General features: G+C 64.6%; 38 protein-coding genes, 1 rRNA gene and 1 pseudogene. 25 read left to right on the plus strand and 15 right to left on the minus strand.

Annotation, left to right across the window (positions count from 1 at the left end):
* The first annotated feature begins 159 nt into the window (after nucleotides 1-159).
* The 19 genes from rrf (at nucleotide 160) to E3T43_RS18910 (ending at nucleotide 20,866) form a co-directional block, all read left to right on the plus strand.
* A 5S ribosomal RNA gene (gene rrf / locus E3T43_RS18140) occupies nucleotides 160-276 on the plus strand.
* Between the two features lie 1,550 nt (nucleotides 277-1,826).
* A complete protein-coding gene (locus tag E3T43_RS19425; protein WP_134473468.1) occupies nucleotides 1,827-2,903 on the plus strand; it encodes a hypothetical protein in 1,077 nt (358 codons plus the stop codon).
* On the plus strand, nucleotides 2,881-3,909 hold the full coding sequence (locus E3T43_RS18150) for an HAD-IIA family hydrolase (protein WP_134473469.1): 1,029 nt from the start codon (nucleotides 2,881-2,883) through the stop codon (nucleotides 3,907-3,909). Before E3T43_RS19425 ends, E3T43_RS18150 begins: the two co-directional genes overlap by 23 nt.
* Before the next feature lie 9 nt (nucleotides 3,910-3,918).
* A complete protein-coding gene (locus E3T43_RS18905; RefSeq protein WP_166787561.1) occupies nucleotides 3,919-4,068 on the plus strand; it encodes a hypothetical protein in 150 nt (49 codons plus the stop codon).
* A gap of 104 nt (nucleotides 4,069-4,172) precedes the next feature.
* Nucleotides 4,173-4,973, plus strand: coding sequence for a TlyA family RNA methyltransferase (locus E3T43_RS18155; protein ID WP_134473497.1), 801 nt, complete (start codon nucleotides 4,173-4,175; stop codon nucleotides 4,971-4,973).
* 4 nt (nucleotides 4,974-4,977) lie between these two features.
* Nucleotides 4,978-5,898, plus strand: a complete 921-nt coding sequence (locus E3T43_RS18160; protein ID WP_134444521.1) for an NAD kinase — start codon at nucleotides 4,978-4,980, stop codon at nucleotides 5,896-5,898.
* Nucleotides 5,899-5,902: 4 nt separating this feature from the next.
* Nucleotides 5,903-7,624 (plus strand): DNA repair protein RecN, encoded by a 1,722-nt coding sequence (gene recN, locus E3T43_RS18165; RefSeq protein WP_134473470.1) that lies wholly within the window; start codon nucleotides 5,903-5,905, stop codon nucleotides 7,622-7,624.
* A gap of 29 nt (nucleotides 7,625-7,653) precedes the next feature.
* On the plus strand, nucleotides 7,654-9,351 hold the full coding sequence (locus tag E3T43_RS18170; RefSeq protein ID WP_174844369.1) for a CTP synthase: 1,698 nt from the start codon (nucleotides 7,654-7,656) through the stop codon (nucleotides 9,349-9,351).
* A complete protein-coding gene (locus tag E3T43_RS18175; protein WP_134473471.1) occupies nucleotides 9,344-9,976 on the plus strand; it encodes an NUDIX hydrolase in 633 nt (210 codons plus the stop codon). Before E3T43_RS18170 ends, E3T43_RS18175 begins: the two co-directional genes overlap by 8 nt.
* 2 nt (nucleotides 9,977-9,978) lie before the next feature.
* Nucleotides 9,979-10,968 (plus strand): site-specific tyrosine recombinase XerD, encoded by a 990-nt coding sequence (locus E3T43_RS18180; RefSeq protein WP_134473472.1) that lies wholly within the window; start codon nucleotides 9,979-9,981, stop codon nucleotides 10,966-10,968.
* A 137-nt stretch (nucleotides 10,969-11,105) separates the two neighbouring features.
* The gene (locus E3T43_RS18185; RefSeq protein ID WP_092452854.1) at nucleotides 11,106-12,023 is read left to right on the plus strand and encodes a ParA family protein; all 918 of its coding nucleotides are present in this window, start codon (nucleotides 11,106-11,108) and stop codon (nucleotides 12,021-12,023) included.
* Nucleotides 12,007-12,816: a ScpA family protein gene (locus E3T43_RS18190; protein WP_134473473.1), complete on the plus strand. Its 810-nt coding sequence runs from the start codon at nucleotides 12,007-12,009 to the stop codon at nucleotides 12,814-12,816. The genes E3T43_RS18185 and E3T43_RS18190 overlap by 17 nt, the downstream gene beginning before the upstream one ends.
* Nucleotides 12,806-13,483, plus strand: coding sequence for an SMC-Scp complex subunit ScpB (locus E3T43_RS18195; protein WP_134473474.1), 678 nt, complete (start codon nucleotides 12,806-12,808; stop codon nucleotides 13,481-13,483). Before E3T43_RS18190 ends, E3T43_RS18195 begins: the two co-directional genes overlap by 11 nt.
* An 8-nt stretch (nucleotides 13,484-13,491) precedes the next feature.
* On the plus strand, nucleotides 13,492-14,301 hold the full coding sequence (locus tag E3T43_RS18200) for a pseudouridine synthase (RefSeq protein WP_134444525.1): 810 nt from the start codon (nucleotides 13,492-13,494) through the stop codon (nucleotides 14,299-14,301).
* A 27-nt stretch (nucleotides 14,302-14,328) separates the two neighbouring features.
* A complete protein-coding gene (locus tag E3T43_RS18205; RefSeq protein WP_134473475.1) occupies nucleotides 14,329-15,411 on the plus strand; it encodes a prephenate dehydrogenase in 1,083 nt (360 codons plus the stop codon).
* Between the two features lie 3 nt (nucleotides 15,412-15,414).
* Nucleotides 15,415-16,104: a (d)CMP kinase gene (gene cmk / locus E3T43_RS18210; protein WP_134473476.1), complete on the plus strand. Its 690-nt coding sequence runs from the start codon at nucleotides 15,415-15,417 to the stop codon at nucleotides 16,102-16,104.
* Entirely contained in the window at nucleotides 16,101-17,612 is a 1,512-nt protein-coding gene (der, locus tag E3T43_RS18215; protein WP_092452868.1) for a ribosome biogenesis GTPase Der, read from the plus strand. The genes cmk and der overlap by 4 nt, the downstream gene beginning before the upstream one ends.
* Nucleotides 17,613-17,824: 212 nt before the next feature.
* A complete protein-coding gene (locus E3T43_RS18985) occupies nucleotides 17,825-19,288 on the plus strand; it encodes a hypothetical protein (protein ID WP_174844367.1) in 1,464 nt (487 codons plus the stop codon).
* Nucleotides 19,289-19,519: 231 nt separating this feature from the next.
* On the plus strand, nucleotides 19,520-20,866 hold the full coding sequence (locus E3T43_RS18910) for a hypothetical protein (RefSeq protein WP_166791388.1): 1,347 nt from the start codon (nucleotides 19,520-19,522) through the stop codon (nucleotides 20,864-20,866).
* A gap of 501 nt (nucleotides 20,867-21,367) precedes the next feature.
* Here E3T43_RS18910 and E3T43_RS18230 read toward each other — a convergent pair.
* From E3T43_RS18230 to E3T43_RS18290, 12 genes and pseudogenes are all read right to left on the minus strand, one after another.
* Nucleotides 21,368-21,796, minus strand: coding sequence for an ANTAR domain-containing protein (locus tag E3T43_RS18230; protein WP_134473477.1), 429 nt, complete (start codon nucleotides 21,794-21,796; stop codon nucleotides 21,368-21,370).
* Between the two features lie 241 nt (nucleotides 21,797-22,037).
* Nucleotides 22,038-23,132, minus strand: coding sequence for an SDR family oxidoreductase (locus tag E3T43_RS18235; protein ID WP_134473478.1), 1,095 nt, complete (start codon nucleotides 23,130-23,132; stop codon nucleotides 22,038-22,040).
* 151 nt (nucleotides 23,133-23,283) lie between these two features.
* Nucleotides 23,284-24,198 (minus strand): DUF808 domain-containing protein, encoded by a 915-nt coding sequence (locus E3T43_RS18240; RefSeq protein ID WP_134473479.1) that lies wholly within the window; start codon nucleotides 24,196-24,198, stop codon nucleotides 23,284-23,286.
* A 223-nt stretch (nucleotides 24,199-24,421) separates the two neighbouring features.
* The gene (locus tag E3T43_RS18245) at nucleotides 24,422-25,348 is read right to left on the minus strand and encodes a hypothetical protein (protein ID WP_134473480.1); all 927 of its coding nucleotides are present in this window, start codon (nucleotides 25,346-25,348) and stop codon (nucleotides 24,422-24,424) included.
* A 22-nt stretch (nucleotides 25,349-25,370) separates the two neighbouring features.
* Nucleotides 25,371-26,588: a M23 family metallopeptidase gene (locus E3T43_RS18250; protein ID WP_134473481.1), complete on the minus strand. Its 1,218-nt coding sequence runs from the start codon at nucleotides 26,586-26,588 to the stop codon at nucleotides 25,371-25,373.
* A 34-nt stretch (nucleotides 26,589-26,622) separates the two neighbouring features.
* Nucleotides 26,623-27,417, minus strand: coding sequence for a M23 family metallopeptidase (locus E3T43_RS18255; protein WP_134473482.1), 795 nt, complete (start codon nucleotides 27,415-27,417; stop codon nucleotides 26,623-26,625).
* Between the two features lie 195 nt (nucleotides 27,418-27,612).
* Nucleotides 27,613-28,206: a DUF305 domain-containing protein gene (locus tag E3T43_RS18260; RefSeq protein WP_134473483.1), complete on the minus strand. Its 594-nt coding sequence runs from the start codon at nucleotides 28,204-28,206 to the stop codon at nucleotides 27,613-27,615.
* Between the two features lie 93 nt (nucleotides 28,207-28,299).
* Nucleotides 28,300-28,542 carry a hypothetical protein gene (locus E3T43_RS18915; protein ID WP_134495512.1) on the minus strand — a complete coding sequence of 81 codons (243 nt, stop codon included), beginning with the start codon at nucleotides 28,540-28,542 and terminating at the stop codon, nucleotides 28,300-28,302.
* Between the two features lie 354 nt (nucleotides 28,543-28,896).
* A complete protein-coding gene (locus E3T43_RS18270; protein WP_134473485.1) occupies nucleotides 28,897-30,135 on the minus strand; it encodes an MFS transporter in 1,239 nt (412 codons plus the stop codon).
* On the minus strand, nucleotides 30,128-30,520 hold the full coding sequence (locus E3T43_RS18275; RefSeq protein WP_134473486.1) for a metalloregulator ArsR/SmtB family transcription factor: 393 nt from the start codon (nucleotides 30,518-30,520) through the stop codon (nucleotides 30,128-30,130). Before E3T43_RS18275 ends, E3T43_RS18270 begins: the two co-directional genes overlap by 8 nt.
* Nucleotides 30,521-30,916: 396 nt before the next feature.
* Nucleotides 30,917-32,128 carry an IS4 family transposase gene (locus E3T43_RS18285; RefSeq protein WP_134473488.1) on the minus strand — a complete coding sequence of 404 codons (1,212 nt, stop codon included), beginning with the start codon at nucleotides 32,126-32,128 and terminating at the stop codon, nucleotides 30,917-30,919.
* Nucleotides 32,129-32,284: 156 nt separating this feature from the next.
* A pseudogene (locus E3T43_RS18290) lies at nucleotides 32,285-33,512 on the minus strand (ISL3 family transposase).
* Nucleotides 33,513-34,122: 610 nt separating this feature from the next.
* On the opposite strand from E3T43_RS18290, the gene E3T43_RS18295 reads away from it, so the two are divergent.
* From E3T43_RS18295 to E3T43_RS18305, 3 genes are all read left to right on the plus strand, one after another.
* Nucleotides 34,123-34,692 carry an RNA polymerase sigma factor gene (locus tag E3T43_RS18295; RefSeq protein ID WP_134473489.1) on the plus strand — a complete coding sequence of 190 codons (570 nt, stop codon included), beginning with the start codon at nucleotides 34,123-34,125 and terminating at the stop codon, nucleotides 34,690-34,692.
* Nucleotides 34,679-35,287 (plus strand): hypothetical protein, encoded by a 609-nt coding sequence (locus E3T43_RS18300; RefSeq protein ID WP_134473490.1) that lies wholly within the window; start codon nucleotides 34,679-34,681, stop codon nucleotides 35,285-35,287. Before E3T43_RS18295 ends, E3T43_RS18300 begins: the two co-directional genes overlap by 14 nt.
* A 226-nt stretch (nucleotides 35,288-35,513) precedes the next feature.
* Nucleotides 35,514-37,457 (plus strand): ABC transporter ATP-binding protein, encoded by a 1,944-nt coding sequence (locus E3T43_RS18305; protein WP_134473491.1) that lies wholly within the window; start codon nucleotides 35,514-35,516, stop codon nucleotides 37,455-37,457.
* A 36-nt stretch (nucleotides 37,458-37,493) separates the two neighbouring features.
* On the opposite strand, the gene E3T43_RS18310 is transcribed toward E3T43_RS18305, so the two are convergent.
* Nucleotides 37,494-37,961 (minus strand): hypothetical protein, encoded by a 468-nt coding sequence (locus tag E3T43_RS18310; RefSeq protein ID WP_241979077.1) that lies wholly within the window; start codon nucleotides 37,959-37,961, stop codon nucleotides 37,494-37,496.
* A 904-nt stretch (nucleotides 37,962-38,865) separates the two neighbouring features.
* Here E3T43_RS18310 and E3T43_RS18920 point away from each other — a divergent pair.
* Nucleotides 38,866-39,036 (plus strand): hypothetical protein, encoded by a 171-nt coding sequence (locus E3T43_RS18920; RefSeq protein WP_166791389.1) that lies wholly within the window; start codon nucleotides 38,866-38,868, stop codon nucleotides 39,034-39,036.
* Between the two features lie 119 nt (nucleotides 39,037-39,155).
* Here the strand turns inward: E3T43_RS18920 and E3T43_RS18315 are convergent, their stop codons facing one another.
* A complete protein-coding gene (locus tag E3T43_RS18315; protein ID WP_166791392.1) occupies nucleotides 39,156-40,157 on the minus strand; it encodes a helix-turn-helix domain-containing protein in 1,002 nt (333 codons plus the stop codon).
* Nucleotides 40,158-40,304: 147 nt separating this feature from the next.
* Nucleotides 40,305-40,733, minus strand: coding sequence for an alpha/beta fold hydrolase (locus E3T43_RS18320; RefSeq protein ID WP_134473494.1), 429 nt, complete (start codon nucleotides 40,731-40,733; stop codon nucleotides 40,305-40,307).
* Nucleotides 40,734-41,290: 557 nt separating this feature from the next.
* Here E3T43_RS18320 and E3T43_RS18325 point away from each other — a divergent pair.
* Together E3T43_RS18325 and styD are read left to right on the plus strand one after the other, a co-directional pair.
* A complete protein-coding gene (locus tag E3T43_RS18325; protein ID WP_134473495.1) occupies nucleotides 41,291-42,847 on the plus strand; it encodes a GMC family oxidoreductase in 1,557 nt (518 codons plus the stop codon).
* A gap of 34 nt (nucleotides 42,848-42,881) precedes the next feature.
* Nucleotides 42,882-44,378: a phenylacetaldehyde dehydrogenase StyD gene (gene styD / locus E3T43_RS18330; protein WP_134473496.1), complete on the plus strand. Its 1,497-nt coding sequence runs from the start codon at nucleotides 42,882-42,884 to the stop codon at nucleotides 44,376-44,378.
* Nucleotides 44,379-44,472: the final 94 nt, after the last annotated feature.

Below are 44,472 nucleotides of genomic sequence, written 5' to 3' on the forward strand. Positions count from 1 at the left end.
GCTGACCGGTACTAATAAGCCGATAATTTGATAACACTCAGTTTGAAGAAGCTGCTTTAGCGTCCACTATGTGGTTCTCGATGTACGGTCGAGAACAACGCTCCTTGTCAAGGGGAGCTCTATAACTAAAAAATATAGAATCGATTCATCGGAAGATGTTTCGGCGGCTATAGCGAGAGGGAAACGCCCGGTCACATTCCGAACCCGGAAGCTAAGACTCTCAGCGCTGATGGTACTGCAGGGGGGACCCTGTGGGAGAGTAAGACACCGCCGGACTTAACTTAGAAAGAACAGAAAAGCCATCCCTCACGGGATGGCTTTTCTGCGTTAACGGCCACCCNGAACAGAAAAGCCATCCCTCACGGGATGGCTTTTCTGCGTTAACGGCCACCCTCGGGTGGCCGTTTCTCGTTAACACCAAACCACACCACACCACACCGCAAGCGGTCCCGCTTCGCACTCACCCATCCGTTGGTCGAGCATGCCCCGACCGCCATCGGCACGACCGGGGCCGGCTTCTGGGACGCGACCATGAACTCTTGCGGGGCGTCGGGACACTCGAGCCTCAGCTCAAACACTCGAACTCGTCACCCCGCAAAAATCCATACGCCCCACCGACATGACCGACACGTGATTGACGTTGGAACAGCATCCACTTGGGTGAGGTTCTCAGCGCGATTTTGCGTGAGGGATTAGGCTTAGTAAGTCTGTCGAAATGCCGGACTAATTACACAGGAGATACAGTGAGCCCTTCAGGACCCCGCGACGGCGATTCCCGTAACAACGGTCAGGACGACCGTCGTTCGAACCAGAGCGGCCGACCCTCGAATGGGCGACCTGCCGGCGGACGCGATGGCGCGAAGCCACCGTACCGCGGTAACTCCGACCGCCCGCAGCAGGGTGGCGAGCGACCTCCTTATCGCGGCAACTCGGACCGTCCTGCGCAGGGCGGAGAGCGACCTCCTTATCGCGGCAATTCCGATCGCCCCGCATACGGCGGCAACGACCGTGCTCCTTACCGTGGTAACTCTGACCGTCCCGCGCAGGGTGAGCGTCCTCCCTACCGTGGTAACTCTGACCGTCCCGCGCAGGGTGAGCGTCCCCCCTACCGTGGTAACTCTGACCGTCCCGCGCAGGGTGAGCGTCCTCCCTACCGTGGTAACTCTGACCGTCCCGCGCAGGGGGAGCGTCCCCCCTACCGTGGCAATTCTGACCGGCCTTCCGGCGGGAACGACCGGGCTCCGTACCGGGGTAACTCCGACCGCCCCGCGCAGGGGGAGCGACCTCCCTACCGTGGTAACTCTGACCGTCCTGCCCAGGGTGAGCGACCTCCCTTCCGTGGCAATTCGGAGCGTCCTTCCGGCGGGAACGACCGGGCTCCGTACCGGGGTAACTCTGACCGCCCCGCGCAGGGTGAGCGTCCTCCCTACCGTGGTAACTCTGACCGTCCCGCGCAGGGTGACCGGGCTCCGTATCGGGGTAATTCGGATCGTCCGGCGCAGGGTGACCGCGCTCCGTACCGGGGTAACTCTGACCGTCCCGCGCAGGGTGAGCGTCCCCCTTACCGGGGTAACACCGATCGTCCTGCCCAGGGGGAACGTCCTCCCTTCCGTGGCAATTCTGACCGTCCTTCCGGCGGGAACGACCGGGCTCCGTACCGGGGTAACTCCGATCGTCCGGCTCAGGGCGAGCGTCCTCCGTACCGGGGTAACTCTGACCGGCCCAGCAACGACCGGCCGAGAAGCGACAACGACAGCAAGCCGTGGACCCAGCGCGGCGGTTCGCCGAACCGTGCCGGCGCTCCGCGCGTCGATGCCGGCAAGAAGTTGTGGACCCGCGACGGCGCTCCGGCCCGTAACGACCGCGATGCCCGCGTCGTTGAAGAGGAGATGACCGAAGAGCAGCGCATGCAGCGCGAGCTGCGTTCGGTGCGTCCGCGTCACGACGACCCGGAACTTCCTGACGACATTTCGGCCAATGACCTTGACCGCATCGCACGCAACGAGCTCAAGACCCTCACCAAGGAGAACGCCGAGACCGTCGGCCGTCACCTGGCGATGGCCGCCCGCGTCATCGACGAGAACCCGCAGCTGGCTCACCAGCATGTGATGAGCGCCGCCCGTCGGGCCGGTCGCATCGGTGTTGTGCGCGAAAGCCTCGCGATCACCGCGTATGCCACCGGTGACTTCGCGCTGGCCCTGCGCGAACTGCGCACTTACCGTCGCATCTCCGGCTCGAACGACCAGCTTCCCCTCATGGTCGACAGTGAACGTGGCGTCGGCCGCCCCGACCGTGCCCTCGAGCTCGGCCGATCGGTCGATCGCAGCACGCTGTCCCCGTCCGTGCAGGTTGGCCTGGCGATCGCCATGTCCGGCGCACGACTGGACCTCGGTGAAACGGATGCCGCGCTCGTTGAGCTCGAAATTCCGCAGCTCAACCCGAACACGGCTTTCTCCTACAGCCCCGAGCTGTTCGCCGCCTACGCTGAGGTGCTGAGCGAACTCGGTCGCGAGGACGAAGCCGACGAGTGGCTTCAGCGGGCCTCCCGCGCCGACGCTGCCATCGGGGCCTCCGGTGACGATGACGAGACCGTCGAAATCGAAGAAATGGAAGAGGACGACGACGCCGCCCTCGCCGCCGAAGCCGCCGACGCCGGAGACGAAGACGACGAAGACGACACAGTGGCCGCCGGGGAAGCGGCTCGTGCCGTTGCCGAAGCCGGGCTCAACGCTGTCGCCGCGCCGATTACCGACGACGCCGACGACATCGTCAACGAAGCGGCGGACACCGCCGAAACCGACGTTGAGATCGACAACGAGGCGGACACCGACGCTGAGGCATCCGTTTCGATTGCCTATTCAGACGACGAGACGGAGCCGAATGCTGCATCGCCGAAAGCCTGAGTCGGCGACGCCGCTGGACGGCGTTGACGTTCTGCTGGCCGATCTGGACGGTGTGGTGTACGCGGGCCCGGCGGCGATTCCCTTCGCCGTCGAGAGCCTGAACCGTGCCGCCGAGACGATTCGCGTTGGCTACATCACCAATAACGCCTCGCGCACCGATCAGTCGGTCGCTGACCACCTCACCGAGCTCGGGCTGAGCGTGGCGGCAACGGATGTCGTCACCTCCCCCCAGGCAGCCGTGCGGCTGCTCGCCGAGCAGGTCGCACCCGGCGCGAGCATCCTCGTGGTTGGTGGCGACGGTCTGGTCGACGAGGTGCAGAAGGCCGGATTTGTGGTGACCCGCTCGGCCGACGACAAGCCGGCCGCTGTGATCCAGGGCTTCTCGCCCGAGGTCGGCTGGGTGCACCTCGCCGAAGCGGCCTTCGCGCTCAACGCCGACGGTGTGGGTACGGGCATTCCGTGGATCGCGACCAACACGGACTGGACCATTCCGGTCGCCCGCGGCATCGCTCCGGGTAACGGCACGCTGGTTTCGGCCGTGCACACCGCGGTCGGGCGGCTGCCACTCGTGGCCGGTAAACCCGAAGCGGCCATTTTTCTGGAAGCTACTCGGCGGTTCGGCGCGCAGAACGCGCTCTTCATCGGCGACCGCCTTGATACCGACATTCTCGGCGCGAACCGGGCCGGAATCCCTGCCGTGCTCGTGCTGACCGGCATCGACCGAGCTAAGCAGGCCCTGGCCGCCGACAAGGATTCGCAGCCAGCATTCATCCTTGACAACCTGCAGCAGCTGCACGAACCGTACCCGGAGACCGTGTTCTCCAAGGACGGCTCGACCGCGACGGTCAACGGGGCTAGCGTTCGCGTGCACGGCAATGACGTGCAGATTTTGAAAGACGGTGACGGCGCAATCAATCTGCTGCGCGCCGCCTGCGCTGCGATCTACCGGTCGGGACGGGCAATTTACGGGCTCAACGTTCCGGAGCGACTGTATCTCGCGCAGTAGCCTAGAGCTGTGAGCCCCGAACCCGTACCGGTCGATCTCGCCGGGCAACTGGCGAAGATCGAGACCCAGCCGCTCGAGGCGCGCGCCGCGGCGTTCGGGGAGCTGCACGAGCAGTTGCGCGAACGGCTCGAAGACGCCGACCAGGCTGGCCAGGCATGACCGGCACCAGCACACCCAACGACCAGGAACCAGACGCACCCATGCTTGAGAACGACGCCGACCTTCCCGACGAGTTGAACGACACCGACAGCGTTCCAGAACGGATGCCAGCCTCCCGCCTCGACGCCGCCCTCGCCGATCGGGGGCTGGTGCGCTCCCGAACCGTCGCGGCCAAACTCATCGCCGACGGCCTCGTCACGGTGGACGGACTGCCGGTCGTGAAGGCCAGCACCAAAGTGTCAGCGGATGCTGTTCTCGAGGTGGCCGCGACCGACCACTACGTCAGCCGCGGTGCCCACAAGCTCATCGCCGCCCTCGACGCGTTCAACCTGAGCGTCACCGGGCGCACCGTGCTCGATGCCGGCGCGAGCACCGGCGGTTTCAGCCAGGTGGTGCTCGAACGCGGCGCCGCCCAGGTGATCGCGGCCGATGTCGGCCATGGGCAGCTGGCAGCGCAACTGAAGACCGAGCCGCGTCTGAAACTGGTCGAGGGCTACAACATCCGCTATGCGACACCGGAAACCCTCGCCGGGGCATCCGGAATCGACACCCGACCCGACCTCGTCGTGGCCGACCTGTCGTTCATCTCCCTCACGACCGTGCTGCCGGCCCTCGCGGCCACGGCAGCACAGGGCGCCGATTTTGTACTGCTGATCAAGCCGCAGTTCGAGGTGGGCCGCGGCGGCATTCGGGAGGGCATCGTGCACGACAAGGGCCTGCGCAGCGACTCGATCGCCGGCGTGCTGTGGGCCGGCTGGGACCTCGGCCTGAAAACCTGCGGCGTGATCGCCTCGCCCATTATCGGGGCGGCCGGAAATCACGAGTATCTGTGCTGGATGAGCGCCACGGCCGGCTCAAATCCGACAGAATGGATGGAACGGATCGAAACCGTGGTGGGGGCGTGACGAGTTGAGTGACACCCCGCGGTACTTTCTCATCGTTGCCCATACCGGTCGCCTCGACTCGGTTGAAGCCGCCTCGACGGTCTGCAAGCAGCTTCTCGCCGCGGGCGCCGTGCCGGTGCTGGCCAGCGACGAACGCGCCGACCTGCTCGCCGCCTGCCCGGAGCTCAACGGGCACATCGCCATTCTCGGCGAGACCGTGACAACCGCCGACCTCGAGCTGGTCATCGTGCTCGGCGGTGACGGCACCATTCTGCGTTCGGCCGAACTCGTGCGTGGTTGTTCGGCCCCGCTGCTCGGTATCAATCTCGGCCACGTCGGTTTTCTCGCCGAGAGCGAGCGGGACGACCTCGGTGAGGCCGTGCGCCGCGCCCTTAAGGGCGACTACGAGGTCGAAGAACGACTCGCCCTGTCGGTGCGGGTCAAGGTCGCCAATGAGGTTGTCTACGAAACCTGGGCGCTGAACGAAGTCACCGTCGAAAAGGCCAGCCGCGAACGCATGATCGAGGTTGTCGTCGAGGTTGACGGTCGTCCGCTATCGTCATTTGGCTGCGATGGCGTCGTGTTCTCCACCCCGACCGGCTCGACCGCGTACTCGTTCTCGGCCGGCGGCCCCATCGTCTGGCCGGGCGTCGAAGCGCTGCTGCTGGTGCCGCTCAGCGCGCACGCCCTGTTCGCCCGGCCGCTCGTCGTCGGCCCCGATTCGTCCCTGGCCGTCGAGGTGCTCTCCCGCACCGGAGCCCGCGCCGTGCTGTGCGCCGATGGCCGCCGTACCCAGGACCTTCCGAGCGGCGCCCGCGTGATCGTGCGCCGCTCGAGCGTACCGGTGCGCCTGGCCCGCCTGCACATCGGCCCGTTCACGGACCGCCTGGTCAACAAATTCAACCTGCCGGTCACCGGCTGGCGCGGCCCGGTCGGCCGCGAGTAATCCGATGATCGACGAGCTGTTCATTCGCGACCTCGGCGTCATCGCCGAGGCGACGCTGCCGCTTGGGCCTGGATTCACCGCCGTCACCGGTGAAACCGGCGCCGGAAAAACCATGGTGGTCACCGCGCTCGGCCTGCTACTCGGCGATCGAGCGGATGCCGGCACCGTGCGGCAGGGCCAGCCGCAAAGTTTCGTGCAGGGCCGCTGGGTCATCGACCCCGGCGGTCCCGTCGCCGAACGCGTGCGCGACGCCGGGGGAGACCTCGACGGCCCCGAACTCATTCTCGGACGCTCCGTCTCGAGCGAAGGGCGCAGCCGGGCGACGGTCGGCGGACGCGGCGCTCCGGCGAGCGTACTCGGCGACCTGCGCAACGACCTCGTCGTCGTGCACGGCCAAAGCGACCAGGTGCGCCTGCGCTCCGCCGCCGCCCAGCGCGACGCCCTCGACCGCTTCGCCGGGCCCGACCTCTCCGCAGTGCTCGCCGACTACCAGCACGCCTTCCACCGCTGGCAGGCCAACCAGACCGACCTGGACCGGCTCGTCACCGAACAGGATTTGCGCTCCCGCGAAGCCGACGACCTGCGGGCCGCCATCGCTGAGATCGAAACGGTCGCCCCGCAACGCGGCGAAGACGCCGAGCTCGGTGAACGGGCCGAACGCCTCGGTAACCTCGAAGAGCTGCGCCTGGCCGGGGAACAGGCCCGCCAGCTCATCTCCGCCGAAGATAACCCCGACGACCTGCCTGACGTTGTCGCGCTGCTCGAAACCGCCCGGCGCGCCCTCGACCGGGTCGCCACCCACGATGTGGCGCTGCCACCGCTCGTCACCGCGATCGCCAACGTCGGTTTCGTCGTCGCGGATATCGCCGCCGAACTCTCCAGCTACCTCGCCGGCCTCGACGCCGACGGTGCCCGCGAACTCGAAATCGTGCAGGAACGCCGCGCCGAACTGAGCATCCTCGCCCGTAAATACCCCGGCGGCCTCGACGAGGCCATCGAATTTCTGGATACCGGCAGCACCCGTCTGCTTGAACTCGACTCCGACTCCGACCGCATCGAAACCCTCACCGCTGAAACGGATGCCGACCATCTGCTGGTCACCGATCTCGCCACCGCCCTCACCGCGCTCCGTGCAGCGGCAGCCGTGCGTCTCGGTGCCCTGGTCACCGCCGAGCTCGGCGCACTGGCAATGCCGGACGCCGTCCTCCACGTGGAGGTCGAGCCGGGGGCCGAATTCACCGTCACCGGCTGCGACCTCGTGCGCCTACTGCTGCAGCCCCACGCCGGGGCCGAGCCGCGATCGCTCGCACGCGGGGCATCCGGTGGCGAACTGTCTCGGGTCATGCTCGCGATCGAGGTCGTCATCAACGCGACCGACCCGGTGCCCACCTTCGTCTTCGACGAGATCGACGCCGGCGTCGGCGGCGCCGCCGCGATTGAAATCGGACGGCGACTGGCCCGCCTGGCCGAAACCGCCCAGGTGATCGTGGTCACCCACCTCGCTCAGGTCGCCGCGTTCGCCGTGAACCACCTCAGCGTGGTCAAGGACAGTGACGGATCCGTCACCGCCTCGAGCGTGCGTCAGTTGCGCGGCGAGGATCGGGCCGCCGAAATGGCCCGCCTGTTGTCGGGTCTGCCCGACTCGAAGAGCGGCCTCGAACACGCCAGAGAACTGCTCGACCTCGCCCAGTCCGCCTCTCCCCAGTCAGCGACAAAAATCAGGTGATAGCATTGAAGCCCGTGGTGGAAAATATAATTGCGGACAGATCAGGACCGAGCAGGTCAAACGGCACAACCAAGCACATCTTCGTGACCGGGGGTGTGGTCTCCTCGCTCGGTAAGGGCTTGACGGCGGCCAGCCTCGGAAACCTACTCACGGCACGCGGCCTGCGGGTCGTCATGCAGAAGCTTGACCCGTATCTCAACGTCGACCCGGGAACGATGAACCCGTTCCAGCACGGCGAGGTCTTCGTGACCGACGACGGCGCAGAGACCGACCTCGACATCGGGCACTACGAACGTTTTCTCGACATCAACCTCGGCCAGTCGGCCAACGTGACGACCGGGCAGATCTACTCGCAGGTGATCGCCAAGGAACGCCGTGGCGAGTACCTCGGCGACACCGTGCAGGTCATTCCGCACATCACCGACGAGATCAAACGCCGCATGCGCTTGCAGGCGAGCGATGAGGTGCGCCCCGACGTCATCATCACCGAGGTCGGTGGAACCGTTGGTGACATCGAGTCCCAGCCGTTCCTCGAGGCTGCCCGTCAGGTGCGCCACGAACTCGGCCGCGGCAACGTCTTCTTCGTGCACGTCTCGCTCGTCCCGTTCCTCGGCGCGGCCGGCGAGCAGAAGACCAAGCCCACCCAGCACTCCGTCGCGACACTGCGTTCCATTGGAATTCAGCCGGACGCCCTCGTGCTGCGCAGCGACCGGCCCGTCTCCGAGGCGAACAAGCGCAAAATTGCGCTCATGTGCGACGTTGACGAAGACGCCGTGGTCAACGCCGTCGACGTCGCGTCGATCTACGAGATCCCCACCATGTTGCACGACCAGGGCCTCGACAAGTACATCGTCAACGCCCTCGGCCTCGTCGCTGACGGCGTCGACTGGACCGGCTGGGAGAACCTGCTCGAAGCAGTGCGCCACCCCAAGCACGAGGTCACCATCGGCCTGGTCGGCAAGTACATCGACCTGCCGGATGCCTACCTCTCGGTCACCGAGGCGCTGCGAGCCGGCGGGTTCGCCAACCAGGCCAGGGTCAAAATCGTCTGGATCGGCTCCGACGACTGCGAGACCGACGAGGGAGCCGCGCGTCTGCTCGGCGAACTTGACGGCATTTGCGTGCCCGGCGGCTTCGGCATTCGCGGCATCGAGGGCAAGCTCGGCGCCCTCAAATTCGCCCGCGAAAACGGCATCCCGGTGCTCGGACTGTGCCTCGGCCTGCAGTGCATGGTCATCGAATACGCCCGCAACAAGGCCGACCTGCCCGGCGCCTCCTCCAGCGAGTTCGACCCGGAAACCGAGTTTCCGGTCATCGCGACCATGGAAGAACAGGTCGAAATCATCGCCGGCGGCGACCTCGGTGGCACCATGCGCCTCGGCCTCTACCCGGCAACGCTCGCCGAGGGATCCCTCGTCGCCGAGCTGTACGGCGCCAATGAGGCGTCCGAACGTCACCGCCACCGCTACGAGGTCAACAATGCCTTCCGTGACCAGATCGCCCTGGCCGGCCTGTGGTTCTCCGGAACCAGTCCGGACCGCCACCTGGTCGAATACGTCGAGCTCAAGCGCGACGAGCACCCGTTCTACGTCGGAACCCAGGCCCACCCTGAGCTGCGGTCCAGGCCGAACCACGCGCATCCGCTGTTTCGCGGCCTGGTCGCCGCAGCCCTCGACCGTCAGCAGGCCAGTCGGTTGTTCGAGGTGAAGGAAGAGCTCAGTGCCTGAACCACTGCAGGATGACGTGGCTCCGGTCACGGTGACCGCGAGCGAGGTCGTCTTCGACGGCGCCATCTGGAACGTGCGCCGCGACAGCTTCGAGTACAACGGCGCGAGCATCACCCGCGAATACCTCGATCACCCCGGCGCGGTGGCCGTGCTCGCCCTCGACGAGCACGACCGGGTATTGCTGATCAAGCAGTACCGGCACCCGACCGGCCTGCGCGGCTGGGAGCTGCCAGCCGGGCTGCTCGACGTGAGCGGCGAGCAAGCCCTGATCGGTGCCCAGCGCGAGCTCGCCGAAGAAGCGGATGTCGTCGCCACCGACTGGGCGCTGCTCACCGAGTTCTACACCTCGCCCGGCGGCAGCAATGAAGCCATCCGGGTCTACCTGGCGCGCGGCGTCTCGGCGGTTCCCGCCTTTGCACGCACCGAAGAAGAAGCGGATATCGAGTTGCGCTGGGTGTCCCTCGACGACTGCGTCGACGCCGTCATGGCGCGGCGGGTCGAGAACCCGATCCTGATCGTGGGTATTCTGGCCGCGCACGTGGCCAAGTCACGCGGGTGGAGCACGCTCGCGCCGGCCGACCTGCCGTGGCCGCGGCATCCACTCAACCGGCACGTCACAGCCTAGGCATGACGATCGCCACGGCGGTAGATGGGTATCTGCGGCACGTGGCGGTCGAGCGCGGTCTCGCCGCGAACACCGTCGCTGCTTACCGCCGCGACCTCGGGCTGTACACGGCGTGGCTGGCCGGCCAGCCCGATTCTGACGCCGGGGATGCTGTCATTGCGGGTGCGGGTGCGGCTGCGGCTGCTGCAGCCGACGCCCCGGCGCGCCCGATCACGAACCTGCGCGCCATCACCCGGCACCACGTGTCGGCATTTGTGCAATACCTCGGCCTGCGTCCGGAGTCGCCGCTGACCGCCGCGTCGATCGCGCGCATCCTCTCGACCGTGCGTGGATTCCACCGGTTTCTGCTCGGTGAGGGCCTGGTCGAAACGGATGTCGCGCACGACAGTAAGCCGCCCAAACTCGCCCTGCGCCTGCCCAAGGCCATCTCGATCGAGCAGGTGGCCGCGCTGCTCGCGGCGACGGACGGCGACGATGTGCAGCGCCTGCGCGACAAAGCCCTGCTCGAACTGCTGTACGCGACCGGCGCGCGGGTGAGCGAGGTGGTCGACCTCAACGTCGACGACGTACGCCTCGAAGACTTCGACTCCGTGCGGCTCACCGGCAAGGGCGACAAGCAGCGCATCGTTCCGGTCGGCAGCTTCGCCCGCGCCGCCGTCTCTGACTACCTGGTTCGGGCACGGCCGATGTTGTCGGCGCGCGGACGGTCGACGCCGGCACTGTTTCTCGGGCTGCGCGGGCAGCGAGTGAGTCGGCAAAACGCCTGGCTGATCATTCGCGCGGCTGCCGAACGCGCCGGACTGACCGTGCCGGTATCCCCGCACACCCTGCGGCATTCCTTTGCGACGCACCTGCTCGCCGGCGGCGCCGACGTGCGCGTCGTGCAGGAGCTGCTCGGCCACTCCTCGGTAGCCACCACCCAGATCTACACCCTGGTCACAGCAGACACCCTCCGCGACATGTACACCCTCTCCCACCCAAGAGCCCGCTGATAATTGCGCGAGAGCGCAAAAAGTGCCCGTATGGCGAGTCCAAACGGGCACTTTTTGCGCTCTCGCGAGCAGTGGCAGGGGGTGCGCGGCGATCCTTGCGAAGACCGGGCGATCTAATCGCTAGAATCGACCAAGTGATGGGTGCAGGACAAATCAAGGGCGGGCCAGTGACGCGTAAGTTGAGCGAGCGGATTTCGCTTCCCGGTTTCGATGAGATACCGGTGGGCCCGACGGGACGCGAAAAACACGAATTCGCCGAACCGGAGCCGTTGAAAAGCCACGGTCCGGCCCGCATCATCTCCCTGTGCAACCAGAAGGGTGGCGTCGGCAAGACCACGACGACCATCAACCTCGGTGCCGCCCTGGCCCGCTACGGTCGCCGCGTGCTCGCGATCGACTTCGACCCGCAGGGCGCCCTCTCGGCCGGACTCGGCGTGCCCACGCACGACGTCACCACCATCTACGACCTGCTGCTCAACGGCAAGGTCGACCCGAAAGACGCTATCCAGCCGACCTCGGTTGAGGGACTCGACGTTATCCCGGCCAACATCGACCTCTCTGCCGCCGAGGTGCACCTGGTCAACGAGGTCGCCCGTGAGCAGATTCTGTCCCGCGTGCTGCGCAAGGTGTCCGGCGACTACGACGTCATTCTCATCGACTGCCAGCCGTCGCTCGGCATTCTCACCGTGAACGCGCTCACCGCGAGCCACGGCGTGCTGATTCCGCTGGAGTGCGAATTCTTCGCCCTGCGCGGTGTCGCCCTGCTCATCGAAACCATCGACAAGGTGCGCGACCGCCTCAACCCGGCGATCGAACTCGACGGAATTCTCGCCACCATGTACGACTCCCGCACCCTGCACTCTCGCGAGGTACTCGAGCGAGTCGTCGACGCCTTCGGTCACAGCGTGCTCGAAACCGTCATCGGCCGCACCGTCAAATTTCCCGACGCGAGCGTGGCTGGGGTGCCCATCACCGACTTCGCGCCAGAGCACGCGGCTGCCAAGGCCTACCTGCAGGTGGCCCGCGAATTGATCCACCGTGGCGCAGTCGCCTAGCGCGGCCGAGAAGCCCGCGTTTTCGGTCGCCCTCGGCGTTTTCGAGGGTCCGTTCGACCTGCTGTTGAAACTGATCACCCGGCACGAACTCGACATCACCGAGATCTCGCTCAGCCAGGTCACCGACGAGTTCATCTCCTACCTGCGCGGCCTTGACGCGGCGGAAGAACTCGACCAGGCCACCGAATTTCTGGTCGTCGCCGCGACACTGCTGGATCTCAAGGTGGCCGGACTGCTTCCGCAGGGCGAACTCGTCGACGCCGAAGACGTCGCCCTGCTCGAAGCCCGCGACCTGCTGTTCGCCCGCCTGCTGCAGTACCGCGCCTTCAAGCAGGCCGCGACCTGGTTCAGCGGGCAGCTCGAGATCGAGACCCGCCGACACGTGCGCTCGGTGCGCCTCGAAGAGAAGTACCGCCAGAAGACCCCGGAGCTGGTCTGGACGCTCTCCCTCGCCGACTTCGCCGCGCTGGCAGCCGTCGCCCTCGCCCCGCGCGAGCTGCCCCGTGTGGGCCTCGACCACCTGCACGCGCCGCTCGTGAGCATCCGCGAGCAGGCCGCCTACGTCGTCGCCATGCTGCAGCCGGGGGAACCGGTCTCGTTTCGTGCGCTCATCGCCGGCACCGACGAGAAGGGTGTCGTTATCGCCCGCTTTCTCGCGGTGCTCGAGCTCTACCGCCATGGTGCCGTCTCCTTTGACCAAATCGAGCCCCTCGGTGAGCTCACCCTGCGCTGGAGCACCCAGTCCTGGACCGACGAAAACCTCGCCTCGCTCGGAGCCGACTATGACAATTGAAAACCCGACCACCGACACCCGGTCACGCACGCCGCAAACGGATGCTGCAGCATCCGCTTCACCGGCCGCCAGCGAAAAAGACCAAGACCAGAACGCCGCAGACCACTCCCTCGACCGCCAGCTCGAAGCCGTGCTCATGGTCGCTGACGAACCGCAGGGGCTTGTACACCTCGCGACCGCCGTCGGGCGGCCCATCGCCGCGGTGGCGGCATCCGTTGCCCGGCTGGTCGCTGATTTCGACGGCCTGGGCAGCACCGACGGTACCCAAACGGTGCGTCGCGGCTTTGAGCTGCGCGAGGTCGCAGGCGGCTGGCGCATCTACGTGCGCGCCACCCACGACGAACTCGTGACCGACTTCGTGCTCACGCAGAATCCCAGCCGGCTCAGCCAGGCGGCCCTTGAGACGCTCGCCGTGATCGCCTACAAGCAGCCGATCAGCCGCGGCCAGGTTGCGAGCATTCGGGCGGTCAACGTCGACTCCGTCGTGCGCACCCTGCTCGGGCGCGGCCTGGTCACCGAGGCGTTCACCGACAGTGAAACCGGCGCGATCAACTACGCCACCACAGACTTGCTGCTCACCCAGCTCGGAATCAACTCGCTCGACGAGTTACCCCACCTATCGCCGTTGCTTGACGGCGGAACCGACGGATTCGAGGATCTGCTTTGACCGACAACATCCCCCAGGACCAGACGCCCCGCGACCCCAACTTCAACCCGGAGGCCGCCGCCGACGGCGTCCGCCTGCAGAAGGTACTGGCCTCGGCAGGCGTCGCCAGCCGCCGCGTCTCCGAAGATCTCATCACCTCCGGTCGCGTGCGGGTGAACGGCAAGGTCGTCACCGAGCTCGGTCGCCGCGTGCACCCTGAAACCGACCAGGTCGCCGTCGACAACGTGGCCGTGCAGCTCGACACCACCCGCCGGTACCTCATGCTCAACAAGCCGGTCGGCGTCGTCTCCTCGATGCAGGACGAGAGCGGCCGCCCCGACCTGCGCGAGTTCACCGACCAGTTCGATGAACGCCTGTTCAACGTGGGCCGGCTCGATGCCCAGACCAGCGGCCTGCTCATTCTCACCAATGACGGCGACCTCGCCCACGTGCTCGCCCACCCCTCCTTCGGTGTCTCCAAGACCTACATCGCCAAGGTGGAGGGCCGCGTCTCGCCGCAGACCATCGGCCAGCTGCAGAGCGGCATCGAACTCGAGGACGGCCCCATTCACGCTGACAAGGCCCGCATTCTGACGAGCCCTCCCGGCGGCGGCTACAGCATGGTCGAGCTGACCCTGCACTCCGGCCGTAACCGCATCGTACGACGGATGCTCGACGCCGTCGGTCACCCCGTGGTTGATCTGGTGCGTCGCCAGTTCGGGCCGCTGAACCTCGGCACCCTGCAGCAGGGCGCCGTGCGGGAACTCACCCGCGAAGAACTGGGCCAGCTGCTCACCGTGTCCCGCCAGGCGCCGAGCGCGCGCCCTGATGCTAACTAACTCCGCGCGAACTAAGGACTGAAATCCATGGCTGAAAGCCGCCTCGTCGGCCCGGTGCGCATCGTCGGCGTCGGCCTGCTCGGAACCAGCGTCGGCCTCGGCCTGCGAAACCGCAAGATCGAAACGATCCTTAGCGATGCCTCGCCGACCAACCTGCGTATCGCGATCGATTACGGCGCCGGCCGGGCCGCCCAGCCAGACGACGAGCCGCAGCTGATCGTGGTCTGCGTGCCGCCCGACGTCACCGCCGACATCGTCGCCCGCGAACTCGAGGCGTACCCCGGCGCGATCGTGACGGATGTCGCAAGCGTCAAGCTTGCCCCACTGGCCGCGCTGCGCGAGCGTGGCGCCGATATCAGCCGCTACATCGGATCGCATCCGCTGGCCGGTCGGGAGAAGGGCGGCCCGCTCTCCGGCCGCGCCGACCTGTTCATCGGCCGTCCCTGGGTCGTTGCCGCACACGACGCGATCAGCTACCAGCAGGCGGGAGCCATTGACGACCTCATCCTCGACCTCGGCGCTATTTTGGTCGAGATGACGCCCGAGGAACATGATCTCGGTGTCGCCCTGGTCTCGCACGTCCCGCAGGTCATCTCGACCCTGATGGCCCGCCGCCTCACCGGTGCCGCGCACTCCTCGCTGAACCTCGCCGGTCAGGGCCTGCGCGACGTGACCCGCGTCGCAGCGAGCGACCCCGATTTGTGGGTGCAGATTCTCGGCGCCAATGCCGGCCCGGTGCGCGATGTGCTGCTGGCCTACCGCGACGACCTCGACCGGTTCATCGATGCCCTAGAAGACCCCGCCAAGCCGGGGGCGCAGCGTCAGATCGCTGAAGAACTCGGCGGGGGCAACGCCGGAGTGGCCCGACTGCCCGGAAAACACGGCCAGGACCGGCGTTTCTCCTCGATGGTGGTCATGGTCAACGACCAGCCGGGCCAGATCGCCCGCCTGCTCAACGACATCGGCGACCTCGGAGTTAACCTCGAAGACTTACGCTTGGAACACTCGCCGGGCGCCCAAATCGGCCTCGCCGAAATCTCCGTACTGCCCGAGGCCGTCACTCGCCTCACCGAAGAGCTGGCCGCCCGCGGCTGGCGGATTGCTGGTTAACGCATGGCACGTCACGCCCTCCCCACCCTCGTCGCCATCGACGGACCGGCCGGCAGCGGCAAGTCGAGTGTGAGCCGTGCTGCCGCACGCCGCCTCGGTTTCGCCTACCTCGACACCGGCGCCGCTTACCGGGCACTGGCCTGGCTGGCTCTCGACCGCAACACCGACAGCAGCCAAGCGGATGCCGTCATCGCGCTCCTGAAAGACTTCGACTACTCGATCGGTACCGACCCCGACGAGTACTTCGTGACGGTGGGGGAGACCGACGTGACCGACGCAATCCGCTCACCGGAAGTCAGTGCAGCGGTGAGCGCTGTCGCCCGCGTTCCCGAGGTGCGGGGTGCTCTCACCGAGTTGTTTCGCAGCCTCGCTGCAAACGTGGATCGGCCCGGCGTCGTGGTCGAAGGACGCGACATCACGACCATCGTCGCCCCCGAGGCGGAGGTGCGCATTCTACTCACGGCATCCGAGGAGGCTAGAATGACTAGACGCTCTGCGGAAATAACGACCCAGTCGGCTGAAACCGTGGCAGAACAGCTGCGATCGCGTGATCGCGCTGACTCACAGGTTGTCGATTTCATGAGCGCAGCAGACGGTGTGATAACCGTCGACTCCACCCATCTCGACTTCGAGCAGACCATTGAAGCGGTCATCGACGTCATACACACACGCACGAAGCGGACTTTTGAATGAGTAACGAATACGACGACACGAGCACAGCGCTCGATACCGAGCTGGCGGAACGACTCGCCAATCTCGATGAGGAACTCGCCACCCGGCGTTCCGCCGCGCTGCGCACGGACCTCGACAACTACGACCTCGACGAGGAAGACCTCGACGTACTGCGGGCCGTCACGAACGACCCCGACGCCATCCAGTACCTTCCCGCCGTTCCGGTGATCGCTATCGTCGGCCGCCCGAACGTGGGCAAGTCGGCGCTGGTGAATCGAATCCTCGGCCGCCGCGAAGCCGTTGTAGAGGACACTCCCGGTGTCACGCGAGACCGGGTCGCCTACAAGGGCGAGTGGCACGAACGCAAGTTCAGCCTCGTCGACACCGGCGGCTGGGAGCCAGACGCCAAGGGCATCGACGCTTCCGTCGCCGCTCAGGCCGAGATCGCCATCGACCTGTCCGACCTCGTCATGTTCGTCGTCGACTCCAACGTTGGCCCGACCTCGACCGATGAGGCCGTCGTGCGCATGCTGCGCAAGAGCGGCAAGCCGGTCTTCCTGATTGCCAACAAGGTCGACGACGTGCGCCAGGAACCCGAAGCGGCCAGCCTGTGGTCGCTCGGCCTCGGCCAGCCCTGGCCGGTTTCCGCCCTGCACGGTCGTGGTGTTGCCGACCTGCTCGATGCGATCCTGCTCGTTCTGCCCGAAATCTCCAACGTTGCCAAGCAGGAGGTCGGCGGCCCGCGCCGCGTGGCCATCCTCGGCCGCCCGAACGTCGGAAAGTCCAGCCTGCTCAACAAGGTGGTGGGGGAGGAGCGCGTTGTTGTCAACGAGCTCGCCGGCACAACCCGTGACCCGGTGGACGAGCAGGTTGAACTCGGCGGTAAGGTGTGGCGCTTCGTCGATACCGCCGGCATCCGTCGCCGTGTTCACCTCTCGCAGGGCGCCGACTTCTACGCCTCGCTGCGCACCAGCGCCGCCCTCGAAAAGGCCGAGGTTGCCGTCGTGCTGCTCGACGTGACCGAGGTCATCAGCGAGCAGGACGTGCGCGTCATCGACCTCGTGATCGAGTCGGGCCGTGCGCTCGTGCTCGCCTTCAATAAGTGGGACCAGATCGACGACGACCGTCGCCGCTACCTCGAACGTGAAATCGAGCAGGACCTGGCCCACGTGGCGTGGGCGCCGCGCGTGAACATCTCCGCCAAGACCGGTCGCCACATGGAGAAGCTGGTTCCGGCCCTCGAGCTCGCGCTCGAATCCTGGGACACCCGCATCGCCACCGGCAAGTTCAACGCCTTCCTGGCCGAGCTGGCCGCCGCCCACCCGCACCCCGTGCGCAGCGGCAAGCAGCCGCGCATCCTGTTCGGCACCCAGGCGTCGAGCCGTCCGCCGACGTTCGTGGTGTTCACCACCGGGTTCCTCGACCCGGGCTACCGTCGGTACATTCAGCGTCGCCTGCGCGAGATCTACGGCTTCGAGGGAAGCCCGATCAACCTCAGCATGCGCGTGCGCGAGAAGCGCAAACGCTAACTTTTTTGAACGGATGCGGTCGGGCCTGTTTACGCAGGTCCGGCCGCATTTTTCGTATCCGGCGGGCATCGTTATGAAGTTGGAATATTACGGGTCGATTTGTGTCTTCGGATATTCTGAGCCAAGCTCAAGTCTTACCCTAATGGCTCCCTACAGCCGACCACCTGCACGTACCGAACTTGTGCGCGACCCGGAATATACATAACGAGCCCATGGCATATAAAGAAGCCCGCACGTCCAAAATCGACCACAACTCAACCGGTACCCCTCAACACCTCGCCGTAAGCAGCTCGCCCCGGGCTCGACGATTGGCTGTTTGGGCGGCACTCGCCGCCTCGACGATCGCCCTCTCGGGGCTCGCTGCTGTTCCGGCTATCGCCGAAGTAGGCGGCTCCGGCCGAAGCGGTGCCGACCGAAGCGCTGCCGACTCGATGAGCCCGTCCATCGTTGTCCCGGCCGGCGAGAGTGTCACCACCCGATTGGGCAATGTACCTACCGGCCTGAGCTCCATCGAGGTGGAATACTCCACATCGAACGATGGAGTGCCCACCCAGGTCGAAATTTCTGTCGGCCCCGAGAACACCCAAACCTATTCATTCACCGCTCCGACCGGCACGAGCGCTACGGCCACCATCACGGTTCCCGTGACGGATAAAACCGACGGCACGATCACCGCGAGCAGTAGCGTCTCGACGGTGTCGCTGAATCTCGCCCTCGTCGGCTTCGAGCGCGGCGAGGCTGGTCGCGCGCCCACGCCCAGTCCCGTGCTGGCTCCAGCTCCGAAGCCGTCGCCGACGCCGACTCCCGAGCCCACCCCGGCCCCCGAGCCCACTCCGACTCCCGAGCCGACTCCGACGCCCACTCCCACTCCCACGCCGGCTCCCGAGCCCACCCCGTCGCGTGGCGGTATGCCCGGTAAGTCCAACACCGGCGTTCCTGCCGGTACCGCGCTCACCGTGCACAACGATGACATCACTGTCACCAAGGCCGGCACCGTGCTCGATGGCCTCGACATTCGTGGTCTGGTCAAAATTGAGGCCGCGAACGTCACCATTAAGAACTCCATCATCCGTGGTCGCGAATTGAACGGCATCGGGGCGCTGATCAATAACCTCGGCGGCTTCAGCAACCTCGTGATTGTCGATACCGAGCTGCGCCCCTCCATCGCGTCGCCCGACGCCATGGGCATCTACGGCTACAACTTCACCGCGACCCGGTTGAACATCAACAATGTCATCGACGGAATCCACGTCACCGGCAGCAACGTCGTGATCAAGGACAGCTGGATCCACGACAACCTGCACTACCGGAACGACCCGAATCACGGCGGTACGCCGAGTCACGACGACTCGATCCAAATCCAGGTCGGCAACAATATCAGCGTCACCGGCAATCGCCTGACCGACGCGTACAGCGCTGCGGTGCAGATCACGCAGGACCGTGGACGGGTCGCCAACTTCTCGTACACGGACAACTACGCTGACGGCGGGCACTGCACCGTGAATATCGCCGAGAAGGACTATGGGCCTCTCCAGGGTACGACGATCACTGACAACGAGTTCGGCCGCGACACCAGTCTGAATAATTGTGCTGTCATCGCGCAGACCTCGACGAAGATCGACTTCGCTCGTAACTACTTCACCGACGGCAGCCCGGTGAAAATTTCCAAGGGGTAATTCTCAATAATCCTTAAACGGATGCGGCCGGACCTGTTAACGCAGGTCCGGCCGCTTTTTTCTGTCCAAATTTTGCAAATTGTCTACCCCTGAACGAGGGGTGAAACTGAGAAAGTGATGTGTTCGCTTGTGGCATTGCCCATTGTGGGCAATGCTCATCTTACTCACCAAGGCCTCCTACAGCCTCTCACTCGCACCTCCCGATTCTGTGCACTAGACGAAATGTGAACCATGTCCTCCACTGCTTTCGCTTCGCGTTCTACCCCTCGACCTTCTCGCCGCCTCGCCCTCATTGCCGCGGCCGGCGCCTTCGCCGTCGCGTTCAGCGGCGTCGCCGTTGTGCCGGCCAGCGCCGCCGTCAACACCGTCACGGTCGCCGTGCCGGCCGGTAGCAAGGTCTCGAGCGACCTCGGTACCATTCCGGCCGACGCCGCTTCCGTTGACGTCATGTTCGACACCACCGCTGCCGCCCGCACGGACATCAAGGTTCTGGTCGGCCCGGAGTACACGCAGCGCTACTACTTCACCGCTCCGGTCGGCGATGGCCCCGAGCGCACCTACACGGTTCCGGTCACCAGCAAGTCAGACGGAACCATTGTCGTCGCCAGCAGCGACGCCAACGTCAAGGTCGAGATGACCGTCGTCGGCTACACCAAGAAGGTCGTTCCGGCACCGACCCCGGCTCCGGCTCCGGCACCCGCACCCGCTCCGGCACCCGCTCCGGCACCCGCTCCGGCACCCGCGCCGGCTCCGGCTCCGGCACCCGCGCCCGCTCCGGCACCCGCTCCGACCGCGGTGCCCACCGGTACTATGCTGAACGGCACAAATACCGGTGTTCCCGCCGGGACCGTGCTCAAGGTCGTCAATGGTGACATTAACGTCACCGTCCCCGGTACCGTGCTCAACGGCCTCGATATTCGCGGTCTGGTCAAGATCAACGCCGCCAACGTCACGATCAAGAACTCGATCATTCGTGGTCGTGCCGACAAGCCCGGCATACTCATCAACAACCTGGGTGGCTTCAGTAACCTGGTCGTGACCGACACTGAAATCTTTCCCACCGTCATGTCGAACAATAACCACGGGATCTACGGTTATAACCTCACCGCGACCCGCCTGAACATTCACAACGTGATCGACGGCATCCACATCACCGGCAGCAACGTGACCGTGCAGAACTCCTGGATCCACGACCACGCACACTACGCGCAGGACCCGAACCACGGCGGAACGCCCAGCCACGACGACGGCATCCAGGTTCAGGTCGGCAACAACATCAAGGTCAACGGCAACCGTCTGACGGGCGCTTACAGCGCCGCCGTGCAGGTCACGCAGGACCGCGGAAAGGTCTCCAACTTCAGCTTCACCAACAACTACGCCGACGGCGGACACTGCACGGTGAACATCGCCCAGAAGACCTACGGCCCCCTGGTCGGCACCGTCATCAAGGACAACACGTTCGGCCGTGACACCGACAACTTCAACTGCGGCATCATCTCGTCGACCACGACCATCATCGACCACGCCCGCAACTTCTTCACCGACGGCACCGCCGTCACCATCCGCAAGGGCGCCTAAGCCGCAGCACTCCCCACCCAGCTAGCTCCCACCAAGAATTCCCTCGCAGGAAACCAGGCGGGCCCCACGTGCGCAGCACGCGGGGCCCGCTTTTTTGCATGTCCAGCGCGCCGAGTCAGGCGCCGCGCCGCGGCGGACCCGGTCCTGGTCCCGCCCGATCACCGCAGGCCAGCCGCACCACTGCGCGCCTCGCTGACAAACGCGACACCACCTCGAACCCGGCCGCCTCGAACAGCGAGAGTGACCCTTGGTAGAGCTCCGCCGCCGACACCGTGGCCTTCGCCGTCACATCCACCGGGTAGCCTTCGAGCACCCGCGCCCCCAGTGATCGTGCCTGCCCCACGGCCGCACGAGCCCACGAGCCCACGAGCCCACGAGCCCACGAGGACGAATGGACCCGGCAGATGCTCGTGTTCCTGGCGAAGTAGCTCAACCCAGGAGCGCCCGTCACTGACACGTGAAAGGCCCTCGTCGGCTTGCCGATCTCAGGATTTGATTCCTCTAGATCATCACGACGTTGTTGATCACGTTTGCGGCGCTCCGGTGCATCGGATCCTGGTGCGCACGGGCATGCTCTCGGAGGCGCGTGAAGGCTTTATCCATATTGATGTTGTTGCGGGCGGCGATGACGCCTTTGGCCTGCTCGGTGAAAACCCGGCTGGTGAGTGCACGCTGCAATTGCGCATTCACCGTGGCATTTTTTCGAGCCGAGCGTTCGTGAAGGAGACTGATGGTCGCGACGTCTGCCAGTGCCTGCCCGATTGCGGAGTCTTCACTACTCAGGGCGCCTATTCGCGTTCGAAACAGATTCAGTGCTCCGATGGTGTTGGGGCGAAAGCGCACGGGGATGGCATGCACGGATTGGAAACCCTGCGACAGTGCCGCCTGAAAATTGGGGTACCGACATCCGTCCGCCGCAATATTGCTCAGCGTGACGACCGCGCCGGACCGATAGGCGTCGACGCAGGGACGTGCAGGTTACCGTTTGAATCAGCCAGTAGAAGGCTCGCCGCGGTGGCGTCGAGCAACACCACACATTGATCCAGCAGAGTGTGCGGGAGACGTTGGTGACTGATTGCACGACCAGAGTGCGACGCACCAACCGGAGGAGGCGCCGACTTCAAGGCCCACAACTACCGCGAAAGTCGATCGACCTATTCCCCGCGAGAGATCAGGCTGCGGAGCCAGGTATGAGCTTCTCGGCACGATAGCGGTCGAATAGGGATGTGAAGGAGTCGATCGTGCGGTGGTGCGGGGTGAAGCCTGCGAGGCGGCTCTTGGTGATGTCGGTGAACACTTCGATGGTGCGGCCGAGGTCGGCGTCGGTGTGCCACCAGGACGCGATGCGCCCCAGATCGGACTCGACGAGGCCGTGTGCGGTGGCGACGTCGGCCCAGACCGGCTCCATGCCGGCCATCTGCACCTCAAGGGGACGCGGCTCGTTCACGAAACCTTCCGGATCGACGTCAAAGAAGGCGGCGATCTTCGGCCACATCGCGCGCCAGCGAAAGACATCGCCGTTGACCACGTTGAACGCTTCGTTGGCGCCGGCATCCGTTGTCGCGGCCCACACCATCTGCTCGGCGAGGATGGTCGCGTCGGTCATGTCGGTGACGCCGTTCCACTGGGTCTCGCTGCCGGGGAACACAAAGGGAATGCTGAGGTGCTTGCACAGGGATGCCTGCGCGGCGAGGGTGAGCCCCATGTTCATGAGGTTGCCGACGGCATGGCCGATCACGGTGTGCGAGCGGTGCACCGACCAGGTAAACCCTTGGCGAGCGGATGCCGCGAACAGCTCGTCTTCCTGCGCGTAGTAGAAGTTCGCCACATTGAGGCGCGGTTCGTCTTCATGAAAGGGGGTGTCGGGCATATTGCCCTGTCCGTAGGCCTCGAACGGGCCGAGGTAGTGCTTGAGCCCGGTGACGAGGGCGACGTGGCGCACCGGCGCGTGGGCGAGTGCGGCGAGGAGGTCCCGCACCATGCCGGCGTTCACCTCGATGTTGAGTTCCTCGGTGTCCTGACGTGACCAGGCGGTGAAGAAGACCTGTTCGGGGTTCTCGTTGGCCAGTGCGCGCTTCAGGTCGGCGGCGGAGCGCAGGTCCGCCTGGATCCAGCGCACCCCGGGTAGGTCGCGGCCGCTGCGGCGGGCCAGGGCGAGAACCTGCCAGCCCTGGGCGGAGAGCTGGTCGACGACGGCGGATCCGGTGATGCCGGAAGCTCCGACGACGAGGGCGGTGCGGGTGTGGGGCTCGGGTGAAATAGTCATTATTTTGTGTAACCGTGTGGTGTGGGAGGTATTCCTCACGCCATGGCAGCCCAGTTTGGGGACGACGTTGCCGGACCGGAGGTGGGGCCACGACCGCCGCCGGCGGGCATCCGTTTCTGAGGTGAGGCAGGCAACTACGTTGACGCGTTACCTAGACACGCGGCGCTGGGTGTTCCTCCGCGACGACGTCTGGTCTGTTTCGCTTGAGCATGCCCGATATTTTGAACACGATCCCGACGATGATCAGGCCAAGGATCAGGCCGAACACGGCCGACATCGCGGTGTCGGTGACCCAGACGACGATGGGGCCGGCAGCTACGATGGCGTTCGTGACGGTGTGCAAGACGTCATAGGGGCCGTGCCAGAAAGTCTCGGCGAGGTTGACGATCACCAAATGGCCGCCAACCCACAGCATTGCGACCGTACCGATGATTCCGATCATTCGGAACACAGCGGGCATGGAGGCCACGATGCGCGCGCCGGTGCGTCGCACCCGCCGTGCGGGGTTTTTCATCAGTGACAGGCCGATGTCGTCGATCTTGACTAAGAGCGCGACCGCGCCGTAGACGAGCACGGTCATGCCGAGGCCGATCACCACCAACGCGCCGAGCGTCATCCAGATGCCGAAATCGGAGTCGAGGCTGGCCAGCGCGATCAGCATGATCTCGGTGCTGAGGATGAGGTCGGTGCGAATGGCGCCGAAAATGAGTTTGCGCTCATCCCGTGATTCGGTCTCGTCGGTGGCGTGATGCGCGCCGAACCATTCGGTGACTTTCTCCGCGCCCTCGAAGCACAGGTAGGTGCCGCCGAGGATGAGCAGCCAGGGCAACACCCAGGGCGCGAATGCGGACAGGAGCAACGCGAGCGGGATGATGATGACGAACTTGTTGAACAGACTGCCGAGGGCGATGCGCCAGACGACGTGCAGCTCGCGCGCGGGCGAGAGCCCCTGAACATATTGCGGGGTGACGGCTGCGTCGTCGATGACGACACCGGCAGTCTTCGCGCTCGCTTTGAGTGCGGCGGTGAGTATGTCATCGACGACGGCAAGCAGGCCGACCGACATGTGGTTCTCCTTGGCTGGGGGCGCCCCCGTGAAGGGCACCGGCAATGAAGTCCAGAGTACCGTGGGGGAGGTGGGTGCGAGCCGTGGCAATTCGGCATCCGCTCTTAAAATGCGGAGGATGCTCCGCACGGAGTGACCGTTTCGCACAAGGCCGAGTGGAACCGGCACGTGCTCGCGTTTGAAATCGTCGAATGTGATCCGAACGCGCACGGTGCTGCGCATGCTAACTGGACAGCGATACCAGCGCGGTCCAGGTTTTCCCGAAGTCGTCGCTGGCGGCGATGCCGGTGACGTCTGCGACGAGGATCCAGGGCGAGGAGCCGCCGACGACGGCGAACGCTTCGGGGGCACGTCCGGTCGTTCCGGTTTGCGTCCACGTCTCGGCGTCCAGGCGCCAAACTGCGCCGCTGGGATCCAGACCGACCAATCCTCCGCCTGCGTTGGCGTCGACGGTGTCCAGCAGGAGCAGCACGGGGGCGCCAGACATCGCGCTGAAGGTGCGACCCACGTCGGTGCTCAGCATGACGCCTTCGGCGGTCGTGGCGTAGAGCCGTTCGGCCTGAGACGGATCCGCGCTCAGGTCGCGGAGTGCAAGGTTCGCTCCCGCTGTCCAGGTGAGGCCGGAGTCGTCACTGATAGAAATGTTCCCGGCGCCCGCGTCGTACCCGTAGACGCGCAGGGTGCCGTCGTCGAGGGGGACGGCATCCAGATCGTGAAAATCAGTCTTGCCCGCCAGGGACAGGGCCGTCCAGGATGAGGCGCCGTCCGTGCTGGAGATGAGCCCCAGGTTGGGGAGCGCCAGGTCGCTGGGTTCGCTCGGATCTGGGTGACCAGACGCCAACAACTGCCCGGGCGCGGCCACGGTGAAACCCATCGTGTCCTGTGCAAGGCCGGCGATCTGTATCGGCTGGGTCGTGTCGGCTCGCGGCGCCCCGGCCAGATAAGTGTCGGGCAGCATGCCGGTCGGGATGAGCCACACTCCCTGGTGGGTGGCCGCGTAGGTGTCTCCGGTCAGGGGATCGGCGCCGAGGCCATGCACGTGCTCGACAGTGTTCGCCGTCGAGTTGGTGCTGGGCGTCGAATCCAGATTATTGGTGGAACACCCCGTAAGGATGATCAGGCCGACGAGCGATACCGACAGGGCCGGCATTCGGCATTGTGATCGGTTGAATTTAACCAAGAATGACTCCGCGAGTGCTCATGAAGGGTTGTGGATTGACGCGGGCACCATTGACGCGTGTTTCAAAGTGCACGTGACAGCCGCTGGACGCACCCGTCGTTCCGACGAGAGCGATGGTGGCGCCTGCGGAAACCTGTTGCCCGGTGCTGACGAGCAGAGAGCTGTTGTGCGCGTAACCGGTTTGGGTTCCGTCACCGTGGTCGATGAGGACCCAGTTGCCGTAGGAGCCCAGCCAGCCGGCGTAGCTGACTGTTCCAGCGGATGCTGCCGACACGTTCTGCCCGCAGCCCGCGGCTATGTCGGTTCCATAGTGGAACGCACCGACTCCCGCCACCGGTTTATTGGGTCGAGCCCCATACGCTGAGCTAATCCAGCCTGACACGGGTAAGGTCCAGCCCTGTCCGTTGGGCGTGCTGCTGCCGCCCGCAGGCCTGCTCGCTGCTGCGGCCGCCGAAGCGGCGGCCGCAGCAGCCTGGGCGGCGCGAGCTTTCGCGGCGGCAGCTTCGGCTGCCCGTCGGATTTCTTCGCCCGCAGCGTAGTCGGCTTCCGTCGCGGCGCGATCCTCGGTCAGAACTGCTAGCTGCGCCTGTAGAGTTGCGGCAATTTCCTGCTGGTCGGCCAGTGCCGTCTCCACCCGGATGCTCGCGGCCATCGCGTCGGCCAACGCGGTTTCAGCCGTCTCGGCTAGCGCGCCGAGCGTCTGCTGTGCGACCTGGGCCTGATCCGTGAGCGATCTGGCGGAGTTTGCATCAGCGGCGGCGGACTCATAGACCACGCTCATCCGCTCGGTCAGCTTGCTCATGGATCCAAGCTGATTCAAAAGGTCGCTGGCGCTAGGCCCGTCTAAAAACAGCGACAACGACAGGTCGCTGTTTCCCGAGCGAGCGAGCATGGCCGCCAGCCGGCCGGCCTGTTCGCCCGAAATGGCGGCGGCGGCCGAAGCCGCGTCGGCCTGGTCCCGCAAATTCGTTGCTCGCAAGGTCGCATCGTCGAATGCGTTTTGCGCAGCCTCGTAGGTGGCCGCGCGACGAGATGCTTCGGCACGCGCAGCATCCACTTCGGCGGTGAGGCCTGCGATCAGCCCGGTCAACTCCGTGACCTGCGCTTGTTTACCAGCTTCGGACGAACGTGCGGTTTCCACATCGGACCAGCTCGGGTACTCGGCTGCGCCGGCCGGCACCGCGACCAGAAGGAGCGACAGAACCGTCACTGCTCCGAGAGCGAACCGAGCGCCAGCCCTGCGCCTAGCCAAGTGACACCCCTCGGGTGCTCATGAATATTTCCGCGTCGATGCGTTCACCGTCGACGCGGGTTTCGAAGTGCACGTGGCAGCCGCTGGATGCACCTGTTGATCCCACGATCGCGATGATTTCACCGGCCACGACCAGTTGACCGGCGTCGACGAGGAGCTGACTGTTGTGGGCATATCCCGTCTCGACGCCGTTGCCGTGGTCGATGAGAATCCAGTTGCCATAGGAACCCTGATAGCCCGAGGTGACAACTTTGCCTCCGGTGGCCGCGAAGACGGGCTGGCCGCAGGGTGCGGCTATGTCGGTTCCGTTGTGGAAGTCGCCGACACCATCAACGGGTTTGTTCGGGCGAGAACCGAAGGGGCTCGATATTCGGCCCAGAACTGGTAGAGCCCAGCCTTGGTCGCTGAGCTGGCCCGGACTTAAGCTGGCCCATTCCCCATTGCTGGCGACTTGGGTGTACGAGGCCGGTTCGGGTGCTTCCGTAATGGTGTATCCGTCGCGTTCAATAAGAACGGATGCCGTCCCTTCCGCGCTGAGGCTTTGCAGCTCGTCCGCCGGGGCGGCGCTCGCAGCAGCGGCTTGCGGTGATTCTGTATTGACCGCCAGCGCGGGCAGGGACGTGCTTATTGCGAAGAGAGCGATCATCGCCATGGCGCTTCCGGCCGCAGCGCGCTGGCGCAGCGGGACCGAACGGGGTACAACTTTCGCCGCTGGCGCAGTTTTCCAGGGGTCAGAGCGACCCGCGCGCAGCATGCTCTCCATGGCGCGCAAATCGCGTCGTGACATTGGTGGAATGGCGCCGGGAAGGCGGGGCGCTGTGGCGACGTGACCGGTGTTATCCACGTAGTACCGTCCCCGCGACGCGCAGCAGAGAAAGAATTTGACGGCAATGCATACTTGTGTCCTTGCAGGTCATTCAGAAAACGAACGGTGGGTTCCACCGGCGGGTCCTCCAGAGAAGGACCCGCCGGACGTGCCGCTCTAGAGCGAAGCGAGAAGCTTAGCCATTTCGTCGATTTCGGCCGTCTGCGTCTTGACGATGTTGGCGGCCATCGCCTGTGCATCCGCATTCTCCCCATCATCAATTTCGAGCTGCGCCATCGCGACAGCGCCCTCATGATGCACCGTCATTTGTTCCAGGAACAGGGTGCTGGCCTCTACCCCAGAGGCATCCTGCAGAGCCATCATGTCGTCGTCGGACATCATCCCGTCAGAGCCGCCGCCCATGCCGCCCATGCCCGACATGCCGTTTTCATCCTCGCCCCATGCCGTCAACCAGCCTTTCAGCTGCGTGATCTCCGGTTCCTGAGCGGCCTTGATCTCCGTCGCGAGGTCGATCACGCTTTCATCAATACCGTCCTTGGCAAGGAGGTCATCGCTCATTTGAACGGCCTGCTCGTGATGGGGGATCATCATCTGCGCAAAGGTCACGTCGGCGGAATTAAACGCCGCTGTGCTTTGACTGGCGGAGGGGGCTGCTGAATCGGTGGCGGGACTGCCGCCAGCGCATGAGCTGAGGGTGAGAGTGGCCGCGAGGGCCACAGCCGCATACAGAAAAGTTCGTGGTTTAAACATTGTTCATCCATTCGTCGTAGGCAGTAGAAACCGAGTGGCCGCAAGCACGGCAAAGCTCCGAAGCCACGTGCTGGCTCGGAACTACATCACGGTCTAAACGCGACAGATGGAGAGAAGAGTGAGGCTGGGGCGCTGAACCGGCAGGACGATGGTGCGCCAGGAGTTCGGGAGGATGCTGCCGGCGTCGAGCAGGCGCCGATAGGTGGCCGGAAGCCGAGTCAGGAACACCAGGGCGACGAGCGTGAGGAGCAAAACGCAGGTCATCGCGAGCAGGGCGCAATCAAGCATCCCGCCCAGGCTCCCCGACGAGATCGAAGCAACGACGGGAGCAGCCATGACAGCACCCATTCCCATCACCGAAGATTGTTGCTCAGACACAATCGATGAAGCAGCGGGCGGCGTATGCATGGCATGCCCGGTGGCCTCGGAATGAATGGCGAAAACGGCGAAAAGCAGCGCGGCGAGAGCGAGCAAGGCGACGAAAGGCGACAAAGAGACGGGTGCAAAGATCCGTTGTACCGCGCGATCCCGTGTCATTTCACCTACTTCATTACCTACAGCCAAGATTGAACTGCCAATGTCTTCCCTCGCAGAATACCCCACGGCGCGCTGTGAATCCTGAATGCCAGTCGCACGCGAGCACAACTGCGGGCTGTGACGGCGCTTTCTTCGGACGGCACGGGCAACGCTTCAGGCAGCCACCGTTGATTCCACCTGTGCCAGAGGTGTCGTCGGAGCGGTCCACGTCCGAAGCGCAATAAGGCCGGCGAGTATCCCTATGCCGGCGAGCACCCCTGCAGTCGGTGCTAGACCGAGCACGGCACCGAGTATCCCGGCGAGAGGATAGGTGACGATGAAGCAGGCGTGCGAGAGGGAGAACTGTGCGGCAAAGACGGCCGGCCGATTCGTTTCGTCGGACGAGCGGCGCAACAGCCGTGCCGACGGCGTCAGGATGGACGCGGTCGCGGCACCGAGAACGAACCAGATCACGAGGAGGCCAGACCAAGTTAAAGGTGTTGCCGGCGCGACAACAATGCCGGCGAGGGATAGAAGCCCGACGGGCAGCACCGCACAGCCGAGCAGCATGACGTTTCGGTCGTCAAAGCGCTCGAGTACCCGTGGAAGCGCGAGCGCGACGAGCATGGACCCGAATCCGTAGCAGGCCAGAGCGAGGGCGAAGTCAGACTGAGCGCGGCCGAAGTGGCTTTGCACGAGTACGACGGTGTTCACAATGACCATGCCGGTTGACGTCGCGACGACCATGTTCATGGCGAGCAACGCGCGCAATTCCGGTGTGCGCCAGAAGACGCGTACGCCGCGGGTGAGGCGGTCCAGAAATGGTGTTGGAGTGGCGACCCGGTGCGTAGGCAGGGTGGCTGTGAGCACGAGCAGCGCAGAACCCACGAATCCGACGACAGTCCCCGCGAAGAGAGAATGATAACTGATCACGGTCAACAGGGCGGCGGCCAGGATGGGGCTCAGAAGCGATTCGAGGTCGTAAGCCAGTCGCGACAGCGACAACGCCCGGGTGTATGCACCTTCATCCGGAAGCACAGCCGGAATCAACGCTTGGAATGCCGGGGTGAAGGTTGCGGAGGCAGCTTGCAGCACGAAGATGAGCACGTAGATCTGCCAGGCCTCGGTGACGAACGGCAGCGAGAGCGCGACGATCGCGCGCAGCACATCAGCTGACACCAGCAGCATCTTGCGCGGCACGTGCGCCGTCAGGGCGGAGATCACCGGGGCGATACCGACATAGGCGAGCATTTTGATGGTCAGCGCGATGCCGAGCACGATGCCGGCGTCGCCGCCGGCCAGGTCGAAGGCGAGCAGGCCCAATGCCACGGTGAGCAGTCCGGTACCGATCAGCGCCACAATTTGCGCGCTGAACAATCGGCGGTACGTGCGGTTTCGCAGAACCTCAAGCATGAGCGCTCCCGTCGACTGCGTCAGTAGCCCGTTCAAGCGGATGCCGGTGGTGTGCCGGTGTGCCCTCGACGGCATGCTCGGCCTGGAAAATCGCATCCGCAACGAGCTGGCGGGCATGCTCGTTGGCCAGACGGTAGAACACCCGCGTGCCCTCGCGGCGGGTCGCCACGATGCGCCCGAGCCGCAGCTTTGCGAGGTGCTGGGAGACTGCAGCTTGAGACTTGTCGACTGTCTCGGCGAGCTGGTTGACCGACAGCTCTGTGTCGCGGAGGGCCAGAATGATGCGAATTCGCGTAGCGTCGGCGAGCATGGCGAAGACCTCCACGGCCAGCTCGACGTACTCCCCATCCGAATCAAGCGTGCACGTCTTCTTATCTGCATTCATATGCAGATTGTTGCACATGCATCCTGTGTTGCGATAGAGGCTCTGGACCGGGTGAGATCGGTGGTCCAACCCGCGGGCGAGACGCTGGCGGCCAGCTATGGCGTTGGTTGGTGTCCGTCGCGGCGCGTGTCAGCGGTCATGAAAACGATGGCCCGCAACCCGGTCCTTAACACTTCCCCTACAGGGTCTCTTAGCCTCAATACCGTTCAGTTAAGCGTTTGAATGGTGATTTCCGGGTCACGAGTGGGTTGTGGCCAGTGCGCGTGGCGGAAGCGCTTGGCGGGCCATTTCGAGATTTTGCTTTTGATGACGCGGGGGTTTGACCGGCGTCGTCGCGCGGGGTTCAGACGGTGGATCAGTTCACGGACAGCGTGGCGCCAGATGGCTGCGGCAAGGTCAGGGCGCGGAGGGGGAAAAAGCGCCCTGAGCGACGGAGCGACGGGCGATACGAAGTGCGACGACGAAGGAAACCCGGTCAGGGTCGCGGCGGGCATGATGGGCGGCGTCAACCATCAGGGTGCGGATCGCGTAATGACAGCACAGGTGGCCCCAGATTTCCTGCTTGACCAGGTCCGGGGATTTGGACCGCAGCACCATGCGCGGGCCGCGTTGATGCGTTTTCAACTCGTCGAACACGGACTCAATCTCCCACCGTTCGGAGTAGACGGTCGCCAATTCTTCCGCTGACGCCTCGCCCGGATCAAGGATCGTCGTCAGCAGCCGGTAGGAGTCGGGATTGTCGCGTCCATCGTCGATCGTGTAGTCCACGACCCGTACCGTCAGCGGCGTTGTCGACTGCCGGCCCGTGCCCGAGGTCGGGATGATCGTTGCCAGCCAGGACCCATCAGCGAGGGTCTCCTGGTGCCGAGGGCGGAGATTCGTCTTGACCCGCCAGAGCAGGTCGGCGCCCGTCGCTGCCGCCTGCGCCCATAATCGGAAACCATAGAAGCCGCGGTCAGCCAGAACCAGCATGCCCGGTTTGAAGCGGCCAGCGAGCTCACGGGACAGTTCAATTTCTGACGTCGTGCACGGACCCATCACCGCATCCAGAACGGCATGCGTTCCACACTCCGCCAAAGCCACCAACCGTGCTTGAGGGAAAGCGGATTGCTCCCCCCGACTGACCGGCGGGCGGCCAAAGAACTCCGCGTTCACCACGCTGTCGGCCAGATCCAGAATCGTTCCGTCGATGGACATCAAGCGCCGCCCCGCCAACCAGGACCCCGGCGTGTTTGGCCCTGCCAGCGGCCGGGCGACGCGGGTAAACAGGTCCCGCACCGGTTCGAACCCCAGCCGCCTGCGCGCCTGAAAGATGGCCGACTTTGACGGCGGCGCAAACGTCTCAGACCAGCCAGTTGACCACGACAGCCCATCCGTCAGCTGAGCAAACACATCCTCGTAGGACGCTTCGGCATACAGGCCCATCCCGATAGAGAAATACGCCATCACCCGCGCCGGCAACGCCCGGTTACGCTGCTCGGTCCGCCCCGCCGCCTGAACCACCTCGTCGATGACATCAGCCGGGAACACACGGGTCAACAAACCCACCGACACCAAATCCGACAACCGACGATCAGAGACCGGCTTCACCCACCCTGTACGCGCCATGCCCTCAACGTAACACGGGAATGCTTAACTGAACGGTATTGCTCTTAGCCTCGATCCACCGGTCGAGTTGAGGTTGTGGCGGCGCGTTAAAGCGAGAATGCCTGTCGGATCAGAAAAAATAGAACTGACTTAGGGTTCTCCTGCCTCTTCCGTGGGTTAAATCTGGCCCGGAAGTACAGGTTTGTGCCCGCCGAGGCTGAGCATGGCGAGGGCGATGAGTGCGTCAAGGGATTTGAAGCCGAAGGCGATGCGGGTCATGAGGCGGATCTTGGTGTTCATGGATTCGACGCGGTCGTTGGAGAGGCCGTGCTCGATGGATGCGAGGATCGCGGTGCGGTGTTTGACGATGCTCTTCTGCAGTTTCACGAAGGAGGGGATTAGGCAGCGGCGGCCCCCCGACCCATTTGTCGAGAGCTTCGGTCGCCTCACTGAGAGGCAGATTGAAGATCACGCGGAGGCCTGCTTGCAGGTAGTAAGCGCGGGCCAGGCGAGGGTCGGTCTGCACGATCCAGGCGAGTTTTGCTTGCTGCTTCTCGGTCAGGTTCTCAGGGTTCTCCCAGAGGGCGTAGCAGTAGTTCTTGATGCCAGCAGCTCGAGCACTATCCGGGCGGGCCGGAGTATCGGCAGCGGGTCGGCCGCGAGTGCGGCGGGCATCGTTGTGCCGGGCGGCTGTACGGGCCTCGTTCCACGCGGCCCGGCGGACGTCGTTGAGGGCTTCGGTGGCCCATTTCACGACGTGGAACGGATCAGCGCACCGAACGGCGTTGGGCGCTCATTCCGTGACAACACTGGCGATCCAAGCCGCACCATCCGCGGACACATGCGTGATCTGGGCCGACCGTTCGGGCCCTAACGCGTCGAAAAACGTCGCCAGGATGGCCTTGTCCTGGCCCGGCGCGGCCCCGGACGAGGCAGCCGGAATCGTGGTCGACGACGCAGGTCAAATACTTGTGGCCACGCTTGTAACTGACCTCGTCAATGCCGATCCGGGTGAGGTCGGCGAATTGGTCGTATTGCCTCTCGGTATCGGCCCAAACCCGGGTGATGATCGCGCCGACAGTGCGCCACGCGATGCGCATCAACACGGTGATCGCAGTCTTCGACGCCACGCAACTTGGTCATCAAAGAACAATGTGTGACCGCTGTGGTGACGGGCCCACGGCACGGCGGCGACCGTCACGCCGTGGACACGGCACGACGCTCGGGGTGCGTCAGCTTCGAGGTGAACTTGAATCGAGCCCAGGTCCAACGCACGCCAGCGACGTCGCCCATCACCGAGGTCGTAGCGTGGGCTGCGTTTCTGGCAGGACCCGCAGCGGTTTCGCTTGGACGCCATCGGACGCACCGAAGCGATCAGAATCCTGCCCTCCAGGTCGAGATCGATGTCGTCGACGAACGTCTTCTCGACACCGAGAAGGGTTCACCATACTCTTAGAATTTGCACGCCGCTTTTCCGCTCCCGAGTTTCTTACCTTTGACAGTTAGAAACCTAGGCGGAGAGCGGCATACGGCCTTTAAGGCTCTCCTGACGGACCCACGGTTACGTCAAGAGAGCCGGAAAAAGTCCCGGCAGATCTTGCGATCTTCAAGGACTTTTGTGGGCTGTTCGCGAAACCCAGAAGGGCGCGGATCGCGGGGGAATCGGGGAATGATTTCCCTCCGCACGGCGCGCGATTTTCCTCCAGTTCGCAGAAATTAGCACTCACCGCTTCGCGGGTATTCGGATGACCGCAGCGCGTCGCGCAGCCCTGCACGCCCTCATGAACCGCCGGTAATCAACTCGCTGTGCACGGATTGTCATTGAGTGCTGGCAGCAAATTCTCGATGATGCGGCCGTCGACACCGCATCGAGCATCCAGGCCACTCCCGACCGCAAGGCCCGCGTAGAGGGGCATAGATGTGGCCCAGGCCGGGAACCGACGGGGTGAAACGGTGCGAGCGTGCCTCGCATGAAATCCTCGCGCCCCTGCCGGACATGCCTCAGTATGAGAGTTGTGACCGACACCCAGCGCGAAAAGCGGATGCGCAACCTCGTCGCGCTCGTCGGCGACCCTGTACGCCGCTACCTGCACCGCCGCACCGACGCCGCGACGGCCGACGATGTGATCGGCGACACGCTGCTCGTGTGCTGGCGCCGCCTCGACGAGGTGCCCGACGATGCCCTCCCCTGGGCGATCGTCGTCGCTCGACAGTGCCTCAGCAACGCCCAACGCGCCGAGCGTCGCCGCACCCGTCTCATCGGCCGCATCATCGCGATCGACCCGCCGCCGGCCGTTGCACACGAGAACCCGGCAGCATCCACCGTCGATGAAGGCACTGCCGTGGCGGCCCGCGTGACCGCAGCCCTCGCCGGCCTGCGTCGAGACGATGCCGAGATCCTGCGGCTGTGGGCGTGGGACGAGTTGACGAGCCCGCAGATTGCCGTTGTGCTCGGCGTCAGCGCGAACGCAGCGGCGATCCGGCTGCACCGCGCGAAGGCGCGCCTCAAGCAGGAGCTACTGAAATCGGGCCACCCGACCGGACATATACCTTACGACGAAGGGAGCGAAGATGCACGACGATGACCGTGCGCTGCGCGATCAGCTGCGCGCCGCCGATCCGGCCCGCGCGCTGCCCCCTGCCTCGCCGACGTGGCTCGACCACAGAATGGAGCAGATCATGACCGACCAATCCGTTACCACCCCGACTGTCACCCCCGAGACGCCGCGACGCGCGTTCCGGCGGTGGATGCCGGTGGCCGGCTTCGCCGCGGGCCTCGCCATCGCCGCCGCTATCGTCGTACCCCTCGTTCTCGGTGGTCCGGAACCCACCATCGAGGCGCTGCAGCCTCCCATGGGTGGAGGCCTCGCGAGCGTTAGCTGCCTCGTGCTCGAGCCGGCGACCGTCGCGGCGCAGGAGCAGGCGTTCGCCGCGACGGTGCTGCAGATCCAGGGCAACACCGTTGTGCTGGAGGTCACAGAGCGCTTTGTCGGCGAGGTCGCCGACCGCGTAGAGGTGGCGCAGGTCGACGCGATGACCTCCGACTTCTCGGGTGTGCCCTTCGCGGTCGGCCAGAGCTTCCTCGTCGGCGCAGTCGATGGAACGATCACGGGATGCGGCGTGACCGGGGCCGACAGTGCCGAGCTTCGCGCGGTTTACGACGCAGCGTTTCCTGGCTGATCCAGGTCCGCGGGAGCGGCTGGCGGGAAAAGTGCGTGGAATCGTCCCATCAACGCTCGCGCAGCATCCGCTCGTAACAGAAATCGCTCCTGAGAATCGCTCGAGGAGCGATTTCTCTTTGGCGGCCGAGCCGTTTCATGAAAGAAGCCCCGGTTCGCCGCCACTGGGGAGAACGCCGAGCTCGGGCAACTCGCCATCTAAACTTGTTCGAGCGAAAGGAACCACCATGAGCATGGAAGGCGCGGCCTGGAGCTCGCTGCACAAGATGTCGAGCGCTAGGGACAGCAAACGCGGCTTCTCCCGTGAGTCCGTGAGGCGGATCATGACGTTCGCGGTGCCCTACCGGTCTAAGCTACTGATCTTCATCACCCTCTCCACCGTGGGAGCTTTCCTCGCGGTCGCGACGCCGGTACTCGCCGGCCAGGTGGTCGACGTCATCGTCGCCCAGGGCGCGGTCACCACGATTGTGTGGCTCGCCGTCGTCATCGCGCTCGTGGCCGTGGCCGACGCCGCCGTGTCACTCGTGACGCGCTGGTACTCGGCGCGGATCGGTGAAGGCGTGATCCTGGACCTCCGCACCGCCGTCTTCAACCACGTGCAGAAGATGCCGATCGCGTTCTTCACCCGCACACGAACGGGCGCCCTCGTGAGCCGCCTCAACAACGATGTGATCGGCGCTCAGCAGGCCTTCAGCGGCACGCTGTCCGGCGTGGTCACGAACGTCGTGGCGCTGATCCTCACCCTGATCGTCATGCTCAGCACGTCCTGGCTCGTGACGGTTCTCGCCGTGATCATGCTCCCCATCTTCCTGGTACCCGCCCGCCGCATGGGAGGCCGCCTCGCCGCGCTGCGCCGCGAGGCCGCCGATCACAATTCCGCCATGAGCACGCAGATGACCGAGCGATTCTCGGCGCCCGGCGCCACCCTCGTCAAGCTGTTCGGCCGGCCCGACGAGGAGGCCGAGGAGTTCCGCGTCCGCGCCGCCCGTGTCCGCGACATCGGGGTGCGCACCGCGATGCTGCAGTTCGTCTTCTACACCGCACTGATGCTCGTCTCCGCTCTCGCCCTGGCGCTCGTGTACGGGCTCGGCGGCGCCCTCGCACTAGCTGGCCAGCTGAATACCGGTGACGTGGTCACCCTGGCGCTTCTCCTCACCCGCCTCTACGCGCCGCTCACCGGCCTCGCAAACGCACGGGTGGAGATCATGAGCGCGGTGGTCAGCTTCGAGCGCGTCTTCGAGGTGCTCGACCTTGACCCGCTCATCAAGGAGAAGCCCGACGCCGTCGCCGTGCCCGAAGGCCCGGTGTCCGTCGAGTTCGACAACGTGCGCTTCGCCTACCCGTCCGCGGACAAGGTATCTCTCGCGTCTCTCGAAGAGGTTTCCACATTGGACACCCGCGGCGGCGAGGAGGTGCTGCACGGCGTGTCCTTCAGGATCGAGCCGGGTCAGACCGTTGCCCTCGTTGGTTCGTCCGGTGCCGGCAAATCCACGATTGCGCAGCTCCTCTCGCGCCTGTACGACGTCGACAGCGGCGCCGTGCGCCTCGCGGGGACGGATGTCCGCGATGTCACGTTCGCCTCCATGCGGCACACCCTGGGCATGGTGACGCAAGACGGCCACCTGTTCCACGAGACCATCCTCTCCAATCTGCGCCTCGCGAGGCCGGAAGCGTCCGACGATGAGGTGTGGGACGCCGTCCGCCGTGCGCGGCTCGAGCCGCTCATCCGGTCCCTGCCCGACCAGCTGAACACCATGGTGGGCGAGCGTGGCTACCGATTGTCCGGGGGTGAGCGCCAGCGGATGACCATCGCGAGGCTCCTGCTCGCCCAGCCGCGCGTCGTCATCCTGGACGAGGCGACGGCAGCGCTGGACTCGACGTCTGAGGCCGCCGTGCAGGCGGCGCTCAGCGAGGCGCTCGAGGGACGGACAGCGATGGTGATCGCACACCGCCTCTCCACCATCCGCAGCGCGGACCTGATCCTCGTGGTTGAGGACGGCTCGATCGTGGAGCGCGGTACGCACGAGGAATTGCTGGCAGTGCGTGGGCGGTACGAGGAATTGCACCGGACTCAGTTCGCCGTGCAGAAGAATGCTGCGGCGGATGCGGATGCGGATGCGGATGCGGATGCGGATGCGGATGCGGATGCGGAAGCGCTAAGCGGGGTCTAGTCACTTCGTGAGTTGCGTCGATGCAACGAATTGCCGCTACGCGGGGTCGACAAGGGCGCCGTCATCCTCGTCGCCCCAAGACTCAACAAACGTGATTCGCCCGCGCGAATCGCGAATCGAAAGCACGAACGCAATGATCGCGGTCGCGATTCCGATAACGCCCAGGGGGTTCGCGATACCAATAGCGATATCCAACGCAGGCTGTGTGGGTCCGCTGATGATTGTCTGCAAACCGCGAGGTGTTGAATCTGGAAGCGTGAGTCCCAACAAGAGTCCGATAACGCCTGATGCAAGGAAAAACACGTATGTTATCGCGCGAGTTTCGAACCCTCGACGTGCCGTGCGTCGTACCGCGAGCCCCGTGAACACCAGCAAGGCGGCAAAAATCACACCCAGCGTCGCCGCGTAGATGATGGTGAGGTCGCCACCGATCCCGAAGAGGTGGCGGCCGAAAGAGATCCACGCGGCCACCGCGATACCAGCAACCACGAGCACGTCACCCATGTGCCCTGAGCGCGAGGCACCAGGCGTCGCGCGAACTCGAATTACGCTGTACGTCATCACGCGCTCTCAATCACTGTGCTCGTTACAACCGTAGCCATGGAAGTGCTTGCGCGTGCGCACTTCCACAGATGGACAAGCCCGCGAACCGCGAAATAAATGCGACGCTATCCGACAACACACCCCTACGCCACTTGGGACTGCGGCCGGTTCGATCGACTCATCTAGCCATATTGCTCGCCGGATGATTGCTCCCGCGACGGGGAATGCGGTCAGCAGCAAGCTGGCCATGTGGCCGCCGACGACACGGACATCCTCGAGGTGCTCGGTGATGCGAACCACGTCCTCCAACGCCCGGTAGGCGGCGTCGTCGGCATTGGAGGTCGCGACCGTCTCCACCGAGCGTCGGATTATCAAGATCCTCCTCGTGCAAGCACCAAATCACGGATCCGTTGAACAGCCTCATCCGCGTCCGGGCCACCCGTCCGCCTGACATCCCACGCCGCGATGACCGGATCGACGGTCGGCGTGGTGGTTCTTCGCGAACACGAGGCTGCGATTGCCCAAATCGTTTGGTCGGCCGGAACGGTAAACGTGAGCGTGGCACGCGCAGCAGTGGTCTGCGCGAAGCCAAGCTTGCTCAGGGCGATCCCCGACGTGGCGTAGATGACCGAACGCGCAGGCACCCGCCACGGCGCCAATTGGTCAACTGCGGAATCTCCAGAAACTAGAACGTGGACTCCAGCGGATGCGTCGGCGGCCACAACCGCAGTCGACTGGTCAGTGACAGGGCGCCCATTTGTTGTCCAGCAGCAGTGTGTCCGAACGGACCAAGCCATTCAGAGCGAGGAGGACATTCGCAACCGCCCGGCGTGATCCGCAGACCTGTCGGACGCACTCTTGGTAAATGGTGGGCAACTGCGTGTGCGCGAAAGCGCAGCAGGAAGAGACCGAGAACTTGAAAATGCCATCATCCGCGCGAACTTTCGCAGCGGTCATCGCCGGGTGCGAGGCCGCGTGGACCTTCTTCAACGCGGTCTTCAAAGTCCTCATCCCCGACCGTCTGCCTGTCGCCTAGGACGGGCACAGGCACGTGCTCGTTACCTTGCGGTCCGTGGGCTCGAACGAGTGGGCTGCCCGTGATCTCCTGCTGAGTTTCTCCCAAGTGTCACGGCGGGAACGTGCCATCAGTACCGCTCAGTTGTGAGCGGTTACGCGGCACTCTCGTGGAGAGACGCCGAACTCCTTGCGGAAGGCCCTCGCGAACGACGCCGCATCTTCGAATCCCCAGCTGGCGCCGATAGCAGCGATTGGCCGCTGTGCGAGGCTCGGGTTCAGGAGATCACGCCTGGCTTCCTCGAGTCGGCGGTGCCTGATGCGGCCTCGAACGGTTTCTTCCTGTTCCTCAAACAGCTTCTGCAAGTAGCGCACAGAAATGTGGTGCGCGGCAGCAATGCCTGTTACTGACAGCCTGGAGTCGCCGAGGTGAGAGACGATGTGTTGGTCGATTCGTGCCAACAGTAGTCGGCGTTGAGCATTTTCATCGCCCGAAGTGGCTTCGTCGAGACGTTCGCCGAGGGTTGCGGCTACGAGTTCGAAGATTGCATCCGACACCTGAAATCCGCGCCCCAGTGAGTCGCTGTCGAGCTGTCGACTCATCTCTCCAAGAAAGCTCGACGTGATCGCCCCGAGTCCGCGCCGGCCGGAGAACCGCGATGCCGTGAGTGACGACAACTGCCTGTGGTTCAGGCTGAGGGATTCCAGAGGAAACATAACAACGAACATACGGAAGGAGTCATCGAAATCGAGTTGGTAGGGCCGGCTCGTATCGTAGATGGCGAAATCTCCTGGAGCGAGAGCCGCATCGCGGCCGTCCTGGGTGATTACGCTGTAGCCGCGTAGCTGTAATCCAAGCTTGATGAAACCGGGGTCGGCGCGCGCAATCTGCCGCTGCGTGCGTCGTACCGACACTGCGGAACCGGTGACCGTGCTAATTTCTGCCGATCCGAGCTGCTGGGAGACCAGTGCGCCGTCGAAGCCAGCTGGAGTGAAGCCGTCGGGCAAGTCAGCGGTGAGCGGAACGAAACTGCGACTGACGGCGTCGGTCCAGGCGTCGAACCTTTCGACCGTGTCGAGTTCGGAGCAGTCAAGCATCTCACGCCCCGAACCGGACAACGACGGAACAAGTGCCAAGGTCATTTCAGCCTCCACGTCGTCGTGTGTGCCGCCCGCCCGTTGATAGGAGGACGCTTGCGAAAGCATAACCCGGCCGGACGTGCATGGCATCGGAGTATCCGTACCTGCAGCATCTGGCCGGGCGCCGTCATTTGGGTTTTACGTGGGCGCTCAGGCCAGCACTGGTATCTGGTTCAGGAATTCCAGGACGAGTTGAGTGAATTCATCTGTGCGTTCGAACAGGGCAGCCTGACTGCTAACCGGACCCGTGAAAACATGCCACTGCGCTCCGGGGAACGCATTCGCCGCAAGCAGCCCAACTACGATTGGCGTCAGCAGATCTTGCTCACCGCCGATGGCCACGGTCGGCGCGGAGATCGAGGTCAGCTGGTGCAACGTGTCGTGGGCGAGGTCGGCATCCCACTGTTCAGCCACCGTGGCCATGCCTTCTGGCGTGCTCGGGAACAACGGGTCGACCTGCTGCGTGAGGGCGCGAAATTCGGGCTTCGACAGAAATTCGGGCAAATAGGCGATAGCGAGGGCGCCGAGGACTACGTCGCGATCACCGGTGCGCCACGGGTGGGCGAGTGCGGACAGCATGGCAGTCTGGAAAGCGCTGGCGCGCCCCCAAGCCGAAGCAAGTACCAGTTCGAAGGCGAATTCGTCAGTTCGAAGTTCAGGAACTCTGAGCATGAACATAGAGTGACGGACGGCCACGATAGCGCTGCTGCGATGCCTCATGAGCTCGGCTACGTCAGCTAGCGGCCGCGGCCTTACGCGGTCATGAACCGCTCCAACATGGACTGGTGCAGACAAAACCACGGCTGTTCTCACCTTGCGCCTCCACAACCTTGTGGCCATTACCCAGCGGCTACCTCAGAAGAGCGGGAAGAACTCGTTGCGTGTGATGCGCTGGATGAACACAAGCCCTGGAACGGGTAAAGCGATCTCGATGTAAGCGAATCACCTTGACGACGATCCTAGAGCGCTGGAGTAACAAGCCACCCACCGCGAATACGGGTGCGCGACCGAGGTGCGCGTCGGGCACAGTACTGTGCGCGTTCGGCGCAGTGCGAACAGCGGTCGATGGGGGAGGCTCGAAGTACCGACCTGATTCTGAATGAGCGGTCGGTCCATCACGTTCAAAGGAGAACACAATGCGATCGGATTACATCGTCGTCGGAGCCGGTTCGGCTGGCAGCGTCATAGCGCGCCGTCTCATCGATCAGGGCCACACGGTTCACGTCATCGAGGCAGGGTCAGTCGACACTGACCCGAACATTCACAACCCGCAGGGGTGGCCTGCTCTGCTGTTCTCGCCCAATGATTGGGCTGTCATGACCGCCCCGCAGATCCACGCAGAGGGCCGAAGCCTCTACTGGCCGCGCGGCAAGGTTCTCGGTGGAAGCAGCTCGCTGAATGGAATGATCTACGTTCGCGGACATCACAGCGACTACGACGGGTGGGCAGCGGAAGGTAACACCGGATGGGCGTGGAAAGATGTCTTCCCGCTCTTCAAGCGCAGCGAGGACCACATCGGCGGGGCATCCGAGTACCACGGCGTCGGTGGCCCACTGAGCGTCGAGAAGATCATCGATGGTCGGGCACCCACTGCTCAGGCCTTCGTCGATGCTGCGGTCTCGCTCGGCTATCCCGCGACAGACGACTTCAACGGAGCGGTGATGGAGGGCGTTGGTTTCAATGACACCACAACGCGAAAGGGTAAGCGGGCCAGCGCCTGGCAGAGTTTTATGGTGCCAGTGCTCGACAATCCGCGTCTCACGGTGACGACCGGTGCCCTCGTGCATCGCATTCTGATCGAAGGTAATCGGGCTGTCGGTATCGAGTACGAAGCTGGCGGTGAGGTCGGCCGGGCTTTTGCCGACGCTGAGGTCATCATCAGTGCCGGCGCGATCGGTTCGCCCAAGATTCTGCTCCTGTCAGGAATCGGTGGCCGTGAGCAGCTCGACGAGCACGGTATCGGTGTTATCGCCGACCTGCCCGGTGTGGGTGAGAACCTGCACGACCACTTGTTGGTGAGCAACATCTACGAGGCCAAAGGACCGTTGCCGGCGGGAGCGAATAACCTGCTCGAGAGCCAGCTGTACACGCGCAGTACCGATTGGGATGGGCCCGGCCCCGATCTGCAGCCGCTCTTTCTACACCTGCCCTACCCGACCGACGGCGGTGCCGTGCCTGAGAACGGCTACACGATTGCACCGGGAATCGTGCGTCCGGCGTCGCGGGGAACCCTGCGGCTGGCGTCGGCAGACCCGAACGAGGCGCCGATTGCAGACCCTAACGTTTTTGCCGATGAGTACGATCTCGAAGCTATGGTCGACGCGATCATCCTGTGCCGGGAGATCGGTCAGCAGGATGCCTTCGCACCGTTCCGCAAGCAGGAATTCGCCCCCGGCCCCGACGTCACTACCCGCGATCAGCTTCGCGAGTTCGCACGTCGCTCGGTGGGGACCTATCACCACCAGGTCGGCACCTGCCGTATGGGCTCCGACGACGCGTCCGTCGTCGATGCATCGCTTCGTGTGCACGGCATCGACGGTCTGCGCGTCGCGGACGCCTCGATCATGCCGCGCATTTCCAGTGGCAACACGAACGCACCGTCGATCATGATCGGCGAGAAACTCGCCGAGCTGCTGTCGAATTCAGCGGATGGCGTGGCCCAGACCGCGCAGCTCAGCGGCGCCCACAACTGAACTCGACCACACGACTAATAGAAAAGGACGATCTATGACTATCGAAAGCAATACCAGCGCGGCCGTCGGTGAACACGGAAGCGAAGATGAGCCCGTATTCACCACAGGAATGCTCATCAACGGAACGTGGCGGCAGGCCGACGAGACCTTCACCGATCTGAACCCCGCCAATGGCCGCCCCCTCGCCACGGTTTCCAGCGGATCGGCGAGCGACATCAATGAGGCCGTCGCCGCCGCGAGGGCCGCGCTCACGGGCGCCTGGAAGACCACGCCGGGTGCGGTCAGAGGTCAACTCCTCAACCGCATCGCCGATCTCATTGAGCGCGACGGAGAGTACCTCGCGCGACTGGAAGCCCTCGACATCGGCAAGCCCCTAGCCCAGCCGGGAATGCTTGATGTGCCCAACGCCGCAGCAACGTTCCGGCACTTCGCTGGATGGGCGGACAAGATTCAAGGCACGACCATCCCGACAGCCGGTGCGATGGGGCGACCCACGCTGTCGTATACGGTGCGCGAGCCCGTCGGCGTTATCGGTGCGATCGTGCCATGGAACACTCCGCTGATGATCGCAGCGTGGAAAATCGCGCCCGCTCTTGCAACGGGAAACACGCTTGTCGTGAAGCCCGCTGAAGATGCCCCGCTGTCGATTCTGCACCTCGCCACTCTGATCGTGGAAGCGGGGGTGCCGGCAGGCGTAGTCAATGTTGTTCCCGGAATGGGGAGCATTGCAGGGGCGGCGTTGGTCGAGCATCCGGATGTAGACAAGATCAGCTTCACCGGAAGCCCCGCGGTCGGCCGCCAGATCCAGATCGCTGCAGCCGCGACGTTCAAACGGGTGACGCTGGAACTCGGTGGCAAGACGCCGCAGATCATCTTTGCCGACGCCAACGTCGAAGCGGCGGTCGGTGGTTCGGCAATGGGCCTGTTCTTCAATCAGGGCGAGGTGTGTGCTGCAGGAACGCGCATTCTGGCCCACCGTTCGATATACCAGCAGGTCGTCGACGGTCTGGCGGCGGCAGCGTCGGCACAGGTGCTTGGCGATCCATTCGACAGCACGACCACGATCGGAGCGTTGGTCAACGAAAAGCAGCAGAAGAGCGTGCTCGCCTATATAGAGAAGGGAAAGGCCGAAGGAGCGCGCGTCGTCGCGGGCGGCGACACGGGAAAGTCCGAGGGCTTCTACGTACGACCGACCATCTTCGCCGACGTCGACAACAGCATGACGATCGCCCAGGAGGAGATTTTCGGACCGGTCGGCGTTGTGATTCCGTTCGACAGTGAAGAAGAAGCGATTCAGATTGCAAACGGCACGCCGTACGGCCTCGCTGCCAGCGTCTGGACCTCCGACGTCTCCACCGCACACAGAGTGGCCGCGGAGATTCGCGCGGGCGCCGTGTGGATCAACGGCTGGGCCGCAATCGACCCCGCTCTGCCCTGGGGCGGCATGAAGACCTCGGGCATCGGCCGCGAACTCGGTTATGCCGGTATTCTCGCCAACACCGAAGAGAAGGTGGTCACGGTCGTTCTCTAGGAGGCTGCTGAATAACATGGGTTCAGCCGGCCCGGCGAGTCTCTAGAGTGTTTTTTTGCTCCGGGGTGGGGCGTTGTGAGATCGGCTGAGCGGT

The sequence above is a fragment of the Cryobacterium sp. Hh7 genome, assembly GCF_004403155.1.
GTDB classification, from domain to species: domain Bacteria; phylum Actinomycetota; class Actinomycetes; order Actinomycetales; family Microbacteriaceae; genus Cryobacterium; species Cryobacterium levicorallinum.

Excerpts from the sequence above, each read along its gene's own strand:
- E3T43_RS18150 (WP_134473469.1), top strand. The coding sequence starts at position 2,881 with ATGCTGCATCGCCGAAAGCCTGAGTCGGCGACGCCGCTGGACGGCGTT.
- E3T43_RS18155 (WP_134473497.1), top strand. The coding sequence starts at position 4,173 with ATGCCAGCCTCCCGCCTCGACGCCGCCCTCGCCGATCGGGGGCTGGTG.
- recN (WP_134473470.1), top strand. The coding sequence starts at position 5,903 with ATGATCGACGAGCTGTTCATTCGCGACCTCGGCGTCATCGCCGAGGCG.
- E3T43_RS18180 (WP_134473472.1), top strand. The coding sequence starts at position 9,979 with ATGACGATCGCCACGGCGGTAGATGGGTATCTGCGGCACGTGGCGGTC.
- E3T43_RS18185 (WP_092452854.1), top strand. The coding sequence starts at position 11,106 with ATGGGTGCAGGACAAATCAAGGGCGGGCCAGTGACGCGTAAGTTGAGC.
- E3T43_RS18195 (WP_134473474.1), top strand. The coding sequence starts at position 12,806 with ATGACAATTGAAAACCCGACCACCGACACCCGGTCACGCACGCCGCAA.
- E3T43_RS18205 (WP_134473475.1), top strand. The coding sequence starts at position 14,329 with ATGGCTGAAAGCCGCCTCGTCGGCCCGGTGCGCATCGTCGGCGTCGGC.
- cmk (WP_134473476.1), top strand. The coding sequence starts at position 15,415 with ATGGCACGTCACGCCCTCCCCACCCTCGTCGCCATCGACGGACCGGCC.
- der (WP_092452868.1), top strand. The coding sequence starts at position 16,101 with ATGAGTAACGAATACGACGACACGAGCACAGCGCTCGATACCGAGCTG.
- E3T43_RS18985 (WP_174844367.1), top strand. The coding sequence starts at position 17,825 with ATGGCATATAAAGAAGCCCGCACGTCCAAAATCGACCACAACTCAACC.
- E3T43_RS18910 (WP_166791388.1), top strand. The coding sequence starts at position 19,520 with ATGTCCTCCACTGCTTTCGCTTCGCGTTCTACCCCTCGACCTTCTCGC.
- E3T43_RS18235 (WP_134473478.1), bottom strand. The coding sequence starts at position 23,132 with ATGACTATTTCACCCGAGCCCCACACCCGCACCGCCCTCGTCGTCGGA.
- E3T43_RS18240 (WP_134473479.1), bottom strand. The coding sequence starts at position 24,198 with ATGTCGGTCGGCCTGCTTGCCGTCGTCGATGACATACTCACCGCCGCA.
- E3T43_RS18245 (WP_134473480.1), bottom strand. The coding sequence starts at position 25,348 with ATGCCGGCCCTGTCGGTATCGCTCGTCGGCCTGATCATCCTTACGGGG.
- E3T43_RS18255 (WP_134473482.1), bottom strand. The coding sequence starts at position 27,417 with ATGTCACGACGCGATTTGCGCGCCATGGAGAGCATGCTGCGCGCGGGT.
- E3T43_RS18260 (WP_134473483.1), bottom strand. The coding sequence starts at position 28,206 with ATGTTTAAACCACGAACTTTTCTGTATGCGGCTGTGGCCCTCGCGGCC.
- E3T43_RS18915 (WP_134495512.1), bottom strand. The coding sequence starts at position 28,542 with ATGGCTGCTCCCGTCGTTGCTTCGATCTCGTCGGGGAGCCTGGGCGGG.
- E3T43_RS18270 (WP_134473485.1), bottom strand. The coding sequence starts at position 30,135 with ATGCTTGAGGTTCTGCGAAACCGCACGTACCGCCGATTGTTCAGCGCG.
- E3T43_RS18275 (WP_134473486.1), bottom strand. The coding sequence starts at position 30,520 with ATGAATGCAGATAAGAAGACGTGCACGCTTGATTCGGATGGGGAGTAC.
- E3T43_RS18285 (WP_134473488.1), bottom strand. The coding sequence starts at position 32,128 with ATGGCGCGTACAGGGTGGGTGAAGCCGGTCTCTGATCGTCGGTTGTCG.
- E3T43_RS18300 (WP_134473490.1), top strand. The coding sequence starts at position 34,679 with ATGCACGACGATGACCGTGCGCTGCGCGATCAGCTGCGCGCCGCCGAT.
- E3T43_RS18305 (WP_134473491.1), top strand. The coding sequence starts at position 35,514 with ATGAGCATGGAAGGCGCGGCCTGGAGCTCGCTGCACAAGATGTCGAGC.
- E3T43_RS18310 (WP_241979077.1), bottom strand. The coding sequence starts at position 37,961 with ATGGGTGACGTGCTCGTGGTTGCTGGTATCGCGGTGGCCGCGTGGATC.
- E3T43_RS18920 (WP_166791389.1), top strand. The coding sequence starts at position 38,866 with ATGGTGGGCAACTGCGTGTGCGCGAAAGCGCAGCAGGAAGAGACCGAG.
- E3T43_RS18315 (WP_166791392.1), bottom strand. The coding sequence starts at position 40,157 with ATGACCTTGGCACTTGTTCCGTCGTTGTCCGGTTCGGGGCGTGAGATG.
- E3T43_RS18320 (WP_134473494.1), bottom strand. The coding sequence starts at position 40,733 with ATGCTGTCCGCACTCGCCCACCCGTGGCGCACCGGTGATCGCGACGTA.
- E3T43_RS18325 (WP_134473495.1), top strand. The coding sequence starts at position 41,291 with ATGCGATCGGATTACATCGTCGTCGGAGCCGGTTCGGCTGGCAGCGTC.
- styD (WP_134473496.1), top strand. The coding sequence starts at position 42,882 with ATGACTATCGAAAGCAATACCAGCGCGGCCGTCGGTGAACACGGAAGC.